49 protein-coding genes, 1 tRNA gene and 1 riboswitch (1 of these 51 running past the window's edge) are annotated in these 57,671 nt (G+C 40.6%); of the genes, 44 read left to right on the forward strand and 6 right to left on the reverse strand.

Annotated features, from left to right (window positions below; translation table 11 throughout):
* The first annotated feature begins 377 nt into the window (after positions 1 to 377).
* The 3 genes from T501_RS05000 to truA all read left to right on the forward strand — a co-directional run bounded on the left by T501_RS05000 (position 378) and on the right by truA (position 3,812).
* Positions 378 to 2,117, forward strand: a complete 1,740-nt coding sequence (locus T501_RS05000) for a sensor domain-containing protein (RefSeq protein WP_050008147.1) — start codon at positions 378 to 380, stop codon at positions 2,115 to 2,117.
* 160 nt (positions 2,118 to 2,277) lie between these two features.
* Positions 2,278 to 2,883: a bifunctional phosphoserine phosphatase/homoserine phosphotransferase ThrH gene (gene thrH / locus T501_RS05005; protein WP_044913677.1), complete on the forward strand. Its 606-nt coding sequence runs from the start codon at positions 2,278 to 2,280 to the stop codon at positions 2,881 to 2,883.
* A gap of 176 nt (positions 2,884 to 3,059) precedes the next feature.
* Positions 3,060 to 3,812, forward strand: a complete 753-nt coding sequence (gene truA / locus T501_RS05010) for a tRNA pseudouridine(38-40) synthase TruA (protein ID WP_044913678.1) — start codon at positions 3,060 to 3,062, stop codon at positions 3,810 to 3,812.
* Positions 3,813 to 3,968: 156 nt separating this feature from the next.
* On the opposite strand, the gene T501_RS05015 is transcribed toward truA, so the two are convergent.
* Complete coding sequence (locus tag T501_RS05015; RefSeq protein WP_044913679.1) at positions 3,969 to 4,613, reverse strand: hypothetical protein; 645 nt, start codon at positions 4,611 to 4,613, stop codon at positions 3,969 to 3,971.
* A gap of 268 nt (positions 4,614 to 4,881) precedes the next feature.
* Here T501_RS05015 and T501_RS05020 point away from each other — a divergent pair, with 268 nt between their 5' ends.
* The 10 genes from T501_RS05020 (at position 4,882) to T501_RS05065 (ending at position 17,842) form a co-directional block, all read left to right on the forward strand.
* Complete coding sequence (locus tag T501_RS05020) at positions 4,882 to 5,925, forward strand: polysaccharide deacetylase family protein (RefSeq protein WP_044913681.1); 1,044 nt, start codon at positions 4,882 to 4,884, stop codon at positions 5,923 to 5,925.
* Positions 5,926 to 5,947: 22 nt separating this feature from the next.
* Entirely contained in the window at positions 5,948 to 6,970 is a 1,023-nt protein-coding gene (locus T501_RS22035) for a polymer-forming cytoskeletal protein (protein ID WP_044913682.1), read from the forward strand.
* On the forward strand, positions 6,970 to 7,662 hold the full coding sequence (gene pyrH, locus T501_RS05030) for a UMP kinase (RefSeq protein WP_044913684.1): 693 nt from the start codon (positions 6,970 to 6,972) through the stop codon (positions 7,660 to 7,662). The genes T501_RS22035 and pyrH overlap by 1 nt, the downstream gene beginning before the upstream one ends.
* A gap of 23 nt (positions 7,663 to 7,685) precedes the next feature.
* Complete coding sequence (gene frr, locus T501_RS05035; RefSeq protein ID WP_026510783.1) at positions 7,686 to 8,237, forward strand: ribosome recycling factor; 552 nt, start codon at positions 7,686 to 7,688, stop codon at positions 8,235 to 8,237.
* A gap of 122 nt (positions 8,238 to 8,359) precedes the next feature.
* Entirely contained in the window at positions 8,360 to 9,085 is a 726-nt protein-coding gene (locus T501_RS05040; RefSeq protein ID WP_026510784.1) for an isoprenyl transferase, read from the forward strand.
* A gap of 26 nt (positions 9,086 to 9,111) precedes the next feature.
* Positions 9,112 to 9,942 carry a phosphatidate cytidylyltransferase gene (locus T501_RS05045; RefSeq protein WP_044913686.1) on the forward strand — a complete coding sequence of 277 codons (831 nt, stop codon included), beginning with the start codon at positions 9,112 to 9,114 and terminating at the stop codon, positions 9,940 to 9,942.
* Between the two features lie 11 nt (positions 9,943 to 9,953).
* Positions 9,954 to 11,099, forward strand: a complete 1,146-nt coding sequence (locus tag T501_RS05050; protein ID WP_026510786.1) for a 1-deoxy-D-xylulose-5-phosphate reductoisomerase — start codon at positions 9,954 to 9,956, stop codon at positions 11,097 to 11,099.
* A gap of 20 nt (positions 11,100 to 11,119) precedes the next feature.
* Positions 11,120 to 12,175 carry a M50 family metallopeptidase gene (locus T501_RS05055; RefSeq protein ID WP_026510787.1) on the forward strand — a complete coding sequence of 352 codons (1,056 nt, stop codon included), beginning with the start codon at positions 11,120 to 11,122 and terminating at the stop codon, positions 12,173 to 12,175.
* Positions 12,176 to 12,209: 34 nt separating this feature from the next.
* Positions 12,210 to 13,268: a flavodoxin-dependent (E)-4-hydroxy-3-methylbut-2-enyl-diphosphate synthase gene (gene ispG / locus T501_RS05060; RefSeq protein ID WP_026510788.1), complete on the forward strand. Its 1,059-nt coding sequence runs from the start codon at positions 12,210 to 12,212 to the stop codon at positions 13,266 to 13,268.
* A gap of 17 nt (positions 13,269 to 13,285) precedes the next feature.
* Complete coding sequence (locus T501_RS05065) at positions 13,286 to 17,842, forward strand: PolC-type DNA polymerase III (RefSeq protein ID WP_026510789.1); 4,557 nt, start codon at positions 13,286 to 13,288, stop codon at positions 17,840 to 17,842.
* A gap of 92 nt (positions 17,843 to 17,934) precedes the next feature.
* Here the strand turns inward: T501_RS05065 and T501_RS05070 are convergent, their stop codons facing one another.
* On the reverse strand, positions 17,935 to 18,480 hold the full coding sequence (locus T501_RS05070; protein WP_044913687.1) for a hypothetical protein: 546 nt from the start codon (positions 18,478 to 18,480) through the stop codon (positions 17,935 to 17,937).
* A 781-nt stretch (positions 18,481 to 19,261) separates the two neighbouring features.
* Between T501_RS05070 and T501_RS05075 the strand changes: the two genes are divergently transcribed.
* Positions 19,262 to 19,849: a PBECR4 domain-containing protein gene (locus T501_RS05075; protein WP_044913689.1), complete on the forward strand. Its 588-nt coding sequence runs from the start codon at positions 19,262 to 19,264 to the stop codon at positions 19,847 to 19,849.
* Between the two features lie 801 nt (positions 19,850 to 20,650).
* On the forward strand, positions 20,651 to 21,679 hold the full coding sequence (locus T501_RS05080; protein ID WP_044913690.1) for a hypothetical protein: 1,029 nt from the start codon (positions 20,651 to 20,653) through the stop codon (positions 21,677 to 21,679).
* A 34-nt stretch (positions 21,680 to 21,713) separates the two neighbouring features.
* On the opposite strand, the gene T501_RS05085 is transcribed toward T501_RS05080, so the two are convergent.
* The 3 genes from T501_RS05085 to T501_RS05095 form a co-directional block, all read right to left on the reverse strand.
* Complete coding sequence (locus T501_RS05085; RefSeq protein WP_044913691.1) at positions 21,714 to 22,793, reverse strand: transglutaminase domain-containing protein; 1,080 nt, start codon at positions 22,791 to 22,793, stop codon at positions 21,714 to 21,716.
* A 456-nt stretch (positions 22,794 to 23,249) separates the two neighbouring features.
* Positions 23,250 to 23,582: a hypothetical protein gene (locus T501_RS21750; RefSeq protein ID WP_044913692.1), complete on the reverse strand. Its 333-nt coding sequence runs from the start codon at positions 23,580 to 23,582 to the stop codon at positions 23,250 to 23,252.
* Positions 23,583 to 23,618: 36 nt separating this feature from the next.
* Positions 23,619 to 24,443, reverse strand: coding sequence for a DUF5688 family protein (locus tag T501_RS05095; protein WP_044913693.1), 825 nt, complete (start codon positions 24,441 to 24,443; stop codon positions 23,619 to 23,621).
* A 1,063-nt stretch (positions 24,444 to 25,506) separates the two neighbouring features.
* Here T501_RS05095 and T501_RS22835 point away from each other — a divergent pair.
* The 5 genes from T501_RS22835 (at position 25,507) to T501_RS05115 (ending at position 30,537) form a co-directional block, all read left to right on the forward strand.
* Positions 25,507 to 25,860, forward strand: a complete 354-nt coding sequence (locus T501_RS22835) for a hypothetical protein (RefSeq protein WP_155994790.1) — start codon at positions 25,507 to 25,509, stop codon at positions 25,858 to 25,860.
* Between the two features lie 562 nt (positions 25,861 to 26,422).
* Positions 26,423 to 26,596 (forward strand): hypothetical protein, encoded by a 174-nt coding sequence (locus T501_RS21230; RefSeq protein ID WP_155994791.1) that lies wholly within the window; start codon positions 26,423 to 26,425, stop codon positions 26,594 to 26,596.
* Positions 26,596 to 27,627, forward strand: coding sequence for a plasmid recombination protein (locus T501_RS05105; RefSeq protein ID WP_044913695.1), 1,032 nt, complete (start codon positions 26,596 to 26,598; stop codon positions 27,625 to 27,627). Before T501_RS21230 ends, T501_RS05105 begins: the two co-directional genes overlap by 1 nt.
* On the forward strand, positions 27,621 to 29,321 hold the full coding sequence (locus T501_RS05110; RefSeq protein ID WP_044913696.1) for a type IV secretory system conjugative DNA transfer family protein: 1,701 nt from the start codon (positions 27,621 to 27,623) through the stop codon (positions 29,319 to 29,321). The genes T501_RS05105 and T501_RS05110 overlap by 7 nt, the downstream gene beginning before the upstream one ends.
* Complete coding sequence (locus T501_RS05115) at positions 29,290 to 30,537, forward strand: tyrosine-type recombinase/integrase (RefSeq protein WP_044913697.1); 1,248 nt, start codon at positions 29,290 to 29,292, stop codon at positions 30,535 to 30,537. The genes T501_RS05110 and T501_RS05115 overlap by 32 nt, the downstream gene beginning before the upstream one ends.
* A gap of 191 nt (positions 30,538 to 30,728) precedes the next feature.
* Here the strand turns inward: T501_RS05115 and T501_RS05120 are convergent.
* Positions 30,729 to 30,800, reverse strand: a tRNA-Glu gene (locus T501_RS05120).
* 380 nt (positions 30,801 to 31,180) lie between these two features.
* Here T501_RS05120 and xylB point away from each other — a divergent pair.
* From xylB to T501_RS05240, 24 genes are all read left to right on the forward strand, one after another.
* On the forward strand, positions 31,181 to 32,650 hold the full coding sequence (gene xylB / locus T501_RS05125; RefSeq protein WP_044913698.1) for a xylulokinase: 1,470 nt from the start codon (positions 31,181 to 31,183) through the stop codon (positions 32,648 to 32,650).
* A gap of 223 nt (positions 32,651 to 32,873) precedes the next feature.
* A riboswitch (THF riboswitch) is annotated at positions 32,874 to 32,966 on the forward strand.
* A gap of 66 nt (positions 32,967 to 33,032) precedes the next feature.
* On the forward strand, positions 33,033 to 33,608 hold the full coding sequence (locus tag T501_RS05130; RefSeq protein WP_044913699.1) for a folate family ECF transporter S component: 576 nt from the start codon (positions 33,033 to 33,035) through the stop codon (positions 33,606 to 33,608).
* Between the two features lie 128 nt (positions 33,609 to 33,736).
* Positions 33,737 to 34,213 carry a ribosome maturation factor RimP gene (gene rimP, locus T501_RS05135; RefSeq protein ID WP_442856343.1) on the forward strand — a complete coding sequence of 159 codons (477 nt, stop codon included), beginning with the start codon at positions 33,737 to 33,739 and terminating at the stop codon, positions 34,211 to 34,213.
* 100 nt (positions 34,214 to 34,313) lie between these two features.
* Positions 34,314 to 35,576 (forward strand): transcription termination factor NusA, encoded by a 1,263-nt coding sequence (nusA, locus tag T501_RS05140; RefSeq protein WP_026510795.1) that lies wholly within the window; start codon positions 34,314 to 34,316, stop codon positions 35,574 to 35,576.
* A gap of 94 nt (positions 35,577 to 35,670) precedes the next feature.
* The gene (gene rnpM / locus T501_RS05145) at positions 35,671 to 35,937 is read left to right on the forward strand and encodes an RNase P modulator RnpM (protein ID WP_044913700.1); all 267 of its coding nucleotides are present in this window, start codon (positions 35,671 to 35,673) and stop codon (positions 35,935 to 35,937) included.
* Positions 35,930 to 36,271, forward strand: coding sequence for a L7Ae/L30e/S12e/Gadd45 family ribosomal protein (locus T501_RS05150; protein WP_044913701.1), 342 nt, complete (start codon positions 35,930 to 35,932; stop codon positions 36,269 to 36,271). Before rnpM ends, T501_RS05150 begins: the two co-directional genes overlap by 8 nt.
* Positions 36,258 to 39,227 carry a translation initiation factor IF-2 gene (gene infB / locus T501_RS05155; protein WP_081843046.1) on the forward strand — a complete coding sequence of 990 codons (2,970 nt, stop codon included), beginning with the start codon at positions 36,258 to 36,260 and terminating at the stop codon, positions 39,225 to 39,227. The genes T501_RS05150 and infB overlap by 14 nt, the downstream gene beginning before the upstream one ends.
* A gap of 47 nt (positions 39,228 to 39,274) precedes the next feature.
* Positions 39,275 to 39,685: a 30S ribosome-binding factor RbfA gene (rbfA, locus tag T501_RS05160; RefSeq protein ID WP_026510799.1), complete on the forward strand. Its 411-nt coding sequence runs from the start codon at positions 39,275 to 39,277 to the stop codon at positions 39,683 to 39,685.
* An 11-nt stretch (positions 39,686 to 39,696) separates the two neighbouring features.
* On the forward strand, positions 39,697 to 40,656 hold the full coding sequence (locus tag T501_RS05165) for a DHH family phosphoesterase (RefSeq protein ID WP_026510800.1): 960 nt from the start codon (positions 39,697 to 39,699) through the stop codon (positions 40,654 to 40,656).
* Positions 40,653 to 41,606: a tRNA pseudouridine(55) synthase TruB gene (gene truB / locus T501_RS05170; protein ID WP_044913702.1), complete on the forward strand. Its 954-nt coding sequence runs from the start codon at positions 40,653 to 40,655 to the stop codon at positions 41,604 to 41,606. Before T501_RS05165 ends, truB begins: the two co-directional genes overlap by 4 nt.
* 35 nt (positions 41,607 to 41,641) lie before the next feature.
* A complete protein-coding gene (locus tag T501_RS05175) occupies positions 41,642 to 42,562 on the forward strand; it encodes a bifunctional riboflavin kinase/FAD synthetase (RefSeq protein WP_026510802.1) in 921 nt (306 codons plus the stop codon).
* Positions 42,563 to 42,705: 143 nt separating this feature from the next.
* Positions 42,706 to 42,972 (forward strand): 30S ribosomal protein S15, encoded by a 267-nt coding sequence (gene rpsO, locus T501_RS05180; protein ID WP_026510803.1) that lies wholly within the window; start codon positions 42,706 to 42,708, stop codon positions 42,970 to 42,972.
* A 239-nt stretch (positions 42,973 to 43,211) separates the two neighbouring features.
* Positions 43,212 to 45,299, forward strand: a complete 2,088-nt coding sequence (locus T501_RS05185; RefSeq protein WP_026510804.1) for a polyribonucleotide nucleotidyltransferase — start codon at positions 43,212 to 43,214, stop codon at positions 45,297 to 45,299.
* Between the two features lie 139 nt (positions 45,300 to 45,438).
* On the forward strand, positions 45,439 to 46,593 hold the full coding sequence (locus T501_RS05190) for a phosphopentomutase (RefSeq protein WP_044913703.1): 1,155 nt from the start codon (positions 45,439 to 45,441) through the stop codon (positions 46,591 to 46,593).
* A gap of 127 nt (positions 46,594 to 46,720) precedes the next feature.
* On the forward strand, positions 46,721 to 48,322 hold the full coding sequence (locus T501_RS05195) for a peptide chain release factor 3 (protein ID WP_044913704.1): 1,602 nt from the start codon (positions 46,721 to 46,723) through the stop codon (positions 48,320 to 48,322).
* Between the two features lie 17 nt (positions 48,323 to 48,339).
* Positions 48,340 to 50,274 (forward strand): transglutaminase domain-containing protein, encoded by a 1,935-nt coding sequence (locus tag T501_RS20025; RefSeq protein WP_050008150.1) that lies wholly within the window; start codon positions 48,340 to 48,342, stop codon positions 50,272 to 50,274.
* 96 nt (positions 50,275 to 50,370) lie between these two features.
* Positions 50,371 to 51,561 carry a mechanosensitive ion channel gene (locus T501_RS05205; protein ID WP_026510807.1) on the forward strand — a complete coding sequence of 397 codons (1,191 nt, stop codon included), beginning with the start codon at positions 50,371 to 50,373 and terminating at the stop codon, positions 51,559 to 51,561.
* 192 nt (positions 51,562 to 51,753) lie between these two features.
* Positions 51,754 to 52,128, forward strand: a complete 375-nt coding sequence (locus tag T501_RS05210; RefSeq protein ID WP_026510808.1) for an Asp23/Gls24 family envelope stress response protein — start codon at positions 51,754 to 51,756, stop codon at positions 52,126 to 52,128.
* 18 nt (positions 52,129 to 52,146) lie between these two features.
* Entirely contained in the window at positions 52,147 to 52,545 is a 399-nt protein-coding gene (nusB, locus tag T501_RS05215) for a transcription antitermination factor NusB (protein WP_044913706.1), read from the forward strand.
* Complete coding sequence (gene xseA, locus T501_RS05220; protein ID WP_242845483.1) at positions 52,538 to 53,749, forward strand: exodeoxyribonuclease VII large subunit; 1,212 nt, start codon at positions 52,538 to 52,540, stop codon at positions 53,747 to 53,749. The genes nusB and xseA overlap by 8 nt, the downstream gene beginning before the upstream one ends.
* Positions 53,742 to 53,987 carry an exodeoxyribonuclease VII small subunit gene (gene xseB, locus T501_RS05225; protein ID WP_026510811.1) on the forward strand — a complete coding sequence of 82 codons (246 nt, stop codon included), beginning with the start codon at positions 53,742 to 53,744 and terminating at the stop codon, positions 53,985 to 53,987. Before xseA ends, xseB begins: the two co-directional genes overlap by 8 nt.
* Positions 53,987 to 54,907, forward strand: coding sequence for a polyprenyl synthetase family protein (locus tag T501_RS05230; protein ID WP_044913709.1), 921 nt, complete (start codon positions 53,987 to 53,989; stop codon positions 54,905 to 54,907). Before xseB ends, T501_RS05230 begins: the two co-directional genes overlap by 1 nt.
* Before the next feature lie 52 nt (positions 54,908 to 54,959).
* The gene (gene dxs / locus T501_RS05235; protein WP_044913711.1) at positions 54,960 to 56,828 is read left to right on the forward strand and encodes a 1-deoxy-D-xylulose-5-phosphate synthase; all 1,869 of its coding nucleotides are present in this window, start codon (positions 54,960 to 54,962) and stop codon (positions 56,826 to 56,828) included.
* Positions 56,821 to 57,671, forward strand: partial view of a TlyA family RNA methyltransferase gene (locus T501_RS05240; protein ID WP_044913712.1) — the 5' portion only. Its footprint extends 40 nt past the window's final position; the window shows 851 of its 891 coding nt (coding positions 1-851); the start codon lies at positions 56,821 to 56,823; its stop codon lies beyond the right edge, outside the window. The genes dxs and T501_RS05240 overlap by 8 nt, the downstream gene beginning before the upstream one ends.

The following is a 57,671-nucleotide window of genomic DNA, read 5'->3' on the forward strand; positions in this document are numbered from 1 at the left end:
TCGTATTGGACCAGGTCCTCGCGAAGCGAGGGGCGTGTCCTGCCGAAGGCAGGATTTTTGTGGGCGATTTCCGCTTTTGCCCACAAAAAGTCATGAAATCCTGCAGGTGACATTCTTTTTATTATAATTTTATAAGCTATTTATGATTTTATCTAAAACATAAGTTAAAATTATAACATAGTGGATATATATAGTTACTGTTAACACAGCTCTGCGCACTTATTGTGCTGAGTTTGAGAATGTTTAAAGATTTTAATATTGGATTTGTCCTCTTGCCGAAGGCAACTGGAATGGGCAAATCCCGTTGCTGTGAGCACAATAAGGTGTGAACAGTAACGATGCTGATATTTTACCGGTGAATTTCAAGAGGGGGATTTATGGAGGACAGGACAAGAAAAACTATTAAAAGAAACCCCAAAATAGATATGGGATTCATTCCGAGTGGGGTTCCGGGGGGCTTTTTCATATATTATGCAGAAGGAAATGGTGAGATTGTCTTTGCGGACGAAAACATCATAAAGCTATATGAATGTGAATCCATGGATGAATTCAGAGAACATGTAGGTAACTGTTTTTGCGGAATGGTTTATCCCGAGGACTATGACCTTACCCAGGGGAATATCAGTAAACAGACAGTTTTTGGAGCCATGCGCCATGATTATGTCCGCTACAGGATAAGGACCAGGAAGGGCAACATCAGGTATGTGGAGGATTTTGGTCATCTGGTTCACGGAGATGACGGGGTTAGCTATTACTATGTTTACATAGTTGATATAGACCAGAATGAATATTATAACAACAATAAAAACAGTTATGCTGAATCACAGGTGCTGGAGATGAATCAGGAAATGGATTCCGTCACCGGCATGTGGAATCAGGCCCATTTTTACAAGGTTGTCCAGGAAAAAATGATGGACGGGGAATTCAGAAGACAGGGCATATCAGTCATATATTTTGATCTTAATCATTTTAAGCTTTTTAATGAAAAATATGGATTCAAAAAAGGCGATGAGCTTTTATACGATATAGCAAGACTGTTATGGCATTCTTTTCTTGAGAGAATGGTCGCGAGATTCTCTGAGGATCACTTTGTGGTATGTACTGTATCAAGAGAAGTTGAGGCGATAGTCTCAAAGATACATGATGATGTGGCGAAGCTTGTGGTAGGAGCAAAGCTTGAGATAAAGGCAGGAATATATAAAGTTGAAAGTAACTGCAATGACATAGGACTTGCCTGTGACCATGCAAGACTTGCCTGCAGAAGTATAAAAACAAGGTATGACATACCTTATGCCTTCTATAATGAGGACATTCATACAAAGCTTCAAATGCAGCAGTTTGTCCTGGATAATATAGATTCGGCTGTTGAAAATGAAAATATCAAGGTCTTCTATCAGCCGGTAATCAGGACCAAAACCGGACAAATTTGTGGGTATGAAGCTCTGGCCAGATGGAAAGATCCGGAAAAAGGGTTGATATCACCCGGATCCTTTATTGAAATTCTTGAAGAACACAGACAAATCCATAAACTTGATATGTTTGTGGTAAAGAAAGTTTGTGAGGACTATGCCTCTCTAAGAAAGAGGGGAGAAATGCTGGTTCCTGTGTCCATAAACCTCTCAAGGCTGGACTTTAATCTCTGCAACGTAATAGATGAAGTTGAAAATTGCAGAAAAAAAGTGAATATGCCAATAAATATGCTTGATATAGAGATAACGGAGAGCGCACTTAACGAAGATGATGCAACCATAAAAAGAGAAATTGATCAGTTCAGAAGCCTTGGATATCAGGTGTGGATCGATGATTTCGGAAGCGGTTATTCATCACTTACAACTATTTTAAATTATCGATTCGATACATTGAAATTAGATCTTGCATTCCTTAGGCAATATGATAAGAATCCCAGATCAGGAGCGGTTCTTGGATTCATAGTTCAGGCAGCCCACAGTATGGGACATATCACTTTGACTGAGGGTGTTGAAACAGAGGAACATTTTGAGTTTCTTAAAACAATAGGGTGCGATAAGGCGCAGGGGTATCATTTTGGAAAACCTCAGCCTATGGAAGAAAGCAGAAAATATACTCAATTTAATGGAATGACGTGGGAAAAGTGCTGATTTCCTCTTCTAATTTATTGAAAATATGTTAAACTACTACTAATTTGTTAACATGTAAGGGGAACCGTCATGTCGAAGACATGATTTTGAATGGTTCCGACCGAGAGGGTAGGATTACGGAGTAATCGTACCAATGCATAAGTACGAGGAGGATGAAAAGATGTACGTTACCTGTTTGGACCTTGAAGGCGTTCTTGTTCCTGAGATTTGGATTGCATTCGCGGAGGCAACCGGAATACCTGAGCTTAAGAGAACTACCAGAGATGAGCCTGATTATGATAAGCTCATGAAGTTTAGAATTGATATTCTTAAGGAACATGGACTTGGACTTAAAGAAATACAGGATACAATAGCAACTATTGATCCCTTGCCGGGCGCAAAGGAATTCCTGGATCAGCTTAGAGAAATAACACAGGTAGTTATTCTGAGTGATACATTCACACAGTTTGCAACACCTCTTATGAAAAAGCTTGGCTGGCCTACAATATTCTGCAATACACTTGAAGTTGCAGACAATGGAGAAATCACAGGCTTTAAACTTCGCTGCGAAAAGGGTAAGCTCACTACAGTAAAAGCTTTCCAGAGCATAGGACTTGACACTATCGCAAGTGGTGACAGCTTTAACGATCTTGGAATGATTGAGGCAAGTAAGGCAGGATACCTGTTTAGAACAACCGAGCAGATCAAAAAGGATTATCCTCAGTTCCCTGCTTTTGAAAACTATGACGAGCTTCTTGCTGCAATCAGAGAACAGCTTAAAAAATAATTTTTGAAATCGGATGGAAACATCCGATTTTAATTTGAGCAGAGCACTTAGCGAGGTATTATCGAGCATAGTGCGAGCCATGCAAGTCCACTTAGCGAGGTATTATCGAGTTTAGTGGAACTTGCTTGAGCAGAGCACCGACAAAAACCTCATCGCAAGATTTTGGAGAATTAGTAATGAAAAGAAATTATAAATTTACACTGAGTTATGATGGAACACGTTTCTTTGGTTGGGAGAGGCAGCCTAACAAGGAAATGACAATTCAGGGAAAACTCGAAAGTGTTCTTAGCAGAATGGTTGGGCTTCCTGAAGGTGAGTCAGTTCAGGTTATAGGTGCAGGAAGGACTGACGCCGGAGTCCATGCAAGAGCCATGACAGCTAACGCCATGCTTGATACTACGCTAAGTGAAGAAGAAATTCAAAGCTATATGAACCAGTATCTTCCGGAGGATATCAGCATAAATGATGTGAGAATATGTGCTGAAAGATTCCACAGCAGATACAATGCTATTGGAAAAACATATAGATATACTTGTTATTACGGTAATTCAAAGCCGGTCTTTGACAGGAAGTATGTCACTGTGCTTGAACAAAAGCCTGATATCGAGCTGATGAGAAAAGCTGCCGAGTACATAATCGGAACCCATGATTTTAAGAGTTTTTGCGGCAACACGAAAATGAAGAAGTCCACGGTAAGATGTGTGGACAATATCAGAATAGAAGAGAGCGGACCACAGATCAGATTATATTTTCATGGGAATGGTTTCTTACAGAACATGGTCAGAATCATGACAGGGACGCTTCTGGAAGTTGGATATGGAAACATTAAGCCTGAAGAGCTTAAAGATATCATTGAGGCTACTGACAGACAAAAAGCCGGTCCCACAGCACCGCCTCAGGGACTTTGCCTTATGAAAGTTGATTACTAAAACAAGATGGACTAAGTATTAAATTTAAATAAGCTCCCACCTTTTTGACTAAAGGGGGAGCTGACTTTTTATATAATGATTAGTTGGAAAATGGTGCGCTAATAGTGCTGCCTGTTTCCTGAAATCTTTTTCTGCTTTTTATTAAAAAACATCGTATTACATGTCACCTGCAACAGAGTAGGTTAAGAGATAGTCATCATAATTCTCAAGCAGCATGCCAAGTTCCTGGGTATTAGAGCCTTCGCCCTGGAGTGAGAAAGCGCTGTCACCTAAATTAACAGTATCAAAAGCTACAGGTGAGCCATTCTTAAAGAATACTGTTCTTACATTTACACAGCTGACATCCTCTGATGTATTGTTGATTCCCGTTACGGAAAGGGAGTTGTCGACGTTTTTCTGAACATCAATGTCAACAGAGTCATATCTGCAATTTTCAGTAATTTCGGATTCCAGAGTATAGGAAAAATCTGCAGCATCTTCTATATCACGATTTTTGAACTGACCGTAAAGCATGAAAGACTGGCCTGCCTTAACTGTGTTTTCACAGTCTGAGACAGTTTTAATAGCGTCACCGTAAGAAGTAACTGCACTGAAAAATGCAGAGACTTCCAGATCCTTGTCAGAATTGTTGGTGGCTATGATGACATATCTGGTATGAAGACCATCAGCATCTGCTATTTCATATTCATCTGTGATTTTAATGTCATTTTCACCTGTTTTTGCATTGGAAACTGTTGCAGAACTTGCAACAAAAATCATAGCTGTTGTAATTGAAATAACGAAACTTAATATCTTTTTCATACCTATGTTCCTCCGGGTATTTTATGGTGTAATTAGGATAACAAATGAGAATAAATATCTGATAAAGTAAATCTTAAAATTCTATATATTGAGGCTTTTTTGGCATCCAAAATTTTTCATGAATATTTAGTGAATTTTGAGGATTGACAAGAGATGACATCAATTTTTCCTTTTTGTACTTCTTATAATATGTTATAATCTTTTGTGGCTATGTAATTGGCCGGATGTCGATTAGACATGATAGCAAGTTGGAAATGTGGTAATGAATATGATGGCGAACACGGAGGGTCAGGGCTCTTTAGTGGATCGTTCCAAAAGAATCCGCTTTTTAAGAAGACTGATTCTTATATCCATTGCAGCTTCATGCCTTATTCCCACCATCATATGCATAATTCTGGCAATTCATCTGAATCGCAGTGAGAGGATTCTTGAAAAAGCTAAAACAGAGATGGCCTGGTATGAGGAGCGCTTTGGAGATGCTGTATTGGCTGACGCAGATACTGTAGAGGCCGATCAACTTCAGTGGACTGATCTGGATGAAGCAGATTTGGAACGCGGACAGGAAGATCCTGATGATATAGAAGTGTCACAGGTTAGCGGAGGTTCAGCAGAATCCGGAACTTTACAGGCCGGGGCTACATCAGCCGGTGCGGGAATTGCTTCAGGTCAGGATGAATGGGATGGCGTCAGGAAGGTTTATATAACATTTGATGACGGGCCAAGTACCTCTACCAACGCAATACTGGACATATTGGATCAATATGGAGTTAAGGCTACATTCTTTGTGACCGGCAAGGAGGGTGAAGAGTACGCCGCGATTTACAGGCGTATTGCTGAAAGCGGTCACACTATAGGAATGCATTCCTATAGTCATAAATATAGTGAGTTGTATGAGTCACTTGACAGCTTCTCTGCTGATTTACATAAGCTACAGACTTTTTTGTATGAGACTACAGGAGTCTGGTCCAGGCTTTATAGATTTCCCGGAGGAAGTTCTAATACTGTCAGCAAGGTTCCTATGGCAGATCTGGTGAAGTATCTTGATCTTTCTCAGATAAACTTTTATGACTGGAATGTTGCCAGCAGCGATGACAGGGCGGGAATTGATAAAGACATAATAGTAGCCAATGTTATGACAGGGGTTCCAAAGCATAACGAATCAATAATTCTTCTGCACGATGCTTCTGATAAGCAGGCGACAGTAGAGGCATTGCCTGAGATAATTGAACAGATACAGGCAATGGATAATACAGTGATAGTTCCGATAACGGATGATACGTTACCGGTTCAACATATCAGCAATTCTCAGTAATTTTGAAACGGAGGAAAGAAAAATGGGATTTTTTTCAGAGCTGAAAAGTGATCTCTCTCAGGCTGCAAAGACAATCATGCCTGAGGATAGCGAATCAATACAGAGCCTGAATGAAAAAGCTAAAGAAGAGGCTGTAGTAAAGCCTAAGACTGAAGCTGAGGTTAAGAAGGATCTGAATGAAATGCTCGATCACCTTGATGAAATCAAGCTCGATGAAGGCGGGGCAACAGACAATGTTGAGAAGGAAGAATCCAAAAGGGTTGAGGAGTCAGTAGTAACACCTGAGCCGGCTATTTTTAATAAAGCCGTTAAGGAAGAGCCTAAGGTTGAGGAGCCTGAGGAAGAACCTGAACCGGAGCCGGTTTCCATAGATGATTCAGAAGAAGATGATGAGCCCTATGAGGCAATCGCTATGGAAGAGGATGAAGAGGAGGATACAGTTGCTGATCTTGCCGCATCACTTAGCGCAATTGAATCTATCGCTAAGGGGAAGGCTGAGGAGGCACCTGTGTATGAGGAAAGTGCAGTAGCAAATTATAATAATGGGGGATTTGACACAATGGACATTCAGCAACAGACACCTACAGATGAAACAGCCAGCATTACCGAGGGTATGAGAATTGTTGGTAATCTTGAGACTACAGGTTCTCTTGACCTGATTGGTAAGGTTACAGGTAATGTTACATGTCTTGGCAAGCTCAATGTAACCGGTGAGGTAGAAGGCGATTCAAGAGCAGCTGAGATTTATGCTGAGGCAGCAAGAATTACAGGAGAAGTAAGAAGTAACGGAAGCGTTAAGATTGGACAGAGCACAGTAGTTATTGGTAATATCTTTGCGACAAGTGCGGTTATCGCAGGTGCTGTAAAGGGTGATATCGATGTTCCCGGACCTGTTGTACTTGATACAACTGCAATCGTAATGGGTAATATCAAATCACAGTCAGTACAGATCAACAATGGTGCTGTAATAGAAGGTAACTGCTCACAGGCTTACGCTGAGGTTAATCCTTCTGCATTCTTCGATGGACTTAAAGGACAGAAATAATGAGAATACTTTTAAAATTAAGTGGTGAGGCACTTGCAGGCCCTAACAAGACAGGTTTTCACGAAGAGACTGTTCGCGGGGTTGCACTGCAGGTAAAAGAACTGGTAGATAAAGGTACAGAAATAGGAATTGTTATAGGCGGTGGTAATTTCTGGAGAGGCCGTACCAGTGAGAGTATTGACCGCGTTAAGGCAGACCAGATCGGTATGCTTGCAACTGTAATGAATTGCATTTATGTATCAGAGATTTTCAGAAGTGTAGGAATGAAAACAAATATCCTTACACCTTTTGAATGCGGATCATTTACAAAACTCTTTTCCAAGGACAGAGCTAATAAGTACTTTGAGAAGGGAATGGTTGTCTTCTTTGCAGGCGGCACAGGCCATCCGTTCTTTTCAACAGATACAGGAGCAGCCCTCAGAGCAATTGAGATTGAAGCAGATTACATGCTTCTTGCCAAGGCTATTGATGGTGTTTATGACAGTGATCCTGCTAAGAATCCTGATGCTAAGCGCTATGATACTATCAGCATAGATGATGTGGTTGCTCAGAACCTGCAGGTAGTGGATATGACAGCTTCTATCATGGTAAAAGAAAATCATATTCCCATGAGGGTATTCGCACTTCAGGAAGAAAATAGTATAATAAAAGCAGCTAGTGGAGATTTTAACGGTACCACCGTAACAGCTTAAACTATAATCCGGAGGATGAGTGTATGAATGAAAAAGTTAAGCCTTATGAAGAAAAAATGAACAAAGCTTTTGATTTCCTTTCCCAGGAACTGGCAGCTGTAAGAGCAGGACGTGCCAATCCGCATGTGCTTGATAAGCTTAAGGTGGATTATTATGGAACTCCCACACCTCTTCAGCAGGTTGGTAATGTCTCAATACCTGAAGCTCGTATGATTCAGATTGCACCTTGGGACAAGAGCCTTATAAAGGATATCGAGAAAGCTATTCTTGCATCAGATATTGGAATTACACCCAGCAATGATGGAAGCGTTATCAGACTTATTTTCCCCGAGCTTACTGAGGAAAGAAGAAAACAGCTTGCAAAGGATATCAAGAAAAAGGGTGAGGATGCCAAGGTAGCTGTAAGAAATATTCGCCGTGACGGCAATGATTCCTTTAAGAAGCTTAAGGGATCAGATGTTTCTGAGGATGAGATTGCTGAGATGGAAGATGATCTTCAGAAGATTACAGATCAGTTTGTGAAGAAAATTGATAAAGCAATTGAGGAAAAGAGCAAAGAAATAATGACTGTATAAAGAGATTTGAATTACGAGGTTTTGAACCCGTATATCCCTTTATGAATTATATTAAGAGCCTGTGGGTTATTGCACAGGCTCTGCTTACTTTTGAGCACTAGTGTACTTAATGAGGACAAAATATGAACGAGAACACAAAAATACCGCAGCATGTGGCAATTATTCTTGACGGTAACGGAAGATGGGCAAAAGCAAAAGGTTTACCCAGAAACTATGGTCACAAGCAGGGAGCTAAGGCTGTAGAGGATATCCTTGTAGTAGCCAGAGATATGGGAATAAAGTATCTCACCGTATATGCTTTTTCCACAGAGAACTGGAACAGACCTGAGACAGAGGTTTCTGCACTTATGATGATACTTAGACAGTATCTTAAGAGCAGTATAAAGAAGTCCATGAAAAACAACGTTCGCTGTCAGGTTATAGGTGAGCGCAGTAAGCTTTCAGCAGATATCCAGGATGCGATAAAAGAGCTGGAGACTGCAACTGCAGGTAATACCGGACTTACCTTTACGATTGCTATAAATTATGGAAGCAGGGATGAAATAGTAAGAGCAGTCAGAAAGATTGCAGCAGATTGTGCTGATGGAAAAGTAGATCCTTCAGATATTTCCGAAGATATGATCTCACGTAACCTTGACACAGCAAATCTTCCGGATCCTGATCTCATGATTCGCACATGTGGTGAGCAGCGCCTTAGTAATTTCCTTCTTTGGCAGTGTGCTTACACGGAATTTTATTATACAGATATTGCATGGCCTGATTTTGATGAGGCAGAGCTTCAGAAGGCCGTTGATGCATATGGCAATCGTAATCGCAAATTTGGCGGATTAAAGAACGATTCAGAATAAATAATCCTTACTAAAAGGGGAAAACTATGAAAACTAGAGTAATAAGCGGAGCTGTACTGGTAGTTTTACTTGTATTGACACTTATAAGCGGCGGATATGTTACAGCGGGAGTTTTACTTTTTGTATCGATTGTGGGATACCGTGAACTGACATCGGCTCTTGCGGTAAAAGCGGCTGATGAAAAGACCAATCTGCCTGAGATCATTGGCTTACTGGCAGTATGTATCCACTATATTCTGTTGATTATTAAGGGCGCTGACATGGCCATTTTCCTGGCAGTAATCATGGGACTTTTTGTTGCCGAGAGTATTGTGTTTGTCTTTAGCTACCCCAAATATAAGGCAAACCAGATGATAGGGTCAGTTTTTTCATTTATTTATGCGCCTATGATGCTGTCCTTCATTTATTTACTCAGATCATTTCCTACGGGAAAGTATCTGGCATGGCTTCCATTTATTGCATGGATATGTGATACATTTGCATATTTTACGGGAAGAGCACTAGGAAAACATAAGCTCTGTCCTGTTTTATCACCTAAAAAGACCATAGAGGGTGCTATAGGCGGAATCGCCGGAAGCGTACTTGCAGGTGTGATCTATGGTTATGTATATGCAAGTTATGCAGACACTAATCTGCCGGTAAGTACAAGCATCGCCACTTTTGCAGTGATTACCTTTGTCGCAGGGGCATTATCACAGGTCGGAGATCTTATCGCTTCAGGCATTAAGAGAGACCAGGGAATAAAGGATTACGGTAATCTTATACCGGGCCACGGCGGAATAATGGACAGATTTGACAGTGTTATTTTCATCACGCCGGTGATTTATTTTCTGGCTAAAATAATGAGTAATATGTAAAGAGGTTAGTAATGGGAAGAAAGATTATTCTACTTGGTTCAACAGGATCTATTGGAACACAGACTCTTGATGTAGTCAGAGCTAATCCTGATGAGCTTAAGGTTGTTGGTATTGCTGCTAATAAAAGTGTTGATAAAGTTGAGCAGCAGGTACGTGAATTCAGACCGAAATATGTGGCTATGTATGACGAAGAGGCTGCAAAAGAGCTGAAAATAAAGCTCGCTGACATGCCGGTTCGCATTTTTTCAGGAATGGAAGGACTTGTGGAGATTTCCCAGGTGCCTGATGCTGATACTGTTCTTACCGCAGTAGTCGGAATGATAGGCATAAGACCTACCATGGCAGCTATCGAGAGCGGAAAAGATATAGCACTTGCAAATAAGGAGACTCTTGTTACCGCAGGACATATAATAATGCCTCTTGCTCAGAGGAAAAATGTAAGCATATTACCTGTGGATAGTGAGCATAGTGCAATTTTTCAGTCTTTGAACGGTGAACCTAAAAACAAGCTTGAGAAGATCCTTCTGACTGCATCCGGCGGACCATTCAGAGGAAAAAAGAGAGCAGAGCTTTCTGAGATGACAGTAGATGATGCATTAAAGCATCCTAACTGGGATATGGGGCCTAAGGTTACTATAGATTCTGCATCACTTGTTAATAAGGGACTTGAAGTTATGGAAGCCAAGTGGCTTTTTGATGTGTCCCTTGATCAGATACAGGTTGTGGTACATCCTCAGAGCATAATACATTCAATGGTTCAGTATGTTGACGGAGCGGTGATGGCGCAGCTCGGAGTACCGGATATGAAGCTTCCGATACAGTATGCATTGTTTTATCCGGACAGAATGCCCATGAATGAAAAGAGGCTCGACTTCTTTGAAGTTTCACAGCTGACCTTTGAAAAGCCTGACACAGATACATTTGTAGGACTTAAGCTTGCATATGACGCTGCCAGAGCCGGCGGAAGTATGCCTACAGTATTTAATGCAGCAAACGAGATGGCAGTAAGAAAGTTCATAAACAGAGAGATACGATTCCTGGATATTTACGACATGATTTCCTCAGCTATGGCTCATCACACTAAGATTGAGAATCCTGATCTTGAAGAAATACTTATGGCTGAAGCTGATACTTACGAGTATCTGGAGAATAAATAATACTTCAGAGAGGTAAAATAATGATTGTAAGTTTGTTATTGTTTTTTATTATTTTCGGAGTGCTTGTTACAACCCATGAGCTTGGACATTTTCTCATAGCCAAGGCCAATAATATAAGGGTTTTGGAATTCTTTGTCGGAATGGGACCTGTGCTTTTTAAGAAGCAAAAGGGCGAAACACTTTATAGCATCAGATTACTCCCTATCGGAGGCGCCTGCAGATTTGAAGGCGAGGATGACATCGATGGTGAAGACCACGGCTATGATGAGAGATCATTTCCTAATGCCAACGTGTGGGCGAGAATAGCAGTTTTGTTCGCAGGACCTTTTTTTAATTTCATTACAGCAATGATCATTGCGATTATTGTAGTAGCTAACACAAACTGGTCATTCCCTGTTATCAAAGGATTTACTGAAGGTAATTCTGCAGGAGCTGAGGCAGGACTGCAGGAAGGCGACCTGATCGTGGCAGTGGATGGTGAGAAAATACATCTTTCATCTGAAATCATGCTTATCTCACAGTTCAGTAAGGGCGGTGTTATGCACATCGACTACGAGAGAGATGGCGAGATCAGAAGAGCAGAATTAAAGCCCACCTACAGCGAAGAAGATGATCGCTACTACATGGGCATTTATCTTGGACAATATGAAAAAATCACCGGACTTAAGGTTATTCCTTATGCCTGGTATGATCTTCTCTATTATTTTAAGGCAACCTATAGAAGCCTTGCTCTCCTTGTACAGGGACGACTGACTCTTGGCGATGTTTCAGGACCGGTCGGCATGGTAAAAATTGTTGATGACCAATATGAAGCAGCAAGCCAGTATGGGGCGTCTACAGTTATATTTACAATGCTTGAGCTTATGGTGCTTTTGTCAGTGAACCTTGGGGTAATGAATTTGTTACCATTTCCTGCTCTGGACGGAGGCAGACTTGTTTTCCAGTTTATTGAAGTATTACGAGGCAAACCGGTTCCCAGGGAGAAAGAAGGAATGGTACACCTTGTAGGTATGGTTGCACTTATGGCATTCATGGTTGTGGTTGTTATAAGTGATGTTTCCAAGTTCATGCAATAATCAGAAAATATTTGTTTTAAAGGAAGGAAATTCCATGGCATATAGAGATAATACAAAGGTTGTTCACATAGGAAATAAAGTTATAGGTGGCGGTAATCCGATAATGATCCAGTCCATGACCAACACTCCCACAGAGGATGTTGACAGAACTGTTGAGCAGATTCTTGCTCTTGAGGCAGCGGGCTGTGACATTGTTCGTTGTACTGTTCCTAATCAGGAAGCAGCTGATGCCATAAAAAGTATAAAGGAAAGAATTCATATCCCCCTCGTGGCAGATATCCATTTTGATTACAAGATGGCTATTGCAGCCATGGAAAACGGGGCAGATAAAATAAGAATCAATCCCGGTAACATCGGTTCGAAGGACAGGATTGAAGCTGTTGTTAAGACTGCAAAAGAAAGAAATATCCCCATAAGAGTAGGTGTAAACAGCGGATCTCTGGAAAAGGATCTGCTTGAAAAATATGGCGGAGTTACTGCTGATGGACTTGTTGAGAGTGCTCTTGATAAGGTGCATATCATTGAAGAATTCGGCTATGATAACCTTGTGATCAGTATAAAGTCATCAAACGTAATGCTCTGCGTAGATGCCCATAAAAAACTGGCAGAAAAGACAAATTATCCTCTTCATGTGGGAATAACAGAAGCCGGAACCTTGTACGGTGGTAATATCAAATCCTCAATAGGCCTTGGTATCATCCTGAATGAAGGAATAGGAGATACTATCAGAGTGTCACTTTCAGGTGATCCGACAGAGGAAATAAGAACCGCTAAGATGATCCTTAAGACATTGGGACTCCGCAAGGGGGGAATAGAGGTTGTTTCATGTCCCACCTGTGGAAGAACAAAAATTGATCTTATCGGACTTGCAAATGATGTTGAGAAGATGGTGCAGGAATTCCCTCTTGATATCAAGGTTGCAGTTATGGGATGCGCAGTTAATGGCCCCGGAGAGGCAAGAGAAGCAGATATCGGCGTAGCAGGCGGTATTGGCGAAGGCTTACTTATAAAACGTGGTGAAGTAATAAGAAAAGTTCCGGAAGCAGAGCTTATTGATGCCTTGAGGCAGGAGCTTGTTCACTGGAACGACTGAGTTAGAAAGCGAGCAGTATGAGAAAACCATTTCTTGAGGTCTTCCAGACCCTAAAATTAGACCAACACACAAAAGAAGAACTATCAGACGTGCAGGTTGAGAAAATTTCCACCACTGAGAAAAAGGATCTCGTACGCATCTATTTATCCAGCAATCGCCTTATCGAAAAGGCGGACGTGATTAAGGCAGAGAAGGAAATAAAAAAGCAGCTCTTTAAAGAGACAGATCTTACTGTCAAGATTTATGAGCGGTTTTTCCTGTCTGCCCAATATACGCCTCAGAATCTTCTTGAGATGTATAAAGACAGTATTCTGCTGGAATTCAAGAACTATGATCCAATTGAATACACTATTTTAAAATCCGCAGACTTCTCATTTCCGGAATCAGACAGAGTAGAGCTGATTCTTGAGGAGTCTGTTATTGCTGAGAAAAAATCTCAGGACATTCAGCGTATTTTTGAGAAAATACTCAATGAACGCTGCGGGTTTGCGGTGACGATGAATGTCTCATACAAAGAAGCGGTTTCTAAAAAGAAGGAAATAGACTATTCCAAGGAAACGGCCAAACTTGCGAAGAGACTTGAATCTGCGGAGGAGAAATCTGAGCAGAAGCACAAGGAGAAAGAAGCAGAAGCTGCTAAGAAAAAGGCAGCTGCCGGTACAGGCACGAAAGCGGAAGAGACAAAAACTCCTGCTGCGAAACCCTCCCAGGCTGCAGGAACAAGTAAGTTTGGAGGCGGAAGTAAATTCGGACAGGGCGGCAAGTTTTTCAAAAAAGGTGGAACCGGCAGCTTCAAGCGCTCTGATGATCCCAACATCATCTACGGAAGAGATTTTGAAGATGAGACCATCAACATGGAAGAAATTGTTGGTGAGATGGGAGAGGTTACTGTCAGAGGGCAGGTAATCAATTACGAGAGACGTGATATCAGAAATGAAAAAGCTATTCTGATTTTCTCCATGACTGATTTTACAGATACAATCACTGTAAAGGTCTTTTCAAAGCAGGAGAACGTACCTGAGCTTGAAAAGGATATAAAGAAAGGTGCCTTTCTTAAAGTCCGCGGAATTGCCATGGTAGATAAATTCGACCATGAGGTTACCATACAGAGTGTTGCAGGAATACGTAAAATACCTGATTTTACTACCAAGAGGGTAGATGAAGAGGAAGTAAAGCGAGTTGAGCTTCACTGCCATACCAAGATGTCAGATATGGATGGCGTTTCGGAAGTAAAAGATATAGTTAAACAAGCATATAAATGGGGAATGCCGGGAATAGCCATAACTGATCACGGAGTAGTACAGGCTCTGACTGATGCCAATCATGCCTGGGAGGATCTTTGGAAGGATGAAAAGGCAAAGCGCAAGGAAGCCGGAGATAAGAATCCTGACAGACAGGATTTCTTTAAAGTCATACAGGGCGTAGAGGGTTATCTTGTTGATGACCTTAAAGAAATTGTAATAAATAATAAGGGACAGAAGATAGCAGGCTCTACCTTTGTTGTATTTGATATCGAGACTACAGGCTTTTCACCTGTAAACAATAAAATTATTGAGATTGGTGCTGTAAAAATGAAGGATGGAGAGATCATCGACAGATTCTCCGAATTCATAGATCCTAAGGAACCTATTCCTTTCAGGATTACCAGACTTACAAGCATAACCGATGACATGGTAATTGGCTGTCCTACCAGGGATGAGATAATACCCAGATTCGTAGAGTTCTGCGAGGGCGCAATTCTGGTGGGCCACAATGTAAGCTTTGATATAAGCTTTATCAATGAAAACTGTAAGCAGCTTGGAATAGATGTAGACTATACAACTGTCGATACTATGGGATTATCAAGAGCATTTTTCCCAAGACAGGCTAAGCATAATCTGGATGCACTGTGTAAAACTCTCGGAGTTGTAAATGAACATCATCACAGAGCCGTAGATGACGCAGAATGTACAGCCAAGATTTTTCAGAAGTTCATACCTATGATGGCTGATGAAGGAGCTGATGATCTGACTAAGGTTAACGCACTTGGGGCATCAAATCCTGAGATTGTTAAGCATCTTAGAACCCATCACATAATACTTCTTGCAAAAAATACAGTGGGAAGAGTTAATTTGTATACACTTGTAAGTAAGTCACATGTAGACTACTTTAGCAGATTCCCGAGAATTCCCAAGAGCGAACTTATAAAGTACAGGGAAGGTCTCATCATAGGATCTGCCTGCTGTGCAGGTGAGCTTTATGGTGCGGTGGTAGAAGGAAGAGCAGAGGACGAGATTGCTAAAATAGTGAATTTCTATGACTACCTGGAAATTCAGCCGATTGCCAATAACCATTTTATGGTGGACTCTGAAAAATATGAGGATATCAATTCAGATGATGATATCAGGGAAATCAATAAAAAGATAGTTAAGCTTGGTGAACAGTACAACAAGCCAGTTGTTGCTACCTGTGATGCTCACTTTTTGAATCCTGATGATGAGATCTACAGGACTGTTATCATGGCAGGAAAAGGTATGGCTGATGAGGAGCCTGCGCCTCTTTTTGTAAGAACTACTGCAGAGATGCTTTCGGAGTTTGATTATCTCGGAGCCGCAAAGGCAAGGGAAGTCGTAATAGAAAATACGAGAAACATCCTTAAGATGTGCGACAGCATATCTCCCGTGCGACCGGATAAGTGTCCTCCTGTCATTGAAAACAGTGATGAGATTCTTACCAAGATCTGTTATGACAAGGCTCATGAAATATACGGCGAAACACTTCCTGAAATAGTTGAGGAGAGACTTGAGAGAGAACTTAACTCAATCATCAAGAATGGATTCGCGGTTATGTATATTATTGCCCAGAAGCTGGTTTGGAAATCCGTCGAGGATGGATACCTGGTAGGATCCCGCGGATCAGTAGGATCATCCTTTGTGGCATTTGCTTCGGGTATTACAGAGGTTAATTCGCTTTCTCCGCATTACGTTTGCCCTAAGTGCAAGTACAGTGACTTTGATTCAGAGGAAGTATTAAAATACGGCGGAAATTCAGGCTGCGATATGCCTGATAAGAGATGTCCCAAGTGCGGACATATGATGAATAAGGATGGCTTTGATATTCCTTTCGAGACTTTCCTTGGATTTAAGGGAGACAAGGAGCCTGATATTGACCTTAACTTCTCAGGTGAGTATCAGTCCAAGGCTCACAAATATACTGAGGTTATCTTTGGTTATGGACAGACCTTCAGAGCCGGAACCATAGCAGGTCTTGCAGATAAAACTGCTTATGGTTTTGTGAAAAAGTATTATGACGGACTCGGTGTTGGAAAAAGAAGATGTGAGATCGACAGAATAACTCAGGGGTGTATTGGAATAAGAAGAGGTACAGGTCAGCACCCCGGAGGAATCATCGTTCTTCCGGTGGGAGAGGATATAAACTCATTTACTCCCGTTCAGCACCCTGCGAATGATATGACTACAGCGACAATTACTACGCACTATGATTATCACTCTATTGACCATAACCTGCTAAAGCTTGATATACTGGGACACGATGATCCCACCATGATTAGATTCCTTCAGGATTGTACAGGACTTGATCCTAAGACTGTGCCTTTGGATGACCATAATGTTATGGAACTTTTCATGAGTACCAAGTCACTAAATATAGAGCCTGATCAGATAGGTGGTACAAAGCTTGGATGTCTGGGACTTCCTGAATTCGGAACAGACTTTGCTATGCAGATGGTTATAGATGCTCAGCCCACTTCTCTGTCCCATCTGATAAGAATTTCAGGACTTTCACACGGTACTGACGTATGGCTGGGCAATGCCCAGACTCTTATACAGGAAGGTAAGGCCACAATCGATACCTGCATCTGTTGTCGTGATGATATCATGATTTATCTGATTCAGAAGGGTATGGATAAGTCACTTTCCTTCAAAACCATGGAGTCTGTACGTAAGGGAAAAGGACTTAAGCCTGAGATGGAAGAAGCCATGATAGCAGCGGGAGTACCTGACTGGTACATCTGGTCCTGCAAAAAGATTAAGTACATGTTCCCTAAGGCCCATGCTGCAGCGTACGTTATGATGGCGTGGCGAATAGCATATTTCAAGGTGTATGTGCCGCAGGCTTTTTATTGTGCATGGTTTTCGATTAGAGCAAAAGCCCTTAATTATGAGCATATGTTCCAGGGTGAGGGTACTCTGCATATGTGGATGACTGAGTACAGGAATAAAGGCGATGCCATGACAAATGCTGAGCAAAATGAGCTGGCTGCCATGCGTCTTGCCGAAGAAATGTATGAGCGTGGAATAGAAGTTGTTCCTATCGATATTTTCAAGGCTGCCTCCAGATCATTCCAGGTAGTTGGAGATAAGATAATGCCAAGCCTTGTAAGCATAGACGGACTCGGTGAAAAAGCTGCCGACCAGATAGTAGAAGCAGCTAAGGACGGCCCGTTCATATCAAGAGATGACTTTAAACAACGCACAAAGTGCCCTCAGGCTGTTGTGGATAAAATGGCACAGATGGGGCTTCTTGGAGATATACCGGAATCAAATCAGATAAGTATATTTGATTTTATGAAGTGAAAACAAAGAGTCAAAAAAGGTGGTCACATCACTGTGATCACCTTTTTATATGATAACTTCTGATCAATCTTTTTGCTGAGGATTCCACAATCTTATTTAATGGTGAAATCCAGCTGAACATATTTGGATTTATTTGAAGAAACATAAAACTCTATATAAAAAACATTTCCGCGATGGCAAGATAGGACAACTCTTCTTTTCTTCCTGGACAGGGCGTAGTTACGAGTACCAAATATATTGCTGTAAGCAATTGTATTAGTGTAAGCAATTCCGTCAGTTTGTTGAAACTTCTGAAGTATATTGAAATATCCATTAGCATAATTTTTCTTTTTATTCGCGTGAACATTATTCACGGTGAATGAGTAATCTTTATCTGCAGGAGCCATGAATTTGATAAATGCGTACGCTCCTGAACTTGTCCTTTTACTAATCTTAAATCTGTAATGGCCCCTACCTACTTTATATGCGACACTATCCAAAAAAACCGGGTCATCATTGGAGAAACTTTGCAAGGACTTTAATGTTTTCTTTTTTACTTTGGCTTCTACCGTGATGGGATTAACCATCGTTGCGGTTAAAATAAAGACAAGTGTCAAAGATAAAAACTTGAGCATAAGATTTTTTAAAACTTTACCCATTTTGTACCCTCCATAACATCTTCATTCAATACCTTTTTGATAGAAACAAATATTCCACTAATAATTTTATTAAAGTGAAGATGAAAAAACTATTAATTATATATAAAATATCTTTGCGGCAGTCCCAAAAGAATAAGTACGCGGCTAGACTGACAGGAGAGCTGGGAAATCATCCGCAGAGGGAGTCGATGAAGGATAAGTGCGCGAATGGAATGTAAAGCATCCATAAAGAGCAGTAGAAATAAAAATCCCCAAATCACTGTTGTGATCTGGGGTTTCGGGTTGGGCTGTTTACACAGTCAATAGCTCGTAGCAGAATCGAACGTGATAGATAATCATAAGAAATGGCTTAACCAAGCGGTTTATGAGTATTTTGAACGGTTTAATTCGGTTTAACTGTTAAACACAATAATAAAAAATGAAGAGCGTCCAATAAACCGTCTTGAAAAACATCAGATATAAACAATAATCATATATGCCAACACAAAAGTCTAAATAAATGGTATTATTTATTTTAGAAAAGATATTCCAAGAATAGTTTTTTACTAATTGACATCAAAGACTGTCAATTGTATTATGATTATAGAAGGAGACTTCTCGAGAAGCATACTCGTAAAAATGCTTTCATTGCCTGTGAACCAGAACCCGTGATGGTATGCGGTGACTGCGGAGGCTTCGTAAAAGGTGGCAACTTACCATAGACCATCTAGCGAAAGCGAAAAGAAAGTTGCATTAATAAAAGCCTTGCGTAAGCAAGGCTTTTATTAGTGATAGGAGGACAATGGACGTAATATATGAGTGTGCAGCAAACTTTCAGAAGCTGTTCGATATAAAATATCACTTTGTCGTATCTTCAAAGCGTAAGATGAAAGATATTACAATAGATTTTCGGGAAGCTGATTTCAGACATGCAGCAGGTCTGCACTATGTTGATGATATAGAGATCGAGAAAGACCCAAACAAAGTCATTTCTGCAATAATAAATAAGACAATTACGGATGAACTGCTATCAAAGAGCAAGAAATACAAGGCAGTCAACAATGATGGTGACAGCATCAAGGATCGTGTAAGTACACTTAGATATCTGGAAAAGTATTTGGATACAAGTGATTTCATAAGAATATATGAACTACAGGGATTTGGAAGTCTTATAAAAGCGGATTTCTTTATAGAGGCAAAATATAACAATAGTACAGCCTATATATTCATCAGAAAAAGAACTGAAGACGATACATATGTTGTGGTCACTTTTTTTCAAAAGAAACGAAGTTTCAGGGGAACAGGGATTTATTGGATGTTAAAGGAAAAAATATCCAATGGCTCAGCCACCGAATTATATCGACATCCCAACTATAAACTTGAAGATTAGTTACTATAGCAGAAGAAATGCTGAACATAAGCGCCAGCAGATAATGAATGCCATCCCTTTTTGATAGAAGAGATGGCATTTTTTTCTTTAAACATGATTTATCTATCGCGAGAATTCCCCTTAAAATAAACATCTTTGAAACCCTTCAGTTTAACTCCGGTTTAACTGGGAGAATTTGAAGATTTTCAGAGAAAATAAAAAACTCCGAAACGCGTTTAGCGTCTGGAGTTTTAGGGTTGGGCTGTTTACACAGTCAGTAGCTCGTAGCGGAATCGAACGTAATAGATAATCATAAGAAATGGCTCAACCAAGCGGTTTAGAAGCATTTTTTAACGGTTTAATTCGGTTTAACTGTTAAACAAAAAATAAAAAAATGAAGAGCGTCCAATAAACCGACTAATGAAAAGAGCAATATACAATATTCCGACATACAATTATCGTTGTAATTCAGTCAACTATCTGTATAATAATCTATGGTGGTGCAGCCCTTCGACTTTTTGAGAATCGAAAGGAGTTGCCTATGGTATCATGGTCAGACTTGATCCAATTTGGATTGCTGATCGTAGCAATCATAGGACTCACTTACAAAATATCTAAGATGAAGTGAGTAAAATAGCTGCCCCTCCCGCAAAGATTGGCAGCTATTTTAGTCTACAATTATACGCGAGGGGTTTGCACCACCTCTTAGATATTTTGATTCTAACGCTTATTCAAGCATTTTTCAACAAAAAATATTATCTTTGTAGAGACAGTGCTTTATGGCACTGTTTTTTACGTTCAAAGGAAGTCTTTTACGACTTCATGGATTACCAGAAGCTCTCCCAGAGTCTTAACACCATAGACAAAAATGAGACAGAACTTAAAAACGAGTACACAAGGCTCTACAATCTGGCAGAGCAGAACAGGAAAGACCTTATAAACACTTGGAACAGGTTTGGGCTTCTTAAACTTAATGCAGATGCAAAGTATGTGACTGGTGGGGGTACGGCATCAATTAAGGGTGCCATGAATGCCATGCCTATTCACAATTTTAAAGATATACAGATTTCTCTTGAAAATGGTGGCGTAAAGGTTTCTTACCCTAATCCTGCATGGGGTGTATACAGGGATGGTGCAATTTCTACAGACCAGCTCAATACTCAGATATCTGAGGCTATGAAACATACAGAGAAAAGAGATATCAATACGGCTGAGGTAGTTGATCTTGGCGAAAACCATAAGGTTAGGTATATTGATACAACTGCTATGAAACATACTCTGACTGTAGATATTCCGAGTGGTCAAAGAGATATAGAACTTGGAGAGTCTCATAATATAAAACATGTAAATGCTCAGAATGTTTTTCAGGATGGGTATGATCAAGGAAAGGTAGTCGGTTCCAAAAATACTGTAGCTGAAATTCATGCGAGCCTTCCTAAAATTTCAATTTGGAATGGTGTAGCTGCATCAAATGAGATTGACTCTAGCGAAGGAAAGTGGAACTGGGACGATGCTGCTGGGGGACAAGGAGATGGTAAGGATGTATTATGCCAGGCGGCATCAGCTAAAGAGACTGCCCAAAAGGCAATGGTATATTGTGCTTATTACGGTCCTGAAAATCCTGTTGATGAATTGTTTGATAGTAGGGGCATAGGGGATGGTAATACCTGGAGAGAGTGGACAGATGGTAGTCACTTTACTTATAAAGCTGACCGTGTTGTTGGGAATATTAAGTATACGGCGGTGATTACTGTATGGCCAAATTCAACAGGTAAGAATAAGATTGCGGGAAGTACAGATGGATGGTTTCATGTAGGTGAGGTATACATTGATATGGCTATGAATCAGTAAAATATAGGACAGGTCATAATTGACCTGTCCTATATTAAAACTTTTTATATTTTGCAGTCTTGGGAATCCCTGATTTTTTTGTAAGTATTTTTTTGTATTCTTTAAATTTATTTTTTGGCATCATTATTACTGCTTTATTAGAAATGCCTTTAAAAGCATTTTTACCAATCGAATTTAGTATTTCTGACTTTATCGTAATTTTCTTTAAATATTTGCATTTGGTAAATGATTCTGCATATATCCTTTTTATGTTATTTCCTATTATCAGTTCTTTGATTTTGCTAGGGGAATCAATGGAAATACCATTCACTGTAAGGACATGTTCTTTATAGGTAATTGTGTCCGGAACAATATATTTTGTTACTTTTTTTGGAAATCTAATTAACTGGCATGTATCTTCTTTTGTATTTATTGCAAACTGTGCTTTTGTTTCTTTGTCAGAGATAACCAGATGGTTGTCTTTTTGATAATCTTCTTCTTTGACATTTGGATCTTCATAGGCATACTTCGTTCCGTATGCAATTGGGACACCAGTATTAAGTTGAGTATCTAATCGACTATTTCCGCGAGTATTTCCGAGCTTTGATATTTGCTCAGTTGTTACGAGGAAATAATCATAGGTACAAACCTGTCCGTTACGATCATCATCATTTGTAACATCAACTTCATACCATTGCCCATCTTGCAATTGAACGATATTCCAGGCGTGACCTTCGCTTCTTATGTTGCCAAATACTTCCATGCATGGAATGTCGCTAATGTCGCATAAGAGCTTAAATGCTGATGAGTATCCAATGCATTTGGCTTTGCCATAGAGAAAAACTCCGGTGGGGTAAGCTTCGTCATAGTTGCCTGTGTTAGAGTATGTTGTGATCTCGCAGATTTTGTCATGGAAATACTTTACTTTTTCATTAGCTTCACCAGTTGCGCTGCTCGCTATAGAATTTGCAACTGCTAGGGTGCGGTTAGTGAGGTCTGCTTCTTGAGCGGCAGAACAGGGGTATAGTGGGATTGAGGTTACATACTTCGCCTCAGCCTTTATCCCCCATATAGGAGCCGCCACTGTAAATGCCGTAACTACGGCCATCAGCCCCGTAAGAATTCTTTTCTTCATTTTGTTCCTCTTTCTTTTTTACGTTAATCTTTTCTTCTTAAAATTTACGAGTTACATATTGTTTTTGGGGCAGAACCCCAAAATTGACACCATTTTTCGGAACCACTTCTGTTGGGTAGACATCCGTATTCCACTGACTTTTTATTAGTGGTGTCATTTATTATACTAATTTATTAGCATAAGCTTAGAGATTTTATCAGAAACAGACCATGTATCTCAATATATTTTGAATGTTTTTTTGATAAATATGTATTTTTATTACGTTTAAAAAAGCATTTTCTGAAACAATTATTCATAATAAAATAATTACACTTCCGGAAATGATATTTCTAAGCATGGGAGGGTCAAGGGAACGGGCACGGCTGTATAGCCGGGGTGCTTTGGGGGTTCCCTTGCTGGCGCAGCCAGGCTCCCCTCGGTGCCTGGCATTCACTATTATATTGCGCCTATTAAGATTCATTCAGCTTTCTGCATTGGCTCAACTTGTGAATCAGCAAAGAAGAACATAGTCATCTTCATAAAGGTAGGCTTCTTATCGGATTCCTCCTTATTATCTGAATTAGTATTTGTGCGCTTCCAGATATCAAGCTTTGTGATAGCGTGCTCTCCATGCTTTACCTTATAGCCTTTTTTTTTCCATGCAAAGAATGTGTGAAGCTGTGCCGGTTCCTTAACTTTCTTCTTGTTGCCCTCTGCATCTTCAATATAAATGTATTTTCCTGTAGTTCCAATCTTGCCCGATTTCATCAGCTCAAATCTCTCATTTAAAATAATCTGTTCGTTCGTCATTTGTTATATTCTCCTATTCTTAATTTATTGGTACTATTAGACATTCAAAAAATATGCGTTATCGATTAGTCTATCTTCTTCATTCACTGCAGAACGATTAACTTCTTTAACCATATCCTTAAAAAAATCAAGGTCAACGTTGCCATCAGCAGGAACCAAAATTGATTCATGTATGGAACTTGGAAGATATACAAAACGGCTTACATTCTTACTTTCTCCCAAGCGCTTAAGTGCCTTTTTATCAAGTACAGAACTTGCTCCTCTGACTTTTGATTTATTGGTCAGAATAAACATATAGTTTTCTAGTCCGGGGAAATCGTCTGTTCCAAGCATACTTCCAAAATAATTAGCGAGCGGTTCTATCACAGTATCATCATGAAGATTCTTTTCTGCTCTGTTCCATGCTTCATCTATTGAAATATCTGCAATTTCGAGCATTGCGTCCTTAAGCTTTATAGTTCCGTCAATTCCGTTAAAGGTAACTTTTACAAATAGGTATTCTTCAAGACCTTCAAATTCGCACTTCTTCTTTATCATCTGTTCAGAACTTTCTTTCTGTAATCCTATAGATAAATGGGAAAGTATAAACTCTTTATCTCTCATGCAACCGATATTGAAATTGGCAAGGCTTTTTTTATGCGTCTCCAAAATATCATCAATAACTTCATCAAGTGAAAAGCTCATTGCACTGGCTCTCTCTATTACCCTGTCTATATAGAAAGTAGGAATAGCATTGTGCTTCTCGCTTTCATTAACTATGCAAAAAGCTGTTTTCTTTATTCCGTTCTTTGTAACGTCTTTAACGTCAACCATAAAACCTCTGTTGTTAAGTTCTGTAATAATCATATCTTTTGTAATCATAGTGAAATCCTTTCATGAAAAAAATAAAAATGTGCTTTTCTAGATTCTGATGGAATTGGAGGGGTGCGGGCCTTTTTGAGGCTAAATCTTTTCATCTGTTTTAACTCCTTTCAATATAAAAAATGTGCTTTCCTTAGTTCTTCAGTCATTTTCGGGTTTGCGTAGCACATCTTGGAATAATCGGAATGAATTTATGCATAGGCGAAAAATGGTAATCGGACCAAGCGGTAGCGAGGGAGAATTAAGGAATGTGCCTTGCATAAAGAAGGGAGATTATTACGGTGCTTACCCGCAAACCAATGACTAAAGAACTGAAAGCATATTTTTTGAAAGGAGTTTAAAACAGCAGAAAAGATAGCCGAAAAAAGAGGGGCTTTCCCAGGAAAGCCGTTGGAGAAAAGGGACTATATTCAATCATCATAAGCGAAGCGCCATCCCCTGAAGGAGTTCGGGCTAGGGGATGCGACGATACGTCGTGGGTATGGAATGGTACGCAAAGACTCATACAATAGTTGTAGCAAATGCATTGCAAAGCGCACAGTTGCCGAGAAATGTGACCTGTTACTCTAACACTTGCTGTGGCTCTGCGCCTTATATTATGCTTTCAATTCGTAGGGCAACAAAAAGTCATCGCACTGTGATGTTTGCACAAAAATTATCACGATTATGATTTATATTTTGGAAAAATTGAATACCCTTGTATAGTTGCGGTGGGTCTTCGCATTAGTATAACCTTGAGAAATCGGATCCGAGAAGCAAAACGAGTTAGTTGGTTTATATGAAAGGACAAGAAAAGATGAATTCAAATACACTTGAAGTAGATTGCAGGGACTTGTATTACGCATACAGAGATGGACGATACAACGAAGCTGAGTTGTTGTTCTATGTTGTTCATGTATTTAAGTCTCATAACTTTTATAGCCGTCAATTAAAATCTTTGATGATCATGATTCAAGATCTGCTCATAACGGCAAGTTGGCGGGATGATCATATATACGACGCGTGGTCACGCCATTCGCGCTTCTCTTTTTTAGGGAAGTATGACGATTCCCCCTTTTGGGCGATGAAAAAAGAGGTAAGTGTTGAAGAGAGCCCAATACTTATAAGCTATCAGCCTGCAGATGTGATTTCCACGATCATAAAGCATTGGGATTCAATGTATGGACATCCCTACTTATATACAATGGTGACACATCTTATTGAGTCTACCGTTGACCTAACACCTCCCACAAGATTTGAAGAGCGAATTAAAAAAATCATATATAAAGCCTCAAAGTTGTACTATGCTCCGATAGAGAAGGAGCAAGAGGACTTAAAGAAGATGGAGGAGGCCAATAGGATAATGACATATGCGTATTCATTGATGGGGCTTGGTGCAAGCAAGGGTAGAGTTCAAAGCCCTGATAAAGGGCTTTGAACTCGAAGGGAGCTGTGCTCCCTTGTGGCTGCAATTACTTTGTTATTGCAACCACGCAAAAGGTAGTTTCAATAGCTCTGTTGAAGAGCTGTTGAAACGAAGGGAAAGCGCAGCTGTCCCTTGCCAAGCAACGCATAAAAGGAACGTTAGTCATAGCGTAAATTGTTGCTTGGCTCGATCCAACTGAAAGTTGGCAAGTTAAGAGAGCGTAGCGAACGGTGGAAGGTTTTTGCGCACAAGCAAGAAAAGCTTCCATAACTTGTATGGGAGTTTGTAGAAATTGAACGCATATTCTATTTGCGTGGCTGCTATTGAAGCATGCGTTGAGCGCGCGAAAATAGCATTTTGAATTATTCATTGGGAACAATCTGGAGTTCCGGAAAACAGAGATTTAAAAAATGTAAATTGTTTATTTTTAGAAATCGATGTTATCAAGGAATGACAGATGTGACCTTTGAATAATTCAAAAGATATGCCACACAAATAGAACAAAGTGAGATTATGAAAAACTTCCATTTAGAAACAGTGAAATTATGAGATTCAGTATAGTGAGGAAACAGTTATGAATGTAACAACATACGTAAAAATGAATAAGGAGCAACTTGCGAAGGAGATTGAAAGGCAAAAGAAGAAAATCAAACTTGCGCAAGAAACCATAAAGCTTCTTGAAAAACTCCAGATTGCAGAAAGCATGAAAATACAAAATGGTTTTTTCAAAAGTGAGGAGGCGAAATAATGCATTACGAAAAGTCGACGCATTCCGCAGCATCAAATGTTTTAAGGCATGTGCATAGGCTGATCCAAAATGATAAGAATAAAGATGTTGATCTTGAAAGAACTAAAACATCTAATCAGTGCCTTACGCCGTATATAGCTGTAGTTAATGGAGAAATAGTTGATATAACAAAGGCAGACATCAAAGATGGGGATATTGTTACATCACTACCAAGAGACAAATACTTCTCTAATAGGAAGCTTATCCAAAAATTGGAGTATCAGCATTACTTGGATAGAAAGAGTGAGCTTTATTGCTATTCTCGAAAGGATCTGAAGACTTTAGTAAATATTGTAATCACTCTTCCTAAAGAGATTACAACACAATCTGATAGGGATGCTTTCTTTTCTGCATGTGGCACATTCTTGTCTAATAGATATGGAAGTAACAACCTGATTTCCATGGTCACAAACGCCGACGAAATGGAAATCGGGCGCGAACATCTGCATTGCAGCTTTATTCCCGCCTGCCCTATAGATAAAGAGAAACTGATGGCAAAGAAGAACCATGTAAAGGCTATGGAACAATACAGTGAACGTATATGTGCTAACTCTGTCATAACTAAGCGCGATATGCAGACTGTGCATAGAGATTTTCAAAAGTATCTGGATGACGCGGACTTGAAATGCAAAGTGGTTAATAAGGCAGAGGGTGACGGAAAACGGATAAATTTATCTGTGGAACAGTTAAAGGAAATTAGCCGAAAAACCGGTATAGTACTTGATAAACCTATTACGCTTGTTGAATTTGCAGAAATGGTGACACGCAATCGTGATATTGAGATAGTTGATTCCAAGATAAAGGAAAGACTCAAGGAGCTTGAGAAAGAAAATCTGTCTTTACACGAAAAAATAAGCTCGTTAGAAAAACATATTGAACGTCAGCAAAACCATTCATGGCAAAGATTGCAAGAACGATCTGGCTCATGGGGACATGAAAGGAACAATGGATGGGAATCATCAAAGGAAAAGGAGTTTGAACAAAGATGGTAACAACTAAGCGAAATAAGCTTATAGAAGGTTTTATATATTACAGGGTAGCTTTTTATATGTTTGCTGCTCTGTTGATCTATGTTGTAAAAGATCGCTTATTTAGAATGAGCTTTTATTACTTGGATCTTAGGCTTATCAGGCCTTTATATGATATATATGAGTACTTTTTCAATTACGGGCTGTTTGCTCTGCTTGGACTGGTATTTATATACACTGTCATGAGCAGACGATATAGGCTATTAACATATGGCAGAAGCTATTTCCGTGATAGCAAGGATTTTCATAAATCATACCGTGAGCTTATAAGGTTTTATACAAAAAGATCTGATATTCACAGGCTTGATACTTCAGACTGCCCGTATATGAGATGGACAGATGCAGAAGGTATAGTCATGGGGCTGGATTCTAACAGAAGATTATTGGCTATAAAGTCAGACTGTGAATCTAATCTTTTGACAGTAGGTCCTCCCGGATCTGGAAAAACTTTTTTTCATGCAATACCTAACTGCATGACCTTCGGAGGATCGGTGATCTGTGTCGACATAAAATGTGCTTGCAGTTCCATTGTTAAGGCACATTCAAACAGAAAGATACTGACTTTCTGTCCTGATTCAGAAGATGCACTTAGAAAAAGTGTCAGATTTGATATATTCAGAGATTACCACAACATGGATTCTACTGATCAGAAGCTCTTTATCGAAAACATCGCGAATATTATGATTCCGTTTGAAGGAGGCGAGTCTGGATCATATTTTACGTCCAGAGCTCGTAAGATATTCAGAGGAGTATGCCATTACTATCTTGATGAAGAAGAACCTAATGCCGATCTTCCGTTCATTATCCATGAAATCCTTCAAAGTAACATATTTAAGGTTGGACAAGCGATTGAAAACAGTAATTGCACTGTTGCAAAGGAACTGGTTCTCTCCTTAAAGGATGGCAACGAAAAGAATATGGGCGGAGCTTATGACACACTTACCACCAGTCTCCTGCCTTATAGCAATGATGTTCTTGATGTGCTTTTATCCAATAAAGACCCTAAGAAGTGCGTCACCATAAAGCATCTGGATGCCGGCTATGATCTGTATCTACAAATCAAGCAGGAGCATATAAATGTATATGCGCCTTTGTTGGCGCTAATTATACAAGAGGGACTTATGAGACCCTTAATGCAGCGCCCTGATGCTTCGACGGGTGCAGAGCTTCGCCCTGTGCTCTTCATACTGGATGAATTTCCAAGGCTCTCAGAAAGTATGCCTTATGACACCATTGATACCCTATTATCAACGCTAAGATCAAAGAAGGTTATTGTGGATATTCTCATCCAGAATATCGGCCAACTGGAGAAAATATATGGACATGAAGGAGCAAGGGCAATTATGGCTAACTGTCATTATCAGATAGTACTAGCTACTAATGATCCTGACAGCGCAAACTACTTTTCGGAACTTTTGGGAAAAAAGTGGGTGCTTAAGCAATCAACTTCTTTATCTACTACAGAATCGAAAAGTAGTACCAGCGGTATATCTGTAATAGAAGAACAGGAAGCGATTTATAGCCCACAGGATATATGTGATCTACCTTCTGAGAATAGTATGCTTGTCTATTTTAAGGGAAAGCATATCAAACTCAAGAAGCTTAAGACGGCAAGGTTTTTAAGATATGAACAACGAAAGCAAAATCGAAGCACCTAATAGTACAGTATTATTGCGGTTTGCACTAGCGAATGGTACGATAGATGTGGACGCTCTTCAAAAGGAGTATATTTTGAAGAGAAAGAATACATATATAAATGACCATAGCAGCAGCCATAAGATATGGCGCGGGAAGGACGGTGCGTACTACACTCTCCTCCCGGACTGCACTAAGAAGAACAACAGGAGGCTTTTAAAAAGAAAAACAGAAGAAGAACTTCACGAAGCTATCTTTGAGCATTATGCAGAAATTGATGGGACACCTACTTTTACAACATGCTTTGAAAACTGGTCTCAGCAAAAGCTCGATATGAATGAGATTTGTAAAGGAACCTATGACAGATACCACTCAGAATTCAAGAGATTCATTGGATGGAACGATATTAAGGATAAAAAGATATGTGACATCACAGAACATGAATTAGAAATATTTGTTCGTACAACCATTGCAAAGCTTAATCTTACAGCTAAAGCTTTCTCCAATATGAGAACTCTCGTTATTGGAGCTTTCAAGTGGGCGAAGAAGTATGGATATACCAACATCAGCATTTCTTCATTCTTTGGGGATCTTGATTTATCCAAAAAGGCATTTAAGAAATCTAATGTCCGCGATAAAACCCAGATATTCGATGAGGATGAAGTACCGCGTATCTTGAGCTATCTTCGTGAGCACCCTACAATAGAAAATCTTGGGATACTTCTTACGTTCCAGACAGGTATCAGGGAAGGCGAATTGTCAGGATTAAAGTTTTCTGACGTATGCAAAGACAAAACTTTGCATATACAGAGGCAGGAAATCAAGTACAAATCACCCAAAACCGGAAAGTGCACGCATGAAATAGTTGAGTATACTAAATCAGATGCAGGTGACCGGTATATTATTCTTACACCCGCTGCACTTGAAACCATTCAGAAGATAAGGATTCTTAATCCTCATAATGAATACATGATGCAGGTCGGAAAACGTAAGGTATGGACAAATACTTTCAATGACAGACTATACAAAGTATGTGATGCTTTGGAAATAGAAAGAAGATCCATGCATAAGATTCGCAAGACTTATGGAACAGCATTACTTGATGCTAATGTTGAGGACTCACTTGTAATGTCACAGATGGGGCATTCAGATATAACCACAACAAGAAAGTATTATTACTATAGCAGAAGAAATGCTGAACATAAGCGCCAGCAGATAATGAATGCCATCCCTTTTTGATAGAAGAGATGGCATTTTTTCTTTAAACATGATTTATCTATCGCGAGAATCCCCTTAAAATAAACATCTTTGAAACCCTTCAGTTTAACTCCGGTTTAACTGGGAAAATTTGAAGATTTTCAGAGAAAATAAAAAACTCCGAAACGCGCTTAGCGTCTGGAGTTTTAGGGTTGGGCTGTTTACACAGTCAGTAGCTCGTAGCGGAATCGAACCGCTGATTCTGCCGTGAGAGGGCAGCGTCTTAGCCGCTTGACCAACGAGCCATGTTTTATTTTTTTATGTCTTTCGTTCGGCGACTTGATTATAGTATTACAAGTCCAAGACTTTTGCAAGTACTTTTTTGAAAAAAATTAAAAAAAATTTTGTTTTTATTTTCAAAAGTGCCAAAAAAGTGCCATTTTAAGCGGCTTTGCACATTATAATTTTTTTGAAAATTCATTATAAATTTTTGAGTTTCTTAGTTTTGTGCCTTAAGGTGCTTTTTAATCAGGCAATAATTAGTGACATTTTAGCAAAATGTGTGATGCAGATAGTGAATAAAACAATTATAATTATTTTGTGTAATTGTGAGTGGATGCAGATGCATTGAATGAACTTTACATTATAGTGATATAAATTGATAAATAATATTGGGAGGTTATATATGCTTTATATAGGTGTGGATTTAGGAACATCATCCGTTAAGCTTGTTCTTATGGATGAGTCAGGTAAGATTCATGGGACAACATCAAGGGAGTATCCCTTATATTTCCCTCAGCCCGGTTGGTCTGAGCAGAAGCCCGAGGATTGGTATAAGGAAGCAATTGAAGGCCTTAAGGAATTATTGAAGGACGTAGATAAGTCACAGGTTGCAGGAATCAGCTTTGGTGGTCAGATGCACGGACTTGTAATCCTTGATGAGAATGATGATGTTATTCGTCCTGCAATCCTTTGGAATGACGGAAGAACTCAGAAGCAGGTTGATTATCTCAACAATGAGATCGGTAAAGAGACACTTTCAAAATACACAGCAAATATTGCTTTTGCAGGATTCACAGCACCCAAGATTCTTTGGGTTAAGGAGAATGAGCCTGAGAACTTTAAGAAGATCAAGAAGATAATGCTTCCTAAGGATTATCTTGCATACAAACTTTCAGGAACCTTCTGCACAGATTACTCAGATGCATCAGGTATGCTTCTTCTTGATGTTAAGAATCGCAAGTGGTCAGATGAGATGTGCAGGATCTGTGATATCACAACAGATATGCTTCCTAAGCTCTTCGAGAGCTATGATAAGGTTGGCACACTTGTACCTTCAGTTGCAGCTGAGCTTGGACTTAGTGAAAATGTGGTTATCGCTGCAGGTGCAGGAGATAACGCTGCAGCAGCAGTAGGAACAGGTACCGTAGGCAATAACAGATGTAACATTTCTCTTGGAACCAGCGGAACAATTTTCATGTCTTCAGACAGCTTTGCTGTAGACAGCAATAATGCGCTTCATTCCTTCGATCATGCAGATGGATATTATCACCTTATGGGATGCATGCTCAGCGCAGCTAGCTGCAATAAGTGGTGGATGGATGGAATTCTGAATACCAAGGATTATGCCGCTGAGCAGAGCCAAATTGAAAAGCTCGGTGAGAATCACGTATTCTTCCTTCCTTACCTTATGGGTGAGAGATCTCCCTGGAATAACCCAAATGCCCGTGCAACATTTACAGGAATTACCATGGATACTACAAGAGCGGATATGTCACAAGCTGTTCTTGAAGGTGTTGCCTTCGCTACAAGAGATATGTATGAAGTAGCTAAGAGCATCGGTGTTAAGCCTGAGAGAACCATGATCTGCGGTGGTGGTGCTAAGAGCCCTCTTTGGAGAAAAATGATTGCGAACATTCTGAATATCGAAGTAGATGTTCCTGTATGTGAAGAGGGTCCCGGAATGGGCGGCGCTATGCTTGCAATGGTAGCTTGCGGAGCATATAAGACAGTTGAGGATGCAGCAGCTGCAATCGTTAAGGTTGATAAGACAGAGAAACCCGATCCTGAACTTGTTGAAAAGTACGAGGCAAGATATCAGCAGTTTAAGAACATTTATCCTGCACTTGCAGATACTTTCGATAAGATTATCTAAAAGAATATTGGATTTTTACTCAAAAAAGTAAAAATGGATTTATTACACCGCAGAATGGATAGTGCAATCCGTTTTGCGGTGTTTTTACTCTGATAGAATTTATATCCGTTGGATTTTTGATACTAAAAAATTCCGGGAACTGAAAAACTATTTATAGTTCCTTTACAACAGTACTTGACGGGGAACATTTTGTTGCTATAATGAATTGGTAACAAATAAATTTAGCAGAGTAGAATTCGATGCGTTAAGTGCCAACCGGACAGGGACTGCCGGAGGACGAAGGGTAACCGCGGTATCGGATTCGGTTCCCACTGTTGCATATCGATTGTGTTGGTCTTTACACCTCCTTGTGCATAATGTGGAATGCGAAGGAGGTTTTTTTATGCAAGAAAATGTAACAGCAAATAATGCCGGAGAGATCAGTGTAAACAGATGGCTAAGGTCACTACAGGAGTTTAAGAACTTAAGGAACATAGTATTCTGTGGGATGATGGCAGCAATAGCTATAATACTTGGTTTTGTAGCAACGATCAGAATAGGACAGTTTATCAGAATCGGTTTTTCAGGACTTCCAAATCAGGTTGTTGACTATCTGTTTGGCCCCGCTGTCGGAGCTATTTTTGGTGCTGCGCTTGATATTATTAAATGGTTTTTACAGCCAACCGGTGATTTCTTCCCAGGATTTACAATAAGTGCTGCCCTTGGCGGAGTTATATATGGATTTGCTTTCTATAAAAAGAATATTTCCATAATACGAGTATTTACAGCCCAGCTTATAGTAAAAATATTTGTGAATATCGGTCTCAATTCATTATGGCTAAAAATACTTTACGATCAGGCAATTCTGGCTCTTTTGCCCGGAAGAATCCTTTCAAATGCGATTATGCTTCCTATAGATACTTTCATTACATTCGTGATGATCAAAGCTGTAGAAAGAACCATAAAGCCCCTGTTCTAAAGATTTAATAATAATTTTAGAAAGATAAAAATGCAGGTGCTTGACGAAATTGGGCGCTGGTGCTATAGTACAGAAGTAACTTAATAATAATCAGACTAGAAGTGGACTTTCGCGAGTCCACTTTATTTATGGAAAAAATTATGTCCAGAAGAGAAGAAATTGAGAACAAAACAGAAGCACTGTTAAAACCTATTGCTGAGCAGAATGAGGTTCGCATCTATGATGTTGAATTTGTTAAGGAAGCCGGTGAGTGGTATCTTAGAGCCTACATTGACAGGGACGGAGGAGTAGATATCAATAAGTGTGTTGATGTGAGCCATGCTCTTTCAGATGCACTTGATGAACACGATTTCATTGAGGAAGCATACACTCTTGAAGTCAGCAGCCCCGGACTTGGCAGACAGCTCAAAAAGGACAGGCATTTTGAAAACAGCCTGGGAATGGATGTTGATGTCAAACTCTATAAGGCAATTGATGGAACCAAGGAGTTTACCGGTAAGCTGAAGTCTTTTGATTCAGAGAATATCACAATCGAGACAGCCGGTGAGGACAAGACATTTATCAGAAAAGAAGTTTCAAGCGTAAAGCTTACATTGGATTTCTAAGTTCAATGTATTAATGAATTCTTGTGGACAATACTATTACCCACGAGAAACCATAAAACAGAAAATTGTAAAATTTTCATAATTCAAGGAGAAAAATACCATGAGTAAAGAATTGATGGACGCACTCGATTTGCTTGAGAAGGAGAAAAATATCAGCAGAGATTCACTGTTTGATGCTATCGAGAATTCTCTCATAACTGCATGCAAAAATAACTTTGGCAGAGCTGAGAATATCCGCGTTGAGGTTGACAGAGACACCTGTGATTTCAGATGCTTTGCAGATAAAGAAGTTGTAGAACTTGAAGATGACGTAATGGATCCCCTTCTTGAGATTTGTCTTGACGATGCGCACAAGATCAATCCCACAGCACAGATTGGTGATATAGTTGCAGTCTCACTTAATTCAAAGGAATTCGGTCGTATTGCGACACAGAATGCTAAAAACGTTATCCTTCAGAAAATCCGTGAAGAGGAGAAGGATGCAATATACAGTGAGTACTATGATCATGAGCATGACATCGTAACAGGTGTGGTTCAGAGATTTATCGGTAAAAATATCAGCATCAACCTTGGTAAGGCAGATGCTATGCTCAATGAGAACGAGCAGGTTAAGACAGAGCATTATCGCCCTACTGAGAGAATAAAGGTTTATATCCTTGAAGTAAGAAATGGCAACAAGGGACCGAGAATCCTTGTTTCACGTACACATCCTGATCTTGTTAAGAGACTTTTCGAGCAGGAAGTTGCTGAGATTCAGGACGGAACAGTTGAAATTAAGAGCATTGCCCGCGAAGCAGGTAATCGTACGAAGATTGCGGTTTATTCCAATAATCCTAATGTAGATGCTGTAGGAGCATGTGTCGGCGTTAACGGAAGCAGAGTTAATCTGATCGTAGATGAGCTTAACGGCGAGAAGATAGATATCGTTAACTGGGATGAGAACCCCGGTAACCTTATTCAGAATGCACTTTCTCCTGCTAAGATCGTTGCAGTATTTGCTGATCCTGATGAAAAGAGTGCAAAGGTTGTAGTTCCTGATTATCAGCTTTCACTTGCCATTGGTAAGGAAGGTCAGAATGCTAGACTTGCTGCACGTCTTACAGGCTACAAGATAGATATCAAGAGTGAGACACAGGCTAAGGATGCTCCCGGATTCCGAATCGAGGATTACATGGATGATGAGGAAGATGAAGAGTACGAGAATGACGCATACGAGAGCGATGAGCTTGATGATGAAGAGTATGCTGATGAGTTCGATTCTGAAGCTGATCCAGAGGAGTCATATGAAGTAGAGGATGATTCTGAGGAAGAAACAGAAGATGAGGAGCTGACCGAAGAAGCAGAAGACTCTGAAGAAGAGTAAATACAGGCCTGCTGCAACTTATATTATAGAGGCTGAAAATTATCATCTCTGAATCGACAAATGAGATGAGTTACAAATTGCAGGATGAGGGTTTATGGAAAAAAAGAAACCTATGCGAAGATGCGTCGGATGCGGAGAGAGCAGAGAGAAATCCATGCTTATCCGTGTGATTCGTGATACTGATGGAGAGATTCATTTAGACTCCACAGGCAGAGCGAATGGCAGAGGCGCCTATGTGTGCAGAGATATTAAATGCCTTGAAAAGGCTATAAAGAAAAAGGGACTTGAAAGGTCACTTAAGGTCAGCGTTCCGGAGGATACTTTGGAGCAGCTTAAAAAGGAGCTTGATGTAAATGGATGATAATAAGATTTACTCATTGCTCGGTTTATGTCAAAAGGCAGGGAAGCTGGTAAGCGGTGAGTTTGCGGTTGAGAATGCCATAAAGAGCGGAAAGGCCTGTATGGTTTTTGTAAGTGTTGACGCTTCGCAAAATACAGGTAAGAAATTCCGGGATAAATGTGAGTATTATAATGTGCCGTTTTTCATGTTTGGGGATAAAGAAAAGTTAGGACATGCAATCGGCAAGGAAGTTCGAACGAGTATTGCGATCACGGACAATGGATTTGCAAAAAGCTTTCAGAAGAACTTACGTGGAGATGAACAGTACGGAGGAAATGCGAATGTCGAAAATTAAAATATCCGAACTCGCTTCGGAACTTGGTGTTGAGAATAAGGAGCTTGTGGCATTCTTGCAGGAGCAGGGTGTTGAAGCTGCTAAGAGATCAACAAGTTCCATCGAAGACGATGATGCGGAGAAGGTAAGAAAACACTTCGGAAGCGGAAAGGCAGATACAAAAACAGTGAAGAATACAGGGGCTTCTACAAAAGAAGAAATCTCAAAAGACGAAAAAGGAAAGTCAGTTGCAATGTCCGATGATAAAAAAGGTGAAAAGAAACCAATGAAAAAGAAACCTGAAGGTGAAGGTGCCGTTAAAAAGAAGAAAAACATAATCTTTGTTACAAACCCTAACAACTCTAAGAGTGGTAATTTCCAGGGTGGAAATAAAGATAATAACCGTGGCGGTCAGAATAAGAATCAAAATCAGAACCGTGATAATAATAACAGAGGTGGACAAAAGCAGGGTACTTTTGCACGTTCACAGAATGTTTACCATCCCATAAAGCCTTTGACAGCTCCTTCACAGCTTGAATCCTATAACACAGAGATTCCGAAATACCAGGAGCCTTCTCAGAAGCGCAAGCCGGAGCCTGCTGCTAAAGCAGAGCCCGTTAAGAAAACTGAGACACCTGCAAACGTTAATACAGGTGCGCCTGCTGCTAAGCCTGAGGTTCAGCATAAGGAAGAGCGTCCTGCAGAAAAGCACGATCGCGTAAATGATAATCGCAGCGAGAACAGAAACGATAATCGCAACGAGAACAGAAATGATAATCGTTCTGAAAACAGAAACGATAATCGTAATGAGAATCGCGGCGATAACAGAAGAAATGATAACAGAGAACAGGGCGGACAGCTCAGAAAAGGTTCTCAGAATGACAGAGCAAGAGCAGGTCAGGGAAATGTTCGCCAGGGAATGGGTGGATCAAAGCCAGGACAGGGTGCTCAGGGCAGACCTAATATGGATCGTCCTTCAGGAAAAGGCAAAGATTTTTCAAGAGGAAAAGACAAGCCGGGATTTGATGCTGCACCTATAAATGAGGGTAAGAGCGAAGGAAAGAGACGCTCAGGTCAGGACAAGGATAAGAAGTCCAAGAAGGATCATATTTACGAAGAGAATGAAGAGATGATGCCCAGAAGTAAGAGGGTAGGCCGCTTCATTAAGCCTGAGGTCAAGAAGGTCGAGGAACCCGAGGAGCAGATCAAGGTTATAACAATTCCTGACAAGCTCACTATCAAAGAGCTTGCAGATAAGATGAAGCTTCAGCCTTCAGCTATTATCAAAAAGCTGTTTATGGCTGGACAGATTGTTACAGTGAACTCAGAGCTTTCATATGAGGAAGCTGAGAACATCGCAATCGAATACGACATCATATGTGAGAAGGAAGTTCAGGTTGATGTAATCGAGGAACTTCTTAAGGAGGAAGAGGAAGATGAGAGCCTTCTTACTCCCAGACCTCCGGTTGTCTGCGTAATGGGACACGTTGATCATGGTAAGACATCGCTTCTTGATGCAATTCGTGACACCAGCGTGACAGACAAGGAAGCAGGCGGTATTACCCAGAGAATTGGTGCATATCAGATCAAGGTTAATGACAGAAAGATCACATTCCTTGATACACCCGGACATGAAGCATTCACAGCAATGCGTATGCGTGGTGCTAACTCAACTGATATCGCTGTACTGGTAGTAGCAGCTGATGACGGTGTTATGCCTCAGACAATAGAAGCTATCAACCATGCTAAGGCAGCAGGTGTTGAGATTATTGTTGCTGTAAACAAAATTGATAAACCCAGTGCAAATGTAGACAGAGTTAAGCAGGAGATGACAGAGTATGGCCTTATCGCTACAGATTGGGGCGGAACAACCGAATTCGTTCCTGTTTCTGCTAAGACCGGAGAGGGTATGGATGTACTTCTTGATACAATCCTTATTACAGCAGATATTCTTGAGCTCAAGGCAAATGCCAATCGTGAAGCAAGAGGTCTCGTACTTGAGGCTAAGCTTGATAAGGGCCGTGGCCCTGTTGCCAACGTACTTGTTCAGAAGGGTACACTTCATGTAGGTGACTTTATATCAGCAGGCGCTTGCTCAGGTAAAGTACGTGCGATGATAGATGATAAGGGTAAGAGACTTAAAGAAGCCCGTCCTTCACAGCCTGTAGAGATCCTTGGACTTTCAGATGTTCCTGGAGCAGGTGAGGTATTCCTTGGTCACCAGAGTGATAAGGAAGCTAAGCAGTATGCTAATACATACCTTCAGCAGCAGAAGAAAGACCTCATTGAGGAGACTAAGGCAAAGATGTCTCTTGATGAACTTTACTCCAAGATTGAAGAAGGAAAGCTTAAAGAACTTGATCTTATTATCAAAGCTGATGTTCAGGGTAGCGTAGAGGCACTTAAGTCCAGCCTTCTTAAGCTTTCTAACGATGAGGTTGTTGTTAAGGTCATCCATGGTGGTGTTGGTGCCATCACTGAGTCTGACGTATCTCTTGCAGCAGCTTCAAATGCGATCATCATCGGATTTGATGTTCGTCCTGATGCGGTAGCAAAGAGCACAGCTGAGCATGAAGGTGTAGAGATTAAGCTTTATAAGGTTATTTACCAGGCAATTGAGGATGTTGAATATGCCATGAAGGGTATGCTTGCTCCTGTATATGAGGAGAAGGTAATCGGACATGCTGAGATCCGTCAGCTGTTCAAGGCATCCAAGGTAGGTAATATTGCAGGTGCGATCGTTACTGATGGTATGATCCAGAAGGATTGCAAGGTTCGTATCAGCAGAGGTGATGAGCAGATCTTCGAAGGCGATCTCGCATCACTTAAGCGCTTCAAGGATGATGTTAAGGAAGTTAAGGATGGCTATGAGTGTGGTCTTGTATTTGAAGGATTCGATTCAATCCAGGTAGGTGATACAGTAGAAGCTTACATTATGGTTGAGATTCCTCGTGAGAAGCTTGACAACAAGAAATAATCATGGCGTGATTAACTGCCTGTAAGTCAGTTAAGGAGCATAAATATATGAGAAAAAACAGTATTAAAAATATCCGTATTAACGGTGAAGTACAAAAAGTTATATCAGAAGCAATAAGATTCAGTAAGGATCCCAGGATCAGCCCCATGACATCCGTTATGGATGTTGAGGTGGCTCCTGACCTTAAGACCTGTAAAGTGTGGGTATCTGTTATGGGTAATGATGAAGACAGATTACGCACACAGGAGGGACTTAAGTCAGCTGCAGGATATATACGAAGCACAGTAGCCAAAGAGCTGAACATGCGCAACACACCTGAGCTCAGATTTATCATGGATGATTCCATTGAATATGCTATCAATATGTCCAAGAAGATTGATGAGGTAGCAGCAAAGGATGCAGCAGCGAAGGCAGCCAGAGGCGAAACAGACGAAGATACAGACACTTTAGATAATTAGCAGGAGTATAAATGAGAATAGATGAACTTGTAAAAGATGCAAAAACGGTTGGAATCAGTGGACATGTCCGTCCTGATGGCGATTGTATAGGATCTAATATTGCATTGTATCTCTATTTAAAAAAGAATTACCCTCAGATAAGGGTAGACGTATTTCTTGAAAAGATACCTCAGAGTTATAGAATTGTTCAGGAAATAGATGCGGTAAATTCAGAATTTAAGACAGATGTAGACAGTTATGACGTGTTCTTTTCACTTGATTGTGGAAAAGAGAGACTTGGTGATGCAGAGAAATTCTTTGATGCAGCTAAAAAGAAAGTAAACATAGACCATCATGTGAGCAATGAAGGAACAGGAGATGAAAATTATATTGTTCCTAAAGCAAGCTCTGCATCTGAGCTTGTTTACAATTGCCTTGACCAAGAGAAAATCGATGCTGATATAGCAAAGATGCTATATATGGGAATGGTGACTGATACAGGTGTATTTAAGTATTCCAATACATCACCTGAGACTATGAGAATAGCAGCTGACCTTATCAGCTATGGGTTTGATTTTGGAGAGCTTATAGACCACGTTTTCTATGAAAAGACTTATGTTCAGAACCAGATATTGGGAAGAGCACTTCTTGAGAGTATGATTTTCATGGATGGTGAATGCATAGTAAGCGTAGTATCAAGGCAGACAATGGATTTCTATATGGCAGAATCCAGTGACCTTGAAGGAATTGTAAGTCAGCTGCTTCTTACATCAGGTACGGAATGTGCTATTTTTATGTATGAGATCGGAAGCCTGGAATACAAGGTGAGCCTTAGGTCAAAAGGTAAGGTGGACGTAGCAAAGATAGCAGAGATATTCGGTGGCGGTGGCCATGCCAGAGCTGCCGGATGCACCATGAACGGTACGCAGCATGATATAATCAATAGCCTTTCAGGATATATTGAAAGGTCATTAAAGGGAGTATTTTCTTGAATTATAACGGACTGATCAATGTTTACAAGGAGGCAGGCTATACATCAAGTGATGTGGTAGCACGTCTCCGTGGTATTTTAAAAATGAAAAAGATCGGACACACAGGGACTCTGGATCCGGATGCGGTCGGAGTCCTTGTTGTTTGTCTGGGAAACGGAACCAAGCTATGCGATATGCTCACAGATCATGACAAGGAGTATATTGCGGTATGCAGACTCGGAGTTACTACAGATACTCAGGACATGTCCGGAAGAATACTGTCAGAGAATGAAGTGAATGTAAGCAGTAAACAACTTCATGATGCGGTGAAAAAGTTTGTGGGCGAATATGATCAGATTCCTCCTATGTATTCTGCCATTAAGATCGGCGGAAAAAAGCTCTATGAGCTTGCAAGACAGGGGAAGGAAGTAGAGCGAAAGCCCAGAAGGATAAGAATTGAAGCTATAACGATTCTTGATGAATCTCATCTTGAGGATGAGCATATCTTCACTATGGAAGTTAAGTGCTCAAAGGGGACTTATATCAGAACTCTATGTAATGATATAGGTGAAGCTCTTGGCTGCGGTGCTTCAATGGAGCATCTCACAAGAACAGCAGTTGGAAGCTTCCATCTCGAAACTGCCCATACCCTCGATCAGATTGAACAACTCAGAGATGAGGGCAGGGTTGAAGAGATTGTGGCATCAACAGAGAGCCTTTTCAGAGATCTTGATTATTGCATCATCAAGGATGATTTTAGGAAAATGCTTGAAAATGGAAACAGTTTCAAGGTAGAAAATATAAAGAATGAAGCTCCGGAAGATGAACAGGACTTCGTTGAGCCTGAAAAACTCTATTCTGATGGAACCAGAGTAAGAGCATACTCAGAGGACGGAACGTTTTTTGGTATTTATAAATGCGATGAGAGAACAGGGCAGTTCAGGGTGGAGAAGTTTTTCTATACACCCTGAGACGGGATTGGTTCTGGGTGCAGAACGGAGGGAAAATGCGGATTATATCCGGAGAGAAACAATTTAATATAGAGGATAAGACCGCAATTGCAATAGGTAAATTTGATGGCGTGCATCTTGGCCATCAAAAGCTGCTTAAGCATATCCTTGATAAAAAAGAGCAGGGTATGAAGGCAACTATTTTCACCTTTGACCCGCCTCCAGCGGTTTTATTTACACAAAAGATGCAGCCGCAGCTTCTCACAAAGGATGAAAAGCGGCGTAAATTTGAAGAAATGGGCGTTGATATACTTGTTGAGTTTCCTATGGATATGGAGACGGCTCATACAGCACCAGAGGATTTTGTAAGGAAAATCCTTCATGATCAGATGAATGCTGCATATATTGCAGCAGGGGATGATCTTTCCTATGGATATAAAGGCAAAGGTGATTTTGCTTTGCTTAACAGGTTGTCACAGGAACTTTCATACAGAACCCATGCAATCAAGAAATTGCAGATGTTTGGAAGAAATGTAAGCTCCAGTTTCATCAAGGAAGAAATAAAAGAGGCTGAAATGGAAAGAGCCGCGGAACTTCTTGGCGAATACTATTATGTCGGAGGTTTTGTGGAGCACGGGAAAAGACTTGGAAGAACCCTGGGATTCCCTACGGTTAATCTTCTCCCGCCTGATGAAAAGTGCCTTCCACCTTATGGCGTTTACTTTTCGGAAGTCAGGATTGATAACAAATCATATCACGGAATGACAAACATAGGCCTAAGACCTACGGTATCGAATAATGGTCAGGTAAGCGTTGAAACTTTTATCTATGATTTCAATGAAGATATTTATGGTAAATATCTTGAGATAGCTCTTATGACTTTCCACAGAAAAGAGCAGAAGTTCACGGATGTGGATAAGCTTCAAAAACAGCTTGAGCTTGATCTGGATGCCGGAAGAAACTTTTTTGCTTTTTGAGCAGACTTTACAAGCTCTGCAGTCTATGTTAAAATCAATAGGCTTCTCATGTGAGAAGCACACATAGTTATTACCGATACTCGGATGATGGTACTCCAGCCGCTTCCTGGTATACGGCACATTGAAATAAAGGAGAATGAAACATGATTACAAAGGAAAAGAAAACAGAAGTCATCAATCAGTACGCTAGAAAAGCTGGCGACACAGGTTCACCGGAGGTTCAGGTAGCTATCCTTACTACTCGTATCAAGGAGCTCAACGAGCATCTCAACACACATCCGAAGGATCACCACTCAAGAAGAGGACTTCTTAAGATGGTAGGTAGAAGACGTGCTCTTCTTTCATACCTCAAGAAGAAGGACCTTGAGAAGTATCGTAAGCTTATCGCTGATCTTGGACTCAGAAAGTAATTTCCGATGGGAGAATAGGGCGGGGATGCCGATTAGAAATAGTCGGCTTATTCCGCCTTGTTTTTATTTCATAGGAAAATTTTTTCTGTGAAATAAATCTGTTCTGTAATGGATGCACCGGTGTGCCCTGGAATTATTCATGGCATCATGTACCGGTGCGCAAGGAATCATAGAATGATTCTTTGTTCTATCATGGATATAAAGAATGCGCCCGAGGATGGCGCGAGAAGGAGACGAATATGAAAACATTTTCAACAGAACTTGCCGGACGTACACTTACGGTTGAGGTTGGCAAGGTAGGAAAACAGGCTAACGGCTGTGCATTTATGAAGTATGGAGATACTACTGTTCTCTGTACAGCAACAGCTTCTGACAAGCCAAGGGATGGAATAGATTTCTTTCCGTTAAGCGTAGAGTATAGTGAGAAATTCTATTCTATTGGTAAATTCCCAGGAGGATTTAATAAGCGTGAAGGTAAGCCTTCTGAGAATGCAATTCTCACAAGCCGTGTTATTGACAGACCTATGCGTCCTCTTTTTCCTAAGGATTACCGTAATGACGTAACAATCGAGACCATGGTAATGTCTGTAGATACTCAGTGCCGCCCTGAGCTTCTTGCTATGATTGGCGCATCTGTTTCAGTATCAATTTCTGATATACCTTTTGATGGTCCCTGTGCCATGACTCAGATTGGAATGATTGATGGCGAGTTTGTTGTTAACCCTTCACAGGAGCAGTGGGATAAGGGCGATATGCGTCTTACTGTTGCTTCAGTTGGACAGAAGGTTATCATGATCGAGGCCGGATGTAATGAGATTCCTGAAGAGAAGATGAAGGAAGCTATCTATCTTGCTCATGATGTTAACCTGAAACTGATTGAGTTTATTAAGGGGATTGTTGCTGAGGTTGGTAAGCCGAAGCACTCATATGACAGCTGTGCTGTTCCTCAGGAACTCTTTGATGCTATTAAGGAAGTTGTTCCTCAGGAAGAGATGGAAAATGCTGTATTTACAGATGAGAAGCAGAAGAGAGAAGCTAACATTGCAGAGATCACAGAGCGTCTGACAGAGAAATTTGCAGACAACGAAGAGTGGCTTGCAATTCTTGGCGAAGCTATTTATCAGTATGAGAAGAAGACAGTACGTAAGATGATCCTTAAGGATCATAAGCGTCCTGATGGAAGAGCAATTGACGAAATCCGTCCTCTTTCAGCAGAGATTGATCTCATTCCTCGTGTTCACGGAAGTGCTATGTTCACTCGTGGACAGACACAGATTTGTGATGTAACCACACTTGCTCCTCTTTCAGAGATGCAGAAGGTTGAAGGTCTTGATCCTTATGTTACAGGTAAGAGATACATTCATCAGTACAACTTCCCTGCATATTCTGTAGGTGAGACAAAGGTTTCAAGAGGACCCGGACGTCGTGAAATCGGTCACGGTGCTCTTGCTGAGAGAGCTCTTATGCCTGTTCTTCCTTCAGAGGAGGAATTCCCTTATGCAATTCGTTGCGTATCCGAGACATTTGAGAGTAACGGTTCAACATCAATGGCTTCTACCTGCGCTTCATGTATGTCACTTATGGCAGCAGGTGTTCCGATTAAAAAGATGGTTGCAGGTATCAGCTGCGGCCTTGTAACAGGCGATACAGATGATGATTTCGTAGTACTTACAGATATCCAGGGTCTTGAGGATTTCTTCGGAGACATGGACTTCAAGGTAACAGGTACTAAGGAAGGTATCACAGCAATCCAGATGGATATTAAGATTCATGGTCTTACAAAGCCCATCGTAGAGCAGGCAATTTCTCAGTGCCGTGCTGCTCGTCTCTTCATTATGGATGAGTGCATGAGCAAAGCTATCGCTGAGCCTCGTAAGGAAGTTAGCAAGTATGCTCCCAAGATCATTTCTATCGAAATCGATCCTGATAAGATTGGTGATGTAGTTGGTCAGAGAGGTAAGACTATCAACGAGATCATCGACCGTACAGGTGTTAAGATCGATATCACAGATGATGGTAAAGTAAGCATCTGCGGTGAAGACCTTGAGAAGATGCAGAAAGCTATCGATATGATCAACATCATCACAACAGATTTTGAGAAGGGCCAGATCTTCACAGGAACTGTTGTAAGCATCAAGGAATTCGGTGCTTTTGTAGAATTTGCTCCCGGAAAAGAGGGAATGGTTCACATTTCTAAGATTGCTAATGAGCGTATCGATCATGTTGAGGATGTTCTTACTCTTGGTGATGAAGTTAAGGTTGTTTGTCTTGGCAAGGATCGCATGGGACGTATCTCATTCTCAATGAAGGACGTAGCTCAGAAATAATACTGTGAGCACGGCGATAAGTGAACAGCGACAGATTACCTGAAATGGTAATATGGTCTTTAAAATGATAAAATAAGGGGGATACGAGGCTTCTCGTATCCCTTGTTTTTCTATAATATCTGACTAAAAGGAGGCTAATATGGGAAGAATATTTCTTATTGTTCTGGACAGCTTTGGCGTAGGTGAAGAGCCTGACGCAGCTGAATATGGTGATTTTGATGTAAATACCATAAGATCATGTGCTACAAGTAAGTATTTTGATATGCCTAATATGGGAGCAATGGGACTTTTCAATATAGATGGTGTTGATTGCAGACCTGCAGTAGAGAATCCTACAGCTGCTTATGCAAGATGCCAGGAGGCAAGTAAGGATAAGGATACAACTACAGGACACTGGGAGATTGCAGGTGTGATATCACCTAAGCCTATGCCGAAATTTCCGGATGGATTTCCCCAGGAATTTCTTGATGAATTCAGTAAGCGCGTTGGAAGAGGCGTGATCTGCAACAAGCCTTACTCAGGAACACAGGTCATAAATGATTATGGTGATGAGCATGTTAAAACAGGTGATCTTATTGTCTACACATCAGCAGACAGTGTATTCCAGATTGCTGCTCATGAGGAAGTAGTACCTCTTGAGACCCTTTATGAGTATTGCCATATAGCAAGAGAGATGCTCACCGGAGATCTAGGAGTTGGCCGTGTAATTGCAAGACCGTTTGTCGGAACAAGTGGTAATTATACAAGAACACCCCACAGACATGACTATTCACTTGAACCGCCCAAGACTACAATGCTTGATCAGCTTAAGGCAGCAGGCAAGGATGTTCTTGGAGTTGGTAAGATACGTGATATATTTGAAGGCAAAGGTCTTACAGAATTTGTATTCTCAGAGAGCAATGCTGATGGAATCGAAAAGACGCTGGCTTATATGGACAGAGATTTCGATGGACTCTGCTTTGTAAATCTTGTTGATTTTGATATGCTCTATGGCCACAGAAGAGACATCGATGGCTATGCAAAGGCTCTTAATTATTTTGACAGCAAGCTTCCTGAGATGGTGGCAAAGCTCCATGATGATGATATTATCATGATGACTGCAGATCACGGATGTGATCCTGCATATCAGAAGACCACAGACCATACAAGAGAGTACATTCCTTTTATTATGTATGGTAAAAATGTAACTCCTAAGAATCATGGTACAAGAAGTACATTTGCTGATATCGGTGCAACAGTACTTGATTATTTTGGTATCAAGCCTGAATTCGAAGGAACATCAATGCTTCATTAAGATAAAATTCTACATTTTATTGACTTTGAACGCACTCTTTCATAAAATAGGAAGAGTGCGTTTTTGCAGAGCACAATTTTAAACCGGTAATATACAAAAGGTTTTCATATATTTAGAAAGGTCAAAAATGAGTAACAACCATACTACAGAAGAGATTAATAAGAGACGAACTTTTGCGATTATATCACACCCTGATGCAGGTAAGACCACACTTACAGAGAAATTCCTTCTCTATGGTGGAGCAATAAATCTTGCAGGTTCAGTCAAGGGTAAGGCGACAGCCAGACATGCGGTTTCTGACTGGATGGAAATTGAGAAACAGCGTGGTATTTCAGTCACATCTTCTGTTCTTCAGTTCAACTTTGAAGACTGCTGCATTAATATTCTTGACACTCCCGGACACCAGGATTTCTCAGAGGATACCTATAGAACACTTATGGCGGCAGATTCAGCAGTCATGGTAATAGACGCAAGTAAGGGTGTTGAGCCGCAGACAAAGAAGCTTTTCAAGGTCTGCACCATGAGACATATTCCGATTTTTACTTTCATTAATAAGCTCGACAGAGATGCAATGGATACCTATGAGCTTCTTGACGATATCGAGGACCATCTCGGAATTGCCACATGCCCTATGAATCTTCCTATTGGTTCCGGTAAAAACTTTAAGGGAATCTATGACAGAAGAGAGAAGCATGTAGTTACTTTCCAGGATACAATGAAGGGAACTAAGGAAGGTACTGAGACTATCATTCCCATGGATGACAGAGATCAACTTGTAAGCACAATAGGCGAGGAAGCTCTTGAGAATCTTGAGGGCGAAATTGAGCTTATGGATGGAGCCGGTGCAGAGTTTAATCTTGATGAAGTAAGGGCAGGTAAGCTTACTCCAGTATTCTTCGGATCAGCTCTTCAGAACTTTGGTGTTGAATTGTTCCTTCATAACTTCCTTCAGATGGCTACTCCTCCGAGCGGAAGAACAGATGCAGAAGGTACTGTAATTGATCCCAAGGACCACGAATTTACAGCATTTGTCTTTAAGATTCAGGCTAATATGAATAAGGCACACAGAGACAGAGTTGCCTTCATGAGAATCTGTTCAGGAAGATATGACGCTGATAAGGAAGTTAAGCACGTTCAGTCCGGAAAAGTTTTCAGACTTTCACAGCCTCAGCAGCTTATGGCTGATGAACGTAAGATATTAAGCGAAGCTTACGCAGGTGATATAATGGGTGTGTTTGATCCCGGTATCTTCTCAATCGGTGATACTGTATGCATGCCTAAGGATACAGTTAAGTACGAAGGAATACCTACCTTTGCGCCTGAGCATTTTGCAAGGGTTCGCCAGGTTGACACCATGAAGCGTAAGCAGTTTGTCAAAGGTATTGAACAGATTGCACAGGAAGGTGCGATACAGATTTTCCAGGAATTTAATATGGGAATGGAGGAAATCATCGTAGGAGTTGTCGGTGTCCTCCAGTTTGACGTTTTAAAATTCAGACTTGAGAATGAATATAATGTCGAAATCATTCTGGATATGTTACCATATGAGTATATACGTTGGGTAGACAATGATGATGTAGACATGAATTCACTTGTAGGAACTTCAGACATGAAGAAGATAAAGGATATGAACGGAAGACCGCTTCTTATCTTCATCAATGAATGGAGTCCTCAGATGGTTCTGGACAGAAACAAGGGACTGTCACTTAGTGAATTTAAGAAAAACTAGAGAGTAGAATTTAGAGTATGAAAAAAGGCGGATGTTTTGAAAACTTAATAGGGAAAGCATCTGTCTTTTTTGCATTTTTATGCATCGGGACACTGATGACAGGCTGCCAGAAAGTTACTGATTCCATAAGCAGTTATTTACAGGAAAACAGTTTTCAGAAAACAGAACTGACAGAAGAAGATGCATCAGGCGAAGACAGTGCTTTGGGGGAAGGCTTCGATTTTGAAGGATTCTCAGATACTGTAAAAGAGACAGATGCCAGAATTAAAGGGATTTCAGATTCTGAAAGTGAGAATGGCAGCAACCTTTCTGAAAGTGAGGATGAAAGTAACCTTTCCGGAAGTGATGAAGCAGATGGCATCGATGTAAAAAATGAAAATAACGCTGATCATGATACGGCAGAATCAAGTATCGGTAGCCGAGATAGCGCAGACTATGATGATGACGGGGCAGATGCTGATGGCATAGATAGTCTGACTTTTGGTGCAGATAAAAATAGTGCAGATAAAAAAGATACTACTGATAAAAACACAGCAGCCGCAAAAGATACTCAAGAAAAAAACAATGGAAGGGAAAAAGGCACTACAGAAAGAAATAATTCCGGAAGAAAAGCGACGGACAGTAGTGATACCGAAAATACAGAAACTGGTAGTAGTGACATCAGAAATAAAGAGGCTGGAAGCAGGGATGACTCTGATATAAATGAGCAGGATGCATCAGGCTCATCATCCACCTTTGATCCGGTTAAGGTTAATAAGGCAATTGATGATCTTATATCAAAGATTGAAAAAGAGACAGGCAGAGCCGGCAGAAGAAGGACTGTAGAAGAAACTGAAGAGACGGAAGAACAGGAGGGCAGGCAGTACTTTAGCGATACCTACCAGGAAGCGCAGAGAGCATCTCTTGGACTCTCGGTTGTAGATATTGAAGACCTTAAGAAAAGCCAGGCAGGGAATTACGCTTTCGAACATCTTACGGACGAAGGGAAGACCGTATATGTTGAGCTTTTGCAGATAATCAGACATAAGGCATCTGATGTAGTGGTGTCTACTCTTGATGAGGATGTACTGGATGTGGTGTGCCAGTTTGTTCAGGCAGATCACCCGGAATTGTTTTATATTGACGGATATACCTATACCCGCTACACCATTGGCGGAGTTCTTAAAAGAATCTCTTTTTCCGGAAAATATTTATATGATGCTGATGAAATTGCAGAGCGTCAGGCAAAGATAGATGCTTATGTTGATGAATGCCTTTCAGGGATACCCAGAGATGCTGATACTTTTGCCAAGGTAAAATATGTGTATGACTACCTTATCACCAATACAGAATATGACGCAGATGCTCCGGATAATCAGAATATTTGTTCTGTATTTATCTATGGCAGATCGGTATGTCAGGGATATGCTGAGGCTACGCAGTATCTTCTAAATAAACTTGGGATTCCTGCTACTGTTGTTACAGGTAAAGTAAATGGTGTTGGACACACCTGGAACCTTGTAAGAGTTGATGGTGAGTACACTTATGTAGATACTACCTGGGGTGATTCTTCATACCAGATGAGCGAAGCTGCTGAAGGTGATAGTCAGAAACTTCCGTTTATCAATTATACTTATCTGTGCTGCACCACTCAGGATATTGAAAAGACACATGTAATTGCAGAGACACTTCCTGTGCCTGAATGTACATCAATGAAAAATAACTACTATGTCAGGGAAGGGGAGTACTTTACTGAGTGTGATATGGATGCCCTTGCAGCTCTGTTCAGAAAAAGATATGCGGACGGAAGCAATAATGTAACTATAAAGTGTAGTACCAAGGCTATTTATGATGAGTTTAATGATGTCCTTTTTGATGGTAAAAAAGTATTCAGTCTGATGGAAGGCACAAATACTACAGTTTCTTATTCACGCTTTGAAAAGCAATACATACTTGTAATTTGGCTATATTGAGGAATTACAAGTATTCAAACAAACGATATTACGTTGAAACATATCATTACCAATGATAAAATATTTTTAGTTTCTAAATTATAAGGAGGTAATGGTATGTTGAATTTTACTAACTTCATGACCGGTATATTTGGGGGATTGGGAAAGGTAATAGTTGCGCTTTTTATCCTTCTCATCGCGTATATCGTGGCATCAATTGCAAAGTCACTTATTATCAAGCTGATGACACATACAAAGCTTGGATTTATTGTTTCAAGGGCTGACGGACCAAGACCCGGAGTGACAATAACCTACATAAGCAAGCTTGTATATGTCATCGTCTTTATGCTTTTTATTCCGTCAATCTTTGGAACTCTCGGAATAGACAGTATTTCTTCTCCGATAATGGGACTGCTTAATACAATTTGGGGCTATGTTCCGAATGTATTAGCAGCAGTTATCGTGATTTTTGTCGGCAATCTCATAGCAAGCGCAGTTCGGACACTTTCAGAACCTGTATTTGCAAGACTTAAAGTCGATGAGCTTCAGGCCAAGGCAGGCATTGAGGTCAGAGACAACGCAAGACTCTCCTATACACTTGCCTACATCGTATATGTCCTGATAATGATTCCTGTATTCATCGTGGCTCTCAATGCCCTTAAGATTGAAGCCATAACAGAACCTGCTGTAAATATGCTTACAATTGTAATTAACTATATTCCTAGAATAATAGTTGCATGTCTGGTTGTTTTTGTGGGTTATCTCATTGGAAGATTTGCCGGTCAGATAGTGACACAGCTTTTGGCTTCAACAGGTGTTGATAAAAAGCTTACAGATGTAACAGATGGAAAGACTGAGAAATTTGTTCTTTCAAAAGTTACCGGAAATGTCGTGCAGGTAGTTATAAATATCATATTTATAGTTCAGGGCTTCTCAGTTGTTGAACTTAATCTTCTCACAAACATTGGATCAGCTGTGATAGGATACATGCCTAAAGCACTTGCAGCCATAATTATTCTGACGCTTGCATATTTTGCAGCTATTCTTGCAGAAAAAGCTTTGAAGAAAAACGGCATGGACGGATATGCGATTCTTTCAAAAGCAGTGATTTTTGTTATTGGAATATTCATGGTTCTCAATCAGCTGGGAATAGCTACAATTATTGTGAACTCAGCATTTATAATTCTTGTGGCAGCACTTGCAATTGCATTTGCGGTATCCTTTGGTATCGGAGGAAGGTCATTTGCTGCAAGACAACTCGATAAGCTTGATAAGTACATAGAAGATAACAGCAGAAAAAAGGACTGATGCTGCAATAGTCAGATTTTAGAAGACAGGCTACCGAAATTTGTTTTATAGTAAGCTTCAATTATTTTTGTGGATTACAGTAGCTGCTTAACCTGCTATGCATACCAACGGAGGGCAGACATAAAAAGTTGCCCTCCGCTTTTCTATCTTGTATAATTATAAGGATTTCAGTATGAAAGGAATGTGATTGCTATGGAAAAGGAAGTACAGAATAATACACTTATAAAAGCAAAGGGTATTGGATCTGTTAAGATTGCAGACGATGTAGTTGCTAAGATAGCTGCACTTGCAGCCCTTGAGATCGATGGCGTTAGTGCAATGGCCGGTAATTATACAAGTGAGACTATCGAGAAGGTAGGACCAATGAACCTTCAGAAGAGCTCTAAGATCTTTTTAAATAATGGCAAAGTTCGTGTAGACTTGTCCATACTCATGGATTATAGCTACAATATCCCTGCTACAAGTAAGAAAGTCCAGGATAAAGTTAAGAGCTCTATAGAGAGTATGACAGGACTTGAGGTAACTGATGTTAATGTCCGCATAGCCGGAATTACTATGCCGGAATAAGAGGATTGTAGAGGAATTATGAAAAGATCAGAATTAAGAGAACAGGTTTTCCAGTTACTTTTCCGTGTTGAGTTCAACACACCTGAGGAGATGAGGGAGCAGGAGGATCTGTTCATAGAGACAAATGATAAAGAGATGAGCGATGCCGATGTCACTTTTGTAAAAGAGCGCTATGAGAGCATTGCTGCGAAGCTTCCTGAGATTGATAAACAGTTAAATGAAGTAACTACCGGCTGGGATACCGGCAGAATCGGTAAAGTTGAACTTGCTATTTTAAGGCTTGCCGTATACGAGATTAAATTTGACGAGTCAATTCCTACCGGAGTTGCAATAAATGAGGCGGTTGAGCTGTCTAAGAAGTTTGGTCAGGATGGCGCTTCTTCCTTTGTGAATGGAGTACTGGCTAAGTTTGCGTAATGTATATACAGTTGAACAGATAAATAATTACATTAAAAATATGTTCAGGCAGGACTTTCTTCTTTCTTCACTCACTGTTAAGGGAGAGATAAGTAACTGCAAATATCATTCCTCCGGTCACATCTACTTTACGCTTAAGGATGCGTCCGGAGCGATTTCATGTGTGATGTTTAGAGGCAGCAGACCCGATGGACTTAAGTTCCAGATGAAAGAGGGGCAGCAGGTAAATGTCACGGGAACGATAGATGTTTATGAACGCGACGGCAAGTACCAGCTCTATGCTAAGAAAATTGAGTTAGATGGAGAGGGTGCTTTATTTGAGCGTTTTGCAACATTAAAAAAAGAACTGGCTGAAAGGGGAATGTTTGCCCCTGAGTATAAGCAGCCAATACCAAAATATATAAAGACTCTTGGAGTTGTCACAGCTCCTACAGGTGCTGCCGTAAGGGATATTATAAACATATCGCGAAGAAGAAATCCCTATGTACAGATTTATCTCTATCCTGCAATTGTGCAGGGGGATCAGGCTAAGGAGAGCATTGTAAAGGGTATAGAAACCCTTACCGAAATGGGAGTTGACGTCATCATAGTGGGGCGAGGCGGAGGTTCCATCGAGGATTTATGGGCTTTTAATGAAGAGATGGTGGCAGAGGCTATATTTAACTGTCCTATACCTATTATCTCTGCAGTAGGTCATGAGACTGACTGGACAATTGCTGACTTTGTTTCTGACCTCAGAGCCCCGACGCCATCAGCTGCGGCTGAGCTGGCAGTTTACGAATATGAGCTGCTATCTCACGATATTGAGGCATACAGGGATATACTGTTTAGACGCATGAATGACAGAATTGGCAGACTGCGTGACAGAGCTGAAAATGACAAGAGATTTTTGGAGCATTTATCTCCGGAAGCCAGAATCCGAGATCAGAGGATGCGTGCTGCTCAGATGGAGGAAAAATTATCGAGGATCATCACAGATATGATACGTGATAAAAAACATCTTCTTGCAGTGAATGTGGAGAGGCTTAAAGCGCTCAGTCCCCTGGATAAGCTTCAGTCAGGCTTTTCATATGTATCTGATAGTGAAGGTAAAAACATCAGATCGATTGAGGGAGTTAAGGCTGGGGATGAGCTTTTGATAAATGTAATAGACGGAACTATAAAGACTGAAGTTATCAGTGCGAAGGAAACAACCTATGGCTAAGAAAACTGAAAATATAGATGCTGAAGAAAATAAAAATGAATTATCAGTCGAGGAAGCTTTTGACAAGATTGATGCTACGATAAAAGAGCTTGAAAAAAACGATGTATCTCTTGAAGAATCATTTAAGCTTTTTAAGGAAGGTATGGATCTTTTGAAATACTGCAATGATTCAATTGATAAGGTTGAGAAAAAGGTTCAGAAGGTCATGGCAGATGGTCAGACGGAGGATTTTGATTGATGTCGGATTTTGATAATTTACTTGATAAAAAGGCACAAGAGGCAGAGGAGATTATAAAAAGCTTTCTTCCTGCCGTGGAAGGCTATCAAAAAAAGGTAATCGAGGCCATGAATTACAGCGTAATGGCTGGTGGTAAGAGAATAAGACCCGTTCTCATGATGGAAATGTTCAGGATTTTTGGAGGAACATCTGAGGATACGGTCAAGCCGTTCATGGCAGCGATTGAAATGATTCATACTTATTCTCTGGTTCATGACGATCTTCCGGCGATGGACAATGACGAATACAGAAGAGGCAGAAAAACAACCCACGTGGTATATGGTCCGGGAATGGCCACATTGGCTGGTGACGGACTGTTGAACTATGCATTTGAGACTGCCATCAGATCATTTTTATCAAAAGAAAGCCTTACTGAATTTGATGGTGTCATAAAAGACAGAAAAGCCATGGCACTGAAGATTCTTGCCGAAAAGGCAGGAATATACGGAATGGTAGGTGGACAGTGCGCTGATATTGAGGCTGAAGGAAAACAGTCTTCAACTGAAGATGAGCTGATTTTTATACATGAGAATAAGACAGCTGCAATGCTGGAGAGCAGTATGATGATAGGGGCTCTTCTCGCCGGAGCTGACAGTGCAGATATTCAGAATATTGAACAGGCTGCAAGAAAAATAGGCGTGGCGTTCCAGATTCAGGATGATGTGCTTGATGTCATAGGAGATGAGGCACAGCTTGGAAAGCCTATTGGTTCTGATGAGAAGAATGAGAAGACTACCTATGTTACACTTCATGGAATAGAGGATTCCAAGAATGAAGTTCAAAAGCTTTCAAATGAAGCAATAAGCATTCTTGCAGAATTTGATGGAGCGCAGGACTTCCTTATTCCTCTTGTGAAATGGATGATTTCAAGGAATAAGTAATATTTTTGAAGAAGATAATTCATTTTGGCTATGCCAAAAGATGAGGGCCGACATGTTAATTGATGGTATCAATAAACCAAATGATATAAAGAAGATTCCGGCAGGAAAATATAATCAACTTGCACAGGAAATAAGAGAATTCTTAATTGAAAAGATAAGTGTTACAGGAGGACACCTTGCTTCTAATCTTGGAGTGGTGGAGCTGACTATGGCGCTTCATCTTGAACTTGATCTTCCTAAGGACAAGATCATATGGGATGTTGGACATCAATCCTATACACATAAGCTTCTGACCGGAAGGAAGGATGGCTTTGATAATTTAAGAAAATTCGGCGGCATGAGCGGTTTTCCTAAAAGAACAGAGTCCGACTGTGACTGCTTCGATACAGGACACAGCTCTACCAGTCTCTCAGCGGGACTCGGTATGGTAAGAGCAAGGCAGCTCTCAGATGAGAACTACACCGTTGTCTCTGTTATTGGTGACGGCTCACTGACCGGCGGACTTGCTTATGAAGCACTTAATAATGCAGCAAAGCTCGACACCAATTTCATCATGGTTCTTAATGACAATGAGATGTCTATTTCCGAGAATGTTGGAGGTATGGCAAAATATCTTAACGTTGTCAGAACAAATGAAGGATATTTGAACCTTAGGGACGATATTTATAATTCATTGAAGAATTCCAGCCCTAAGATGGTTAAAGGCATCAGAAGGGCTAAAAACAGCTTTAAGCAGCTATTTGTGCCAGGTATGGTATTTGAGAATCTGGGAATTACATATCTTGGTCCTATAGATGGGCATAATATCCCGGCATTAAGAGCCGCAATAAGGGAAGCAAAAAAGGTTCGTAAAGCGGTTATGATACATATCGTTACCAAAAAGGGTAAAGGTTATGAACCTGCAGAAAGGCATCCTGCGAGATTCCACGGAACGGAACCGTTTATTATAGAGAACGGAATTCCGAGAAATCCCAGAACTGTGGCTAATTATCAGGATATTTTCAGCACGGTTATGTGCAAGATAGGCGAGCGCGAGCCAAAGGTAGTTGCCATAACGGCAGCCATGGCAGACGGAACCGGACTTAAAAGATTCAGGAATATGTACCGTGACAGATTTTTTGATGCGGGAATTGCAGAAGAACACGCAGTAACCTTCGCGGCAGGACTGGCTGTTGGCGGGTTTCATCCTGTATTTGCGGTGTACAGCTCATTTTTGCAAAGAGCTTATGATCAGATATTGGAAGATGTATGCCTTCAGAATCTTCCGGTCACATTTGCAATTGACAGAGCAGGACTGGTTGGAAGCGACGGAGAGACCCATCAGGGTATTTTTGATCTGTCCTATCTTTCAAGCATGCCCAATATGCATATTATGGCTCCTAAAAATAAATGGGAGCTTTCCGATATGATGAAATTCGCTATACAGTTTGACGGGCCTACTGCCATTCGTTATCCGAGAGGCAAGGCATATGACGGACTTGGCGAATTCCGTGAACCAATAGAGATGGGCAAATCCGAGCCGATTTATAAGGAGAGAGATATAGTGCTCCTCGCAGTAGGTAGTATGGTCAAGACAGCTGAGGCAGTCAGAGAAATACTTATCTCAAAGGGCTATAATTGCTCACTTACAAATGCCAGATTTGTTAAACCGATAGATGAGGACTATATAAGAGAAGCCTCTAAAAAGCATAAACTTATTGTAACCATGGAAGAGAATGTGGAGACAGGCGGCTTTGGTGATCAGGTGAGAAGATTTATAAGCCGTGAAGAAATCGACATTAAGCAGCTTTCAATTGCACTTCCGGATGAGTTTATAACCCATGGTTCCTGTGAACAGCTATATAAGGCACTGGGAATTGATGAGGAATCAATAGCAAAAAAGGTTATTAGAAGATACGAGGAAATAATAGTAAATGGCTAAGGAAAGACTGGACGTTATTCTGGTTTCAAGAGGACTGGCACCTTCACGGGAAAAGGCTAAAGCAGTAATCATGGCCGGGGATGTCTTTGTGAATGGGCAGAGAGAGGATAAACCCGGAACATCTTTTGATGAATCCAAAATCACATCATTAGAGGTAAAGGGAGATCAGCTTCCCTATGTCAGCAGAGGCGGACTAAAACTTGAAAAGGCCATGAAGAGCTTTGAACTTACTCTTGACGGCTTTGTGTGTATGGATATAGGAGCATCTACAGGCGGTTTTACCGATTGTATGCTTCAAAATGGAGCTTCCAAGGTTTATTCTGTTGATGTGGGACATGGCCAGCTTGCATGGAAATTAAGATCCGATGAGCGCGTGGTCTGCATGGAAAAGACCAATTTCAGATATCTGACACGAGAAGATATTGATGATGATTTAGATTTTGCTTCTGTAGATGTATCTTTCATTTCATTAACAAAGATTCTCATACCTGCCAGAAAGCTTTTGAAGGACACCGGAGAGATGGTATGCCTCATAAAACCTCAGTTTGAAGCAGGAAGAGAAAAAGTCGGGAAAAAGGGCGTCGTAAGAGAGCCGGAGACTCACGAAGAGGTTATCAGGAAGGTCATGGACTTTGCTGATATCATCGGCTTTAAGGTTTTAAATCTGGATTTTTCACCTGTAAGAGGTCCTGAAGGAAATATCGAATACCTGCTTTATATACGTAAGGATGAGAGCAGGAATGCAGAGGTGAGTGAAATAAATGAAGGGGAAGGACTTCATAAACTGGCAGAGGTTGTGGAAGCCGGAAACGGACTTTCATCTGACCCGGATATGAAGAACCT

It is taken from the genome of Butyrivibrio sp. WCE2006 (genome assembly GCF_000701985.1).
Lineage (GTDB): Bacteria > Bacillota > Clostridia > Lachnospirales > Lachnospiraceae > Butyrivibrio.

What these genes read in the sequence shown, in the direction of transcription:
- T501_RS05165 (WP_026510800.1), top strand. Translation starts at nt 39,697, where the DNA reads ATGAGAATAGATGAACTTGTAAAAGATGCAAAAACGGTTGGAATCAGT.
- T501_RS20025 (WP_050008150.1), top strand. Translation starts at nt 48,340, where the DNA reads ATGAAAAAAGGCGGATGTTTTGAAAACTTAATAGGGAAAGCATCTGTC.
- rnpM (WP_044913700.1), top strand. Translation starts at nt 35,671, where the DNA reads ATGGAAAAAAAGAAACCTATGCGAAGATGCGTCGGATGCGGAGAGAGC.
- frr (WP_026510783.1), top strand. Translation starts at nt 7,686, where the DNA reads ATGAATGAAAAAGTTAAGCCTTATGAAGAAAAAATGAACAAAGCTTTT.
- T501_RS05050 (WP_026510786.1), top strand. Translation starts at nt 9,954, where the DNA reads ATGGGAAGAAAGATTATTCTACTTGGTTCAACAGGATCTATTGGAACA.
- T501_RS05115 (WP_044913697.1), top strand. Translation starts at nt 29,290, where the DNA reads ATGAACAACGAAAGCAAAATCGAAGCACCTAATAGTACAGTATTATTG.
- T501_RS05000 (WP_050008147.1), top strand. Translation starts at nt 378, where the DNA reads ATGGAGGACAGGACAAGAAAAACTATTAAAAGAAACCCCAAAATAGAT.
- T501_RS05190 (WP_044913703.1), top strand. Translation starts at nt 45,439, where the DNA reads ATGGGAAGAATATTTCTTATTGTTCTGGACAGCTTTGGCGTAGGTGAA.
- truA (WP_044913678.1), top strand. Translation starts at nt 3,060, where the DNA reads ATGAAAAGAAATTATAAATTTACACTGAGTTATGATGGAACACGTTTC.
- T501_RS05075 (WP_044913689.1), top strand. Translation starts at nt 19,262, where the DNA reads ATGGACGTAATATATGAGTGTGCAGCAAACTTTCAGAAGCTGTTCGAT.
- T501_RS05150 (WP_044913701.1), top strand. Translation starts at nt 35,930, where the DNA reads ATGGATGATAATAAGATTTACTCATTGCTCGGTTTATGTCAAAAGGCA.
- xylB (WP_044913698.1), top strand. Translation starts at nt 31,181, where the DNA reads ATGCTTTATATAGGTGTGGATTTAGGAACATCATCCGTTAAGCTTGTT.
- pyrH (WP_044913684.1), top strand. Translation starts at nt 6,970, where the DNA reads ATGAGAATACTTTTAAAATTAAGTGGTGAGGCACTTGCAGGCCCTAAC.
- T501_RS05045 (WP_044913686.1), top strand. Translation starts at nt 9,112, where the DNA reads ATGAAAACTAGAGTAATAAGCGGAGCTGTACTGGTAGTTTTACTTGTA.
- T501_RS05080 (WP_044913690.1), top strand. Translation starts at nt 20,651, where the DNA reads ATGGATTACCAGAAGCTCTCCCAGAGTCTTAACACCATAGACAAAAAT.
- nusB (WP_044913706.1), top strand. Translation starts at nt 52,147, where the DNA reads ATGAAAAGATCAGAATTAAGAGAACAGGTTTTCCAGTTACTTTTCCGT.
- T501_RS05195 (WP_044913704.1), top strand. Translation starts at nt 46,721, where the DNA reads ATGAGTAACAACCATACTACAGAAGAGATTAATAAGAGACGAACTTTT.
- thrH (WP_044913677.1), top strand. Translation starts at nt 2,278, where the DNA reads ATGTACGTTACCTGTTTGGACCTTGAAGGCGTTCTTGTTCCTGAGATT.
- xseB (WP_026510811.1), top strand. Translation starts at nt 53,742, where the DNA reads ATGGCTAAGAAAACTGAAAATATAGATGCTGAAGAAAATAAAAATGAA.
- T501_RS05230 (WP_044913709.1), top strand. Translation starts at nt 53,987, where the DNA reads ATGTCGGATTTTGATAATTTACTTGATAAAAAGGCACAAGAGGCAGAG.
- T501_RS05095 (WP_044913693.1), bottom strand. Translation starts at nt 24,443, where the DNA reads ATGATTACAAAAGATATGATTATTACAGAACTTAACAACAGAGGTTTT.
- T501_RS05070 (WP_044913687.1), bottom strand. Translation starts at nt 18,480, where the DNA reads ATGGGTAAAGTTTTAAAAAATCTTATGCTCAAGTTTTTATCTTTGACA.
- rimP (WP_442856343.1), top strand. Translation starts at nt 33,737, where the DNA reads ATGGAAAAAATTATGTCCAGAAGAGAAGAAATTGAGAACAAAACAGAA.
- rpsO (WP_026510803.1), top strand. Translation starts at nt 42,706, where the DNA reads ATGATTACAAAGGAAAAGAAAACAGAAGTCATCAATCAGTACGCTAGA.
- T501_RS05055 (WP_026510787.1), top strand. Translation starts at nt 11,120, where the DNA reads ATGATTGTAAGTTTGTTATTGTTTTTTATTATTTTCGGAGTGCTTGTT.
- T501_RS21230 (WP_155994791.1), top strand. Translation starts at nt 26,423, where the DNA reads ATGAATGTAACAACATACGTAAAAATGAATAAGGAGCAACTTGCGAAG.
- T501_RS05085 (WP_044913691.1), bottom strand. Translation starts at nt 22,793, where the DNA reads ATGAAGAAAAGAATTCTTACGGGGCTGATGGCCGTAGTTACGGCATTT.
- nusA (WP_026510795.1), top strand. Translation starts at nt 34,314, where the DNA reads ATGAGTAAAGAATTGATGGACGCACTCGATTTGCTTGAGAAGGAGAAA.
- T501_RS05110 (WP_044913696.1), top strand. Translation starts at nt 27,621, where the DNA reads ATGGTAACAACTAAGCGAAATAAGCTTATAGAAGGTTTTATATATTAC.
- dxs (WP_044913711.1), top strand. Translation starts at nt 54,960, where the DNA reads ATGTTAATTGATGGTATCAATAAACCAAATGATATAAAGAAGATTCCG.
- T501_RS05105 (WP_044913695.1), top strand. Translation starts at nt 26,596, where the DNA reads ATGCATTACGAAAAGTCGACGCATTCCGCAGCATCAAATGTTTTAAGG.
- T501_RS22835 (WP_155994790.1), top strand. Translation starts at nt 25,507, where the DNA reads ATGAAAAAAGAGGTAAGTGTTGAAGAGAGCCCAATACTTATAAGCTAT.
- T501_RS05020 (WP_044913681.1), top strand. Translation starts at nt 4,882, where the DNA reads ATGATGGCGAACACGGAGGGTCAGGGCTCTTTAGTGGATCGTTCCAAA.
- T501_RS05065 (WP_026510789.1), top strand. Translation starts at nt 13,286, where the DNA reads ATGAGAAAACCATTTCTTGAGGTCTTCCAGACCCTAAAATTAGACCAA.
- T501_RS05130 (WP_044913699.1), top strand. Translation starts at nt 33,033, where the DNA reads ATGCAAGAAAATGTAACAGCAAATAATGCCGGAGAGATCAGTGTAAAC.
- T501_RS05015 (WP_044913679.1), bottom strand. Translation starts at nt 4,613, where the DNA reads ATGAAAAAGATATTAAGTTTCGTTATTTCAATTACAACAGCTATGATT.
- T501_RS05205 (WP_026510807.1), top strand. Translation starts at nt 50,371, where the DNA reads ATGTTGAATTTTACTAACTTCATGACCGGTATATTTGGGGGATTGGGA.
- T501_RS22035 (WP_044913682.1), top strand. Translation starts at nt 5,948, where the DNA reads ATGGGATTTTTTTCAGAGCTGAAAAGTGATCTCTCTCAGGCTGCAAAG.
- T501_RS05185 (WP_026510804.1), top strand. Translation starts at nt 43,212, where the DNA reads ATGAAAACATTTTCAACAGAACTTGCCGGACGTACACTTACGGTTGAG.
- rbfA (WP_026510799.1), top strand. Translation starts at nt 39,275, where the DNA reads ATGAGAAAAAACAGTATTAAAAATATCCGTATTAACGGTGAAGTACAA.
- infB (WP_081843046.1), top strand. Translation starts at nt 36,258, where the DNA reads ATGTCGAAAATTAAAATATCCGAACTCGCTTCGGAACTTGGTGTTGAG.
- T501_RS21750 (WP_044913692.1), bottom strand. Translation starts at nt 23,582, where the DNA reads ATGACGAACGAACAGATTATTTTAAATGAGAGATTTGAGCTGATGAAA.
- T501_RS05175 (WP_026510802.1), top strand. Translation starts at nt 41,642, where the DNA reads ATGCGGATTATATCCGGAGAGAAACAATTTAATATAGAGGATAAGACC.
- T501_RS05040 (WP_026510784.1), top strand. Translation starts at nt 8,360, where the DNA reads ATGAACGAGAACACAAAAATACCGCAGCATGTGGCAATTATTCTTGAC.
- ispG (WP_026510788.1), top strand. Translation starts at nt 12,210, where the DNA reads ATGGCATATAGAGATAATACAAAGGTTGTTCACATAGGAAATAAAGTT.
- T501_RS05210 (WP_026510808.1), top strand. Translation starts at nt 51,754, where the DNA reads ATGGAAAAGGAAGTACAGAATAATACACTTATAAAAGCAAAGGGTATT.